The organism is Cryobacterium sp. MDB2-A-1 (assembly GCF_004402675.1).
In the GTDB taxonomy this organism is placed as follows: Bacteria; Actinomycetota; Actinomycetes; order Actinomycetales; family Microbacteriaceae; genus Cryobacterium; species Cryobacterium glucosi.
In genome coordinates, this window is sequence record NZ_SOFK01000022.1 from 283,038 (window position 1) to 339,545 (window position 56,508).

The 56,508-nt window shown below is 69.5% G+C and carries 51 protein-coding genes (2 of these 51 running past the window's edge); 36 read left to right on the forward strand and 15 right to left on the reverse strand.

The window, feature by feature from the left end:
• On the forward strand, positions 1 to 144 hold the end of the coding sequence (locus E3O39_RS06280; RefSeq protein WP_134449933.1) for an ABC transporter substrate-binding protein. Its footprint begins 1,191 nt before the window's first position; only the last 144 of its 1,335 coding nucleotides appear in the window; its start codon lies beyond the left edge, outside the window; the stop codon is at positions 142 to 144.
• Positions 145 to 571: 427 nt separating this feature from the next.
• Here the strand turns inward: E3O39_RS06280 and E3O39_RS06290 are convergent, their stop codons facing one another.
• From E3O39_RS06290 to E3O39_RS06305, 4 genes are read right to left on the reverse strand one after another with little or no spacing between them, the layout of a single operon-like run.
• Complete coding sequence (locus E3O39_RS06290) at positions 572 to 1,354, reverse strand: ABC transporter ATP-binding protein (protein WP_134449934.1); 783 nt, start codon at positions 1,352 to 1,354, stop codon at positions 572 to 574.
• 2 nt (positions 1,355 to 1,356) lie between these two features.
• On the reverse strand, positions 1,357 to 2,352 hold the full coding sequence (locus E3O39_RS06295) for an ABC transporter ATP-binding protein (protein WP_134449935.1): 996 nt from the start codon (positions 2,350 to 2,352) through the stop codon (positions 1,357 to 1,359).
• The gene (locus E3O39_RS06300) at positions 2,342 to 3,331 is read right to left on the reverse strand and encodes a branched-chain amino acid ABC transporter permease (RefSeq protein WP_134449936.1); all 990 of its coding nucleotides are present in this window, start codon (positions 3,329 to 3,331) and stop codon (positions 2,342 to 2,344) included. The genes E3O39_RS06295 and E3O39_RS06300 overlap by 11 nt, the downstream gene beginning before the upstream one ends.
• Before the next feature lie 13 nt (positions 3,332 to 3,344).
• Positions 3,345 to 4,724: a branched-chain amino acid ABC transporter permease gene (locus E3O39_RS06305; RefSeq protein ID WP_134449937.1), complete on the reverse strand. Its 1,380-nt coding sequence runs from the start codon at positions 4,722 to 4,724 to the stop codon at positions 3,345 to 3,347.
• Positions 4,725 to 4,988: 264 nt separating this feature from the next.
• On the opposite strand from E3O39_RS06305, the gene guaB reads away from it, so the two are divergent.
• Positions 4,989 to 6,491 carry an IMP dehydrogenase gene (guaB, locus tag E3O39_RS06310; protein ID WP_134449938.1) on the forward strand — a complete coding sequence of 501 codons (1,503 nt, stop codon included), beginning with the start codon at positions 4,989 to 4,991 and terminating at the stop codon, positions 6,489 to 6,491.
• Between the two features lie 40 nt (positions 6,492 to 6,531).
• Here guaB and E3O39_RS06315 read toward each other — a convergent pair whose 3' ends face one another.
• The 3 genes from E3O39_RS06315 to E3O39_RS06325 all read right to left on the reverse strand — a co-directional run bounded on the left by E3O39_RS06315 (position 6,532) and on the right by E3O39_RS06325 (position 10,454).
• Positions 6,532 to 7,674 (reverse strand): MalY/PatB family protein, encoded by a 1,143-nt coding sequence (locus E3O39_RS06315; RefSeq protein WP_134449939.1) that lies wholly within the window; start codon positions 7,672 to 7,674, stop codon positions 6,532 to 6,534.
• Between the two features lie 129 nt (positions 7,675 to 7,803).
• Entirely contained in the window at positions 7,804 to 9,750 is a 1,947-nt protein-coding gene (locus E3O39_RS06320; RefSeq protein WP_134449940.1) for a clostripain-related cysteine peptidase, read from the reverse strand.
• An 11-nt stretch (positions 9,751 to 9,761) separates the two neighbouring features.
• Positions 9,762 to 10,454, reverse strand: coding sequence for a hypothetical protein (locus E3O39_RS06325; protein ID WP_134449941.1), 693 nt, complete (start codon positions 10,452 to 10,454; stop codon positions 9,762 to 9,764).
• 106 nt (positions 10,455 to 10,560) lie between these two features.
• On the opposite strand from E3O39_RS06325, the gene E3O39_RS06330 reads away from it, so the two are divergent.
• The 9 genes from E3O39_RS06330 to E3O39_RS06370 all read left to right on the forward strand — a co-directional run bounded on the left by E3O39_RS06330 (position 10,561) and on the right by E3O39_RS06370 (position 20,262).
• Positions 10,561 to 11,679 carry a GuaB3 family IMP dehydrogenase-related protein gene (locus E3O39_RS06330; RefSeq protein ID WP_134449942.1) on the forward strand — a complete coding sequence of 373 codons (1,119 nt, stop codon included), beginning with the start codon at positions 10,561 to 10,563 and terminating at the stop codon, positions 11,677 to 11,679.
• Positions 11,680 to 11,718: 39 nt separating this feature from the next.
• Positions 11,719 to 13,479, forward strand: coding sequence for a glycerol-3-phosphate dehydrogenase/oxidase (locus E3O39_RS06335; protein WP_134449943.1), 1,761 nt, complete (start codon positions 11,719 to 11,721; stop codon positions 13,477 to 13,479).
• Between the two features lie 132 nt (positions 13,480 to 13,611).
• On the forward strand, positions 13,612 to 14,139 hold the full coding sequence (locus tag E3O39_RS06340) for a cation:proton antiporter regulatory subunit (protein WP_134449944.1): 528 nt from the start codon (positions 13,612 to 13,614) through the stop codon (positions 14,137 to 14,139).
• A gap of 3 nt (positions 14,140 to 14,142) precedes the next feature.
• Positions 14,143 to 15,888, forward strand: a complete 1,746-nt coding sequence (locus tag E3O39_RS06345) for a cation:proton antiporter (protein ID WP_194087900.1) — start codon at positions 14,143 to 14,145, stop codon at positions 15,886 to 15,888.
• Between the two features lie 5 nt (positions 15,889 to 15,893).
• A complete protein-coding gene (locus tag E3O39_RS06350; RefSeq protein ID WP_166787421.1) occupies positions 15,894 to 16,676 on the forward strand; it encodes an SURF1 family cytochrome oxidase biogenesis protein in 783 nt (260 codons plus the stop codon).
• A gap of 9 nt (positions 16,677 to 16,685) precedes the next feature.
• Positions 16,686 to 17,120, forward strand: a complete 435-nt coding sequence (locus E3O39_RS06355) for a DUF3817 domain-containing protein (protein ID WP_134449946.1) — start codon at positions 16,686 to 16,688, stop codon at positions 17,118 to 17,120.
• Positions 17,117 to 18,736, forward strand: coding sequence for a glutamine-hydrolyzing GMP synthase (gene guaA, locus E3O39_RS06360; RefSeq protein ID WP_134449947.1), 1,620 nt, complete (start codon positions 17,117 to 17,119; stop codon positions 18,734 to 18,736). Before E3O39_RS06355 ends, guaA begins: the two co-directional genes overlap by 4 nt.
• A gap of 317 nt (positions 18,737 to 19,053) precedes the next feature.
• Entirely contained in the window at positions 19,054 to 19,449 is a 396-nt protein-coding gene (locus E3O39_RS06365; protein WP_134449948.1) for a hypothetical protein, read from the forward strand.
• A 150-nt stretch (positions 19,450 to 19,599) separates the two neighbouring features.
• Entirely contained in the window at positions 19,600 to 20,262 is a 663-nt protein-coding gene (locus E3O39_RS06370; protein ID WP_134449949.1) for a response regulator transcription factor, read from the forward strand.
• Between the two features lie 120 nt (positions 20,263 to 20,382).
• Here E3O39_RS06370 and E3O39_RS06375 read toward each other — a convergent pair whose 3' ends face one another.
• A complete protein-coding gene (locus E3O39_RS06375; protein ID WP_134449950.1) occupies positions 20,383 to 21,189 on the reverse strand; it encodes a Bax inhibitor-1/YccA family protein in 807 nt (268 codons plus the stop codon).
• A gap of 77 nt (positions 21,190 to 21,266) precedes the next feature.
• Positions 21,267 to 21,842, reverse strand: a complete 576-nt coding sequence (locus E3O39_RS06380; RefSeq protein ID WP_134449951.1) for a hypothetical protein — start codon at positions 21,840 to 21,842, stop codon at positions 21,267 to 21,269.
• Between the two features lie 36 nt (positions 21,843 to 21,878).
• Here E3O39_RS06380 and E3O39_RS06385 point away from each other — a divergent pair, with 36 nt between their 5' ends.
• The 9 genes from E3O39_RS06385 to E3O39_RS06430 all read left to right on the forward strand — a co-directional run bounded on the left by E3O39_RS06385 (position 21,879) and on the right by E3O39_RS06430 (position 32,000).
• The gene (locus tag E3O39_RS06385; RefSeq protein ID WP_134449952.1) at positions 21,879 to 22,907 is read left to right on the forward strand and encodes a glycerophosphodiester phosphodiesterase family protein; all 1,029 of its coding nucleotides are present in this window, start codon (positions 21,879 to 21,881) and stop codon (positions 22,905 to 22,907) included.
• A 114-nt stretch (positions 22,908 to 23,021) separates the two neighbouring features.
• Positions 23,022 to 25,502: an ATP-dependent helicase gene (locus E3O39_RS06390; protein ID WP_134450081.1), complete on the forward strand. Its 2,481-nt coding sequence runs from the start codon at positions 23,022 to 23,024 to the stop codon at positions 25,500 to 25,502.
• Complete coding sequence (locus E3O39_RS06395) at positions 25,502 to 26,554, forward strand: FUSC family protein (RefSeq protein WP_241975339.1); 1,053 nt, start codon at positions 25,502 to 25,504, stop codon at positions 26,552 to 26,554. Before E3O39_RS06390 ends, E3O39_RS06395 begins: the two co-directional genes overlap by 1 nt.
• Before the next feature lie 80 nt (positions 26,555 to 26,634).
• Positions 26,635 to 28,074 (forward strand): ferric reductase-like transmembrane domain-containing protein, encoded by a 1,440-nt coding sequence (locus E3O39_RS06400; protein ID WP_241984990.1) that lies wholly within the window; start codon positions 26,635 to 26,637, stop codon positions 28,072 to 28,074.
• Positions 28,071 to 28,607: an FMN-binding protein gene (locus E3O39_RS19270; RefSeq protein ID WP_198413388.1), complete on the forward strand. Its 537-nt coding sequence runs from the start codon at positions 28,071 to 28,073 to the stop codon at positions 28,605 to 28,607. Before E3O39_RS06400 ends, E3O39_RS19270 begins: the two co-directional genes overlap by 4 nt.
• Positions 28,608 to 28,732: 125 nt before the next feature.
• Positions 28,733 to 30,136 (forward strand): ferric reductase-like transmembrane domain-containing protein, encoded by a 1,404-nt coding sequence (locus E3O39_RS06415; RefSeq protein WP_241984991.1) that lies wholly within the window; start codon positions 28,733 to 28,735, stop codon positions 30,134 to 30,136.
• Positions 30,133 to 30,705 (forward strand): FMN-binding protein, encoded by a 573-nt coding sequence (locus E3O39_RS06420; protein WP_241975336.1) that lies wholly within the window; start codon positions 30,133 to 30,135, stop codon positions 30,703 to 30,705. Before E3O39_RS06415 ends, E3O39_RS06420 begins: the two co-directional genes overlap by 4 nt.
• Before the next feature lie 39 nt (positions 30,706 to 30,744).
• Entirely contained in the window at positions 30,745 to 31,557 is an 813-nt protein-coding gene (locus E3O39_RS06425) for an FAD:protein FMN transferase (RefSeq protein ID WP_241984992.1), read from the forward strand.
• A 164-nt stretch (positions 31,558 to 31,721) separates the two neighbouring features.
• Complete coding sequence (locus E3O39_RS06430; protein ID WP_134449955.1) at positions 31,722 to 32,000, forward strand: hypothetical protein; 279 nt, start codon at positions 31,722 to 31,724, stop codon at positions 31,998 to 32,000.
• A 97-nt stretch (positions 32,001 to 32,097) separates the two neighbouring features.
• On the opposite strand, the gene E3O39_RS06435 is transcribed toward E3O39_RS06430, so the two are convergent.
• Entirely contained in the window at positions 32,098 to 32,577 is a 480-nt protein-coding gene (locus tag E3O39_RS06435) for a MarR family winged helix-turn-helix transcriptional regulator (RefSeq protein ID WP_134449956.1), read from the reverse strand.
• Positions 32,578 to 32,710: 133 nt separating this feature from the next.
• On the opposite strand from E3O39_RS06435, the gene E3O39_RS06440 reads away from it, so the two are divergent.
• Both E3O39_RS06440 and E3O39_RS06445 read left to right on the forward strand, forming a co-directional pair.
• Positions 32,711 to 33,352, forward strand: coding sequence for an NADPH-dependent F420 reductase (locus tag E3O39_RS06440; protein ID WP_134449957.1), 642 nt, complete (start codon positions 32,711 to 32,713; stop codon positions 33,350 to 33,352).
• An 88-nt stretch (positions 33,353 to 33,440) separates the two neighbouring features.
• Positions 33,441 to 34,043: a DUF6518 family protein gene (locus tag E3O39_RS06445; RefSeq protein ID WP_134449958.1), complete on the forward strand. Its 603-nt coding sequence runs from the start codon at positions 33,441 to 33,443 to the stop codon at positions 34,041 to 34,043.
• A gap of 2 nt (positions 34,044 to 34,045) precedes the next feature.
• On the opposite strand, the gene E3O39_RS06450 is transcribed toward E3O39_RS06445, so the two are convergent.
• Both E3O39_RS06450 and E3O39_RS06455 read right to left on the reverse strand, forming a co-directional pair.
• Positions 34,046 to 34,447, reverse strand: coding sequence for a DUF3054 domain-containing protein (locus E3O39_RS06450; RefSeq protein ID WP_134449959.1), 402 nt, complete (start codon positions 34,445 to 34,447; stop codon positions 34,046 to 34,048).
• A 15-nt stretch (positions 34,448 to 34,462) separates the two neighbouring features.
• Positions 34,463 to 35,173 (reverse strand): VIT family protein, encoded by a 711-nt coding sequence (locus E3O39_RS06455; protein ID WP_134449960.1) that lies wholly within the window; start codon positions 35,171 to 35,173, stop codon positions 34,463 to 34,465.
• 173 nt (positions 35,174 to 35,346) lie between these two features.
• Here E3O39_RS06455 and E3O39_RS06460 point away from each other — a divergent pair, with 173 nt between their 5' ends.
• Positions 35,347 to 36,219, forward strand: coding sequence for an EamA family transporter (locus tag E3O39_RS06460; protein ID WP_134449961.1), 873 nt, complete (start codon positions 35,347 to 35,349; stop codon positions 36,217 to 36,219).
• Between the two features lie 142 nt (positions 36,220 to 36,361).
• Here E3O39_RS06460 and E3O39_RS18930 read toward each other — a convergent pair whose 3' ends face one another.
• Entirely contained in the window at positions 36,362 to 39,088 is a 2,727-nt protein-coding gene (locus E3O39_RS18930) for a hypothetical protein (protein WP_166787422.1), read from the reverse strand.
• A 201-nt stretch (positions 39,089 to 39,289) separates the two neighbouring features.
• Between E3O39_RS18930 and sucC the strand changes: the two genes are divergently transcribed.
• From sucC to E3O39_RS06510, 9 genes are all read left to right on the forward strand, one after another.
• Complete coding sequence (sucC, locus tag E3O39_RS06470; RefSeq protein ID WP_134449962.1) at positions 39,290 to 40,459, forward strand: ADP-forming succinate--CoA ligase subunit beta; 1,170 nt, start codon at positions 39,290 to 39,292, stop codon at positions 40,457 to 40,459.
• 13 nt (positions 40,460 to 40,472) lie between these two features.
• Entirely contained in the window at positions 40,473 to 41,360 is an 888-nt protein-coding gene (gene sucD, locus E3O39_RS06475; protein WP_134449963.1) for a succinate--CoA ligase subunit alpha, read from the forward strand.
• Positions 41,361 to 41,480: 120 nt separating this feature from the next.
• Positions 41,481 to 42,851 (forward strand): DUF6350 family protein, encoded by a 1,371-nt coding sequence (locus tag E3O39_RS06480; RefSeq protein WP_174774838.1) that lies wholly within the window; start codon positions 41,481 to 41,483, stop codon positions 42,849 to 42,851.
• Between the two features lie 9 nt (positions 42,852 to 42,860).
• Positions 42,861 to 43,454, forward strand: a complete 594-nt coding sequence (gene purN, locus E3O39_RS06485; RefSeq protein WP_134449964.1) for a phosphoribosylglycinamide formyltransferase — start codon at positions 42,861 to 42,863, stop codon at positions 43,452 to 43,454.
• A complete protein-coding gene (gene purH, locus E3O39_RS06490; RefSeq protein ID WP_134449965.1) occupies positions 43,451 to 45,127 on the forward strand; it encodes a bifunctional phosphoribosylaminoimidazolecarboxamide formyltransferase/IMP cyclohydrolase in 1,677 nt (558 codons plus the stop codon). The genes purN and purH overlap by 4 nt, the downstream gene beginning before the upstream one ends.
• Positions 45,128 to 45,209: 82 nt before the next feature.
• Positions 45,210 to 46,409 carry a mechanosensitive ion channel family protein gene (locus E3O39_RS06495; protein ID WP_241984993.1) on the forward strand — a complete coding sequence of 400 codons (1,200 nt, stop codon included), beginning with the start codon at positions 45,210 to 45,212 and terminating at the stop codon, positions 46,407 to 46,409.
• A 61-nt stretch (positions 46,410 to 46,470) separates the two neighbouring features.
• A complete protein-coding gene (gene ddaH / locus E3O39_RS06500; RefSeq protein WP_134449966.1) occupies positions 46,471 to 47,259 on the forward strand; it encodes a dimethylargininase in 789 nt (262 codons plus the stop codon).
• A gap of 473 nt (positions 47,260 to 47,732) precedes the next feature.
• On the forward strand, positions 47,733 to 49,667 hold the full coding sequence (locus E3O39_RS06505; RefSeq protein WP_134450088.1) for an ABC transporter ATP-binding protein: 1,935 nt from the start codon (positions 47,733 to 47,735) through the stop codon (positions 49,665 to 49,667).
• The gene (locus E3O39_RS06510; protein ID WP_134449967.1) at positions 49,664 to 51,469 is read left to right on the forward strand and encodes an ABC transporter ATP-binding protein; all 1,806 of its coding nucleotides are present in this window, start codon (positions 49,664 to 49,666) and stop codon (positions 51,467 to 51,469) included. The genes E3O39_RS06505 and E3O39_RS06510 overlap by 4 nt, the downstream gene beginning before the upstream one ends.
• Positions 51,470 to 51,574: 105 nt before the next feature.
• Here the strand turns inward: E3O39_RS06510 and E3O39_RS06515 are convergent, their stop codons facing one another.
• Both E3O39_RS06515 and E3O39_RS06520 read right to left on the reverse strand, forming a co-directional pair.
• Positions 51,575 to 52,069, reverse strand: coding sequence for a PTS glucose transporter subunit IIA (locus tag E3O39_RS06515; protein ID WP_241984994.1), 495 nt, complete (start codon positions 52,067 to 52,069; stop codon positions 51,575 to 51,577).
• Entirely contained in the window at positions 52,066 to 52,299 is a 234-nt protein-coding gene (locus tag E3O39_RS06520) for a glucose PTS transporter subunit EIIB (protein WP_134449968.1), read from the reverse strand. Before E3O39_RS06520 ends, E3O39_RS06515 begins: the two co-directional genes overlap by 4 nt.
• 262 nt (positions 52,300 to 52,561) lie before the next feature.
• On the opposite strand from E3O39_RS06520, the gene E3O39_RS19750 reads away from it, so the two are divergent.
• The 4 genes from E3O39_RS19750 to nagA form a co-directional block, all read left to right on the forward strand.
• The gene (locus E3O39_RS19750; protein ID WP_134449969.1) at positions 52,562 to 53,308 is read left to right on the forward strand and encodes a GntR family transcriptional regulator; all 747 of its coding nucleotides are present in this window, start codon (positions 52,562 to 52,564) and stop codon (positions 53,306 to 53,308) included.
• A gap of 56 nt (positions 53,309 to 53,364) precedes the next feature.
• Positions 53,365 to 54,609, forward strand: a complete 1,245-nt coding sequence (locus E3O39_RS06530) for a PTS transporter subunit EIIC (RefSeq protein WP_134449970.1) — start codon at positions 53,365 to 53,367, stop codon at positions 54,607 to 54,609.
• A gap of 83 nt (positions 54,610 to 54,692) precedes the next feature.
• Positions 54,693 to 55,478, forward strand: a complete 786-nt coding sequence (locus E3O39_RS06535) for a glucosamine-6-phosphate deaminase (protein WP_134449971.1) — start codon at positions 54,693 to 54,695, stop codon at positions 55,476 to 55,478.
• 4 nt (positions 55,479 to 55,482) lie between these two features.
• Positions 55,483 to 56,508, forward strand: the 5' portion of a protein-coding gene (nagA, locus tag E3O39_RS06540) for an N-acetylglucosamine-6-phosphate deacetylase (protein ID WP_241984995.1). The gene runs 111 nt beyond the window's last position; only the first 1,026 of its 1,137 coding nucleotides appear in the window; the start codon lies at positions 55,483 to 55,485; its stop codon lies off the right edge, out of view.

A 56,508-nucleotide genomic window follows, 5' to 3' on the forward strand; every position in this document is an offset into this window, starting at 1 on the left:
GACATCCAGTACGTCGGACAGTCCGGCGTCGGCCCGTTCAACTCGCACAACGAGCCGTCGAGCGCCTTCATCGGCATCTACAAGTTCGACAAGGACAACAAGCCGGTCTGGCAGTCCGCCATCGAAGGACAGACCTCCTACTAGCAGGAGAGTGCTGATCGTCGGCTGAGGCCGGACGAACACAGGGAGCGGGGTCGGGCGAAAGCCCGGCCCCGCTCTTTCGTGCGCCCGCCCCCGCGCCTCCCCGCCCCGCGCCTCCCCGCCCCGCGCCTCCCCCCCCCGCGCCTNCCCCCCCCCCCCCCCCCCCCCCCCCCCCCGCGCCTCGCCGTGCTCGCCAGCATCCGCTCTTTCGCTGAGGTGTCGCAGATCGACGTTCGCCGACCCCGTGAACCTCGATGTGCGACCCCTCAGCGGGGTTTCCAGCCGCACCGGCGCCGGTTTCGGCAGCCCGCGCCCGCCGTTGCGGGAGCGCCTGAGCAGACGGGCGCAGCGGCGGATGTCGCCGGGGACACGAAAAGGCCCGTGCCTGCCCCCAGGGGGCTGGCACGGGCCTCTCGGCGGTGCGGGCGGGTCAGGCGATGCTGACGGGCTTCTCGTCCTTCTCGGCGTCGACGTCCTTGGCGAGGGTGCCGAGGTAGAGCTCGATGACCTTGGGGTCGTCGGCGAGCTCGCGGCCGGTGCCTGTGTAGGCATTGCGGCCCTGATCGAGCACGTACCCGCGGTCGCAGATCTGCAGGCAGCGGCGCGCGTTCTGCTCGACCATCACGATCGTGACGCCGGTCTTGTTGATGCGGCGGGTGCGGATGAAGGTCTCGTCCTGACGCACCGGGGAGAGGCCGGCGGACGGCTCGTCGAGGAGCAGTACGGACGGGTCCATCATGAGCGCACGCGCCATCGCGACCGACTGGCGTTCGCCGCCGGAGAGCGAACCGGCGCGCTGGTTGCGGCGGTCGGCGAGGGCGGGGAACAGGTCGAAGATCGCGTCGAGACGCTCGACGAGCAGCTTGGGCCGCAGGTACAGGCCCATCTGCAGGTTCTCCTCGATCGTGAGGGAGGGGAACACGTTGTTGTTCTGGGGGACGAAGCCGACGCCGGCCTGCACGAGGCGGTTCGCCTTGAAACCCGTGATGTCTTCGCCCTTGAGCGTGACGTTACCGCTGCGGACGGACACCAGTCCGAACAGTGCCTTGAGCAGCGTGGACTTGCCCGCGCCGTTCGGGCCGATGATTCCGATGAGCTCACCGGGGTAGACATCCAGGTTGCAGCCGTTGAGGATATTGACCCCGGGAACATAGCCGGCGACGAGATCCGTCGCCTGCAGGACCGGAGCGGGAGAGCCTGTGGGTACAACCATGACTACGCGTCGCCTTCCGTGCGGTTTTCGAGTTCGACCTCTTTGGCCAGTTCCTCCGCGACTTCGTCCGTGAGGAGCGAGTCGTCGCCGAGGTCGGTGTCGTGGTGCGCGCCGAGGTAGGCGTCGATCACGGCCTGGTCGTCCATGACGGTGGCCGACGGGCCCTCCGCAACGACCTTGCCCTCGGCCATCACGACGACCCAGTCGGAGATGTGCCGCACCATGTGCATGTCGTGCTCGACGAACAGGACGGTCATGCCCTCGTCGCGGAGAGACTTGATGTGCCCGAGCAGCGACTGGGTGAGTGCGGGGTTGACCCCGGCCATCGGCTCGTCGAGCATGATCATGGTCGGTTCGCTCATGAGCGCCCGCGCCATCTCCAGGAGCTTCTTCTGGCCGCCGGAGAGGCTGCCGGCCATGTCGTTCTTCTTCTCGAGCAGCTTGAATCGCTGCAGGAGGTCCTCGGCCTGCGCCGTGATCTCCCGTTCGCGCGCGGCCCAGAGCGGCTTGATCACCGCGGCGAAGAGGTTTTCGCCTGGCTGGTCCTTCGCGCCAAGGAGCATGTTCTCGAGCACGGTGAGCCTGCTGAGCGCCTTCGTGAGCTGGAAGGTGCGCACCATGCCGCGCTGGGCGACCTTCGCCGCACCCATGTTGTTGACCGAACGCCCGTTGAACATCGAGCGGGCGGCCTGGTCGGACTTCGGCCCACCGATGAGGCGCGGAGCGGAGCTCGGCTTGTCGAAGCCCGTGATCAGGTTGAAGAACGTGGTCTTGCCCGCGCCGTTCGGGCCGATCAGGGCCGTGATGATTCCGCGCTGTACCTCGAGGTGCGGCACGTTGACGGCGGTCATGCCGCCGAACTGGCGCACGATGTTGTCGACGACCAGGATCGGGTCTGGCTTGGGGACGCCGGGAAGGGGGGAGACGGCGGCGACGCTCGCGGTTGCGGCTGCCGCAGCGGCTGTCGGGGCGACGGTGACTCCGAGATCAGTTGACATTGAAGCTCAGCTCCTTCTTGTTACCGAGTACACCCTGGGGTCTGAAGATGACCACGAGCATGAGCACCACACCGATCAGGATCCAGGAGAACTGTTCGGCCTGCTGGCCGTTCATGATGCTGTCCGGCACGAACTGGCCGGCGACACCCTGCACGAACAGGCGCAGGGCGAAGAAGATGATCGAGCCGAGCACGGGCCCGAACACGGTCGCGGCGCCGCCGAGCAGCAGTGCTGTCCACACGAAGAACGTCATCGAGCGTCCCATGCTGTCCGCCTGAACGGATGCCGGCAGCACGTAGATGATGCCGCCGAGCGCTCCGATGGTGCCGCCGAGGATGAGCGCCTGCATCTTGTAGCTGTAGACGTTCTTGCCGAGGCTGCGGATCGCATCCTCGTCTTCCCGGATGCCGCGGAGTACGCGACCCCACGGGCTGCGCATCAGCAGGAACACGAAGAGGCAGAGGATCCCGACGATGGACCACGCGACCAGGCGGATCCACCAGCCGTTGGAGCCGGTGTTGTCGTAGGTGAACGGGCCGAGGGTGGTCTGGCCGTCGCCGAGGAAGGAGAGGTCGGTGAACGGGCCTCGGTAGCTCTGGCCGGTGAGACCGTTCGAGCCGCCGGTGATGTCGGTGAGGAGCGACGAGCGCCCGATCATCCGCACGATCTCTGCGGCCGAGATCGTGACGATCGCGAGGTAGTCACCGCGCAGCTTCAGCGTCGGAACGCCGAGGATGAGTGCGAAGACCGCCGCGGCGACGAGTGCGATCAGCACGGCGGGGAACAGCGGGATCCCGGCGACGATGGAGATGGCGAAGGCGTATGCGCCGACGAGCATGAACCCGGCCTGGCCCATGTTGAGCAGGCCGGTGTAGCCGAAGTGGATGTTGAGTCCGATGGCTGCGATGGCGAGTGCCGCCGTCGATGGCGAGAAGGCGGAGGCGGCAATCGCCGTCAGGGTCGTCAGAAATTCATTCACGGTCTTGTCCTTCCTAACCGATGCGCTCTCGGCGCCCGAAAATGCCTTGTGGCCTGACGAGCAGGACGAGGATGAGAATGAGCAGTGCCGTGGCGTACTTGAAGTCGCCGGGGAGCACGAGGTTCGTGAGCTCGACGACCATGCCGATGATCATCGCGCCGGCGAGGGCGCCGAACGCGGTGCCGAGGCCGCCGAGGGTGACCGCGGCGAACATCAGCAGCAGCAGCTGCAGGCCGGTCTGCCAGTTCACGCCATTGAGCACGAGGCCGAGCATGACGCCGGCGAGACCGGCGAGTCCGGCGGAGGCCGTCCAGACCAGGCGGATGATGGCGTCGACGTCGATCCCGGAGGCCGCGGCGAGCGAGGGGTTGTCCGAAACGGCGCGGGTGGCCCGGCCGATCCGGGACCGGAGCAGGAACAGCCCGACGAGGATGATGACCGCAACGGCGATGCCCATCGCCCAGAGCGACTGAACCGAGAGGGTGATCGGGCCGATTTCGACGGTGACCGGGTTGGCCTTGTCGATCCGGACGGTCTTGGCCCCGATGAAGAACTGGAACGCGTACTGCAGCGCGATCGAGAGCCCGATGGTCACGATCATCAGCTGGGTGTTCGGCAGGCCGCGCTTGCGCAGTGGCTTCCAGATCAGCGCATCCTGGAAGTACCCGGTCGCCGCGCAGACCGCGACGGTGAGGAAGGCGGCGAGGAAGAGGTTGAGACCGAGCTGGTTGGCGAGCACGAATGCCAGCAGGCCGCCGAGGGTCACCTGCTCGCCGTGGGCGAAGTTGCTCAGCCCGGTCGTCCCGTAGATCAGCGAGAGGCCGACGGAGGCGAGGGCGAGCAGCAACCCGAGGCGGATGCCCGACGCGGCCTGCTGGAGGAAGCGCTCCCACGTGACGGAGCCGGTCGTCGCGGAGTCACCCGTCGACGGGGCAGAGGTCGAGAGGCCGGTGCTTTCCCCGCTGACCAGCTTGAAGATGGTGCCGGCGTTGCGACCCAGGCCGCCATTGACGGTTGCCGGGTTGGCGATGCTCGGGTCGAGGGTGTTCCCGCTCGGCAGGCTCGTGGTGTCGAGGGTGACGGTTGAGGGGCCTGCGACCGTGATGGCCACGCCCCACTTGCCCGCGGCATCCGTCACGAGGTTCTCGGTCGTGTCACCGTTCGTGACCGTGAGCCTCACGCCGACGGCGGGGTCGCCGTTGCCCTGCTTGATCGTGCCCTGGATACAGCCTGTGGTGGCATTGGCCACACACGCCGTAGTCGGGACGGCCGTCGCCGCGGAAGCACTCGTCGCGCCGAGGCCCATCAGGCCCAGACTGGCGACTCCGATGAGCAGGAGACCGGCGAGCATCCGCCGGGACGACAGGAGGCCTGCCGTACGTGTTCGCTGCATGAATGGTGTCAAAACGTAACCTCCGTGAACGGGCGGGGCCTCGGGGTGGTCGAGGGGAAAAAACTCGGGTGAACCGGCCCCTGCCAACTTCTTCGTCGACAGTACGTCCCGATTATGTCGCAAATGTTTCGGAGTGGTCCTCGGAATCGTTTCCGTCCTCAAGGAATGCGCACGCGGAGAAGTCGCTTAACATTGGGGAACCGGTCGTTTCCAGGAATTCCCGGACTCTTCTGTTATTTCTCTGCACCAGCAAAAAGGGGTTTCATGGATCAGCCAGATCCGTTCGGTTTCACCGGGCTTACCTACGACGACGTCCTGCTCCTGCCAGGCCACACCGACGTCATTCCCAGTGAAGCAGTGACAATGTCGCGGTTGACCCGGAGAATCAGCGTCGCGACGCCCCTGCTTTCGAGCGCCATGGACACGGTCACCGAGACCAGGATGGCCATCGCCATGGCCCGCGAAGGGGGGCTCGGTGTCCTGCACCGCAACCTGTCGATCGCGGACCAGGCCGAACAGGTCGATCTCGTCAAACGCAGCGAATCCGGGATGATTACCAATCCGGTAACAACTTCGCCGGAGGCCACCGTCGCGGACGTCGACGCCCTCTGCCGGCAGTTCCGGATCAGCGGACTCCCCGTCGTCGATGGAGACGGCGTGCTCGTCGGCATCATCACGAACCGCGATATGCGCTTCGTCACGGCCACCCAGAAGCACACGATGCGGGTGCGCGAGGTGATGACGCGGATGCCGCTCATCACCGGCAAGGTCGGCATGGCGCCGATGGACGCGGTGGCCATCTTCGCCACCCACAAGATCGAGAAGCTTCCCCTCGTCGACGACGCCGGCCGGCTCACCGGCCTGATCACCGTCAAGGACTTCGACAAGAGCGAGGAATACCCGCACGCGACGAAGGACGACGCCGGCCGGCTGCGCGTCGGCGCGGCCATCGGCTTCTTCGGCGACGCGTGGCAGCGCGCGACCGCGCTGCTCGACGCGGGGGTCGACGTGCTCGTCGTCGACACCGCCAACGGCGACAGCGCCGGCGTGCTCGAGATCATCCGCCGGCTCAAGACCGACCCGGCCTTCGCGGCCGTTGATGTCATCGGCGGCAACGTCGCCACCCGGAGCGGCGCCCAGGCGCTCATCGACGCGGGCGCGGACGCGATCAAGGTCGGCGTCGGCCCGGGCTCCATCTGCACGACCCGCATCGTCGCAGGCGTCGGCGTCCCCCAGATCACGGCGGTCTACCAGGCCTCCCTCGCCGCGCGTGAGACCGGGATCCCGGTCATCGCCGACGGCGGACTGCAGTACTCCGGTGACATCGCCAAGGCGCTCGTCGCCGGCGCGGACACCGTCATGCTCGGCTCGCTCCTCGCCGGCTGCGACGAGAGCCCGGGAGAGCTCGTTTTCGTCAACGGCAAGCAGTTCAAGACCTACCGCGGCATGGGCTCGCTCGGCGCGCTGCAGACCCGCGGTAACAAGACCTCCTATTCGAAGGACCGCTACTTCCAGTCGGACGTCCCCTCCGACGACAAGCTCATCCCCGAGGGCATCGAGGGGCAGGTTCCGTACCGCGGTCCGGTCTCCGCCGTCGCGTACCAGCTCATCGGCGGCCTCCGCCAGTCGATGTTCTACGTCGGCGCGCGCACGATCGACGAGCTCAAGCAGAAGGGCAAGTTCGTGCGGATCACCTCCGCCGGGCTCAAGGAATCGCACCCGCACGACGTGCAGATCGTGGTCGAGGCCCCGAACTACCGTCGCTGACCGGGTCGCGCCGGCACACCCAGCCGGGTGCCGGTGCGGCTCAGGTCGCCGCGGCGATCCGCGAGACGGCCTCGCTGAGCACCTCGGGTGAGCAGCCGAAGTTGAGCCGGGCGAAACCGGCGCCCGGAGTGCCGAAGAGCAACCCGGGGAGCAGCGCGACCTTCGCCCGCTCGAGGGCGACCGCTGCCGGATCATCGCCCCAACCGAGCGAGCGCAGGTCCAGCCAGGCCAGATAGCCCGCGCGCGGCTGCTCGTAGCCGACCCCGCCGAGATGCGCGTCGAGGAGCCCGGCCAGCAGTCCCCGGTTCGCCTGGAGCGCGGCGAGCGCGCCGTCGAGCCACGGGCCGCCGTCACGGAACGCCGTGGTGCTCGCGAGCAGCCCGAGGTGGCCGGTGCGCTCGCGGATGCCGGGCGGCAGGGCGGAGGTGAGCAGGCGCATCCGTTCGGAGGCGGTGACGATGAGAGCGCAGGTGAGCCCGGCGAGGTTCCAGGCCGTGCTCGCGCTCGTGACGCAGACGCCGTGCTGGGCCGCGGCAGGGGACACCGTGAGGTACGGGGTGAAACTCTCGGCGCTGTAGGCGAGCGGTGCGTTCACCTCGTCGCTGACCACGAAGGCCCCGTACCGGTCGGCGAGTTCGGCGAGGGCCGTGAGGTCCTCGATGCCGTGCGGATGGCCGAGCGGGTTCTGCGGATTGCAGAGCAGTACGGCGCGGGCGCCCCGGCGGAGCGCGGCTTCGAGGCCGTCGAGGTCGAGCGTCCAGCCGGTCTGGCCGTGCAGGAGCGGCACGTCGACGACCCGGCCGCCCGCCTCGGGCACGAGGTCGAAGAACGGCGGGTAGACCGGGGGAGTGATCACGACCTCGTCGCCCGGCTCGAGGATCATCCGCAGCACCTCGACGACGGCCGAACCCACTTCGTTCGTCGCGACCACCTGCCCGGGGTCGACCGGCCAGCCCCAGCGGCGGGCGGCGAAGGCGGCGAACGCCTGGGCGAGCGGCTCAGCGGATGCCGCGTAGCCGGTGTCGCTCCGGCGCACGGCCTCGAACAGGGCGTCCCTGATCGGCTCGGCGAGCGGGTAGTCGAGTTCGGCGACGAAAAGGGGCAGCACGTCGTCGGGAAACGCCTGCCACTTGAGGCTCGTGCGTTCGCGCAGCAGGGACAACGGTTCGGCTTCAACGTTCATGACAGCAGCTTGCACCTCCTGTGCGGGCGGCGCACCCGTTGATTGCCTCGCTGAGGTGTCGCATATCGAGGTTCGCGGGCGCCACGAACGTCGATCTGCGACACCTCACGAAAGCGGGGGGCGCGCGGGTCAGGGGACGGTCGCGGTGCCGCTCGCGGTGGCGCTGTTGCCGCCGAAGTCGGTCACGGTCAGGTCGACCCGCAACCGGCTGCCCGAGGGGAGCCTGGCGAAGGCGTAGTGCAGGGCAGGGAGGTCGGCGTAGAGGCCGTAGTCGCTCGTGCCGACCCAGCTCTCGGTGCCGTCGCCCTGCACGTTGAGCCGCTCGGGCACGATGATGCCGTCCGGGTCCGCGGTGAGCTCGCCGTAGCTGCCGAGCTTGTCGTCGTAGGCGAAGTAGGTCTCGTTGAGGATGTCTCCGCTCGTGCCGTCGAGGGTGAGACTCAGGAGCACGTCCTGGTAGGTCTCTCCCGCGACGTCACCGGGAGAGTAGTACGCCATCGGCACGTCGATCGTGACGGAGCCGGACCCCGACGTGGCAGTGCCCGTGTCGTCTCCGAGCTGCGCGTACGCGGGCGTCGTGTCGGTGCCGTCGGCCAGGGTGAGCTGGGTGAGGTCGTACCCGCCATGCACCAGGCCAGACCCGCCCGCGTCCACCGTCGCCGGCCGCTCGCCGAGGTAGGTGACCGAGCCGTCTGCCTCGATGAGGCCGTACCGGACGGATGCGCTCGCCGCGTTCCCGAGCCCGGCCGGGTCGAGCGCGGCGCTGATGCTCAGTCCGTCCGCGCCGAAGGAGACCTCGGCGTCACCCCCGGTGAACCGGGTCTTCTGGTCGCCGGGGATCGCACCGCCGGCGGCGTAATAAGAGGTCAGGAAGTCGAGCCAGCCACCTGCGGTGCCGAGTGCACGGTAGTCCTCTGCGAAATAGGCCTTCTGGGGCGGGAAGTAGATCGACAGACCGGTGGCGCCCGCGGTGGACTGGCCGTCGACCTTGTCGACCACCGCCGAACTGATCGCCCGTACGAGCGCATCGGCAGCGTCGGCTTCCGCGGTGTCGCCCTGCCCGATCTCGCCGGCGAGGAGGCCGAGGTCGGTCATGAACGAGTCCTCGGCCGGATCGGGGCTGCGCCCGAAGCCGAGGGTGCTCGCGAGGGTTCGGCCCACGACGGGAGCGAGACCGGCCCCGCGCCCGACCAGGCTGCTGCTGAACGAGGCGAGGGCGGCATCCACCGCCGGCAGCTTGCCGAGGTCGATCAGGGACAGGGTGATCTCGGCCGCGTCGCCCTCGGTTTCGGCCTGGGAGGAGAACCCCTGGATCAGCGCGGAGCCGAGCTCGTCGACGGTGGCGCCCGCGGCGGCCGTCTCGAGGGCCGTGTAGTTCCAGCCGTGACCCGGCTCGAGCTCCTGGGAGGCGAGCAGGCGATCCGCGCGCGGGGCCAGGGTGCTTGCGACCTCGTAGGTCGCCATCAAGCAGGCGTCGAAGCCGAGCAGGTCGAGCTTCGCCACACCGGCCGCGCTCAGGCCGCTGCCGATGGCGTCGTTCAGTTCGGCGAGGCTCAGCGAATCTCCGTCGGCGGACTCGTCACCGCCGACGCCCGGCCAGGATGCGCCGTGATCGGAGATGATCACGGCGTAGTGCTCCGCGGGGTACGCGCTGATGCCGCGGGTGATGAAGTCGGAGAGCACGGCGGGGTCGCCGGTGTCCACGGGGCCGAGGTCGTCCATCACCTCTGCGCCGCCGGGCAGGACGTGCAGGAGCTTCCCGCCGGCCCAGTCGGGCTGGCCGAGCACGGGTTCTGCACTGTAGTCCGCCGAACGGTCGACGAGGGCGACGAGATTGAGGCCGTCGTGCGAGCCGACCTCGCCCATCTCGCCGAGGTCGGCCATCATGAACGGCTCGAGGTCGGTGTCGGCGATCGAGTAGGTGAGAACGGTCCAGCTGCCGGCGGCCGGGCCGTCGCCGCTGTCCGGCTCGACCGGGCTGCCCGTCGTGCACGCGGCGAGACTGACGACCAGGGCCAGTGCGGCCAGCGCCGCGACGGTCCTGCGTGTCGCTCCTGCAGATTGTGCCGTTCGCACAGCTTGCCCCGCTACAGGCCGACGTAGGGGATCATCGCGGTCAGCGCGGCAGCGGCGAGGAAGATCACCACGCCGGTCGACATCAGCACGAGCTGCACCTTGAACTGGCGCACGAGGGCGGCGATGCCGAGCAGGAACAGCGAGATGGACATCAGCACGGTGTTGAGGGTGAGCCGGTCACTGAGGCTGTTGTACTCGTCGCCCTGGCTGATCGTCGCGACCGACTTCGCCTGCGTCTCGGAGTAGCCGCCGAAGAGGGTGCTCTGGTATTCCTCGTCGTCGAGCGGGCTGTGGTACACCGTGGCGTCAGCGGTGTTCTCGGCGTCGGCCCGGGCGATGGCCGCGGCGAAGTCCGTCGAGACCGCCTGGAAGGTCAGGGTGTCGTACTTGCCCGTCGCGTCGGCGGCGATCGCCGCATCCGTGCTGTCCTTCTCGATGTCGAGCTCGGCGAGGCGGTTCCAGACCTGGGTGTCCTCGAGGAATTGCTGGTTGGCCTCGAGATAGAGCGACTCCGCCTCGGTGGACTGCGTCGAACCCTTGGTGTACGCCCCGGCCATCTGGCTGTCGTAGAGCGCCGCCTGGAAGGAGGCATAGGCCGTTGCGATGGAGACGAGGCCGAGGAGGACCGCGATCACGAGCTCCAGGTTGCTGAACATCAGGTTGAGGCGAGGCTTCGCGGACTCGGTGGGCTTTTCGGACGACATCGGGTGCTCCTGGTGCATCGGGCAGGTTTGCGGGCCTCACCTGCGGGATTTGCGCCAGCCTAGCGGTTCACACCCTCCGGTTACGGGCTGCGCCTAAGCTGGGGGTATGGAAATCGAGATCGGCCGCTCCAAGCGCGCTCGCCGCGCGTACGCCTTTGACGACATCGCGGTTGTGCCCAGTCGGCGCACCCGCGATCCCGAAGACGTGAATGTCAGCTGGACGATCGACGCGTATGAATTCGCGATCCCGTTCCTCGCCGCCCCGATGGACTCCGTAGTCTCCCCGACGACGGCGATCATGATGGGCCAGCTCGGCGGCATCGGCGTGCTCGACCTCGAGGGCCTCTGGACCCGCTACGACGACCCGGAACCGCTCCTCGCCGAGATCCGCGAACTTCCGGCCGACCGTGCGACCGCACGCATGCAGGAGATGTACTCCGAACCGATCAAGCCGGCCCTCGTCACCGAGCGGCTCGCCCAGATCCGCGCCGCCGGGGTCACCGTCGCCGGAGCGCTCTCCCCGCAGCGCACCCAGGAACTCTACGAAACCGTCGTCGCCGCAGGCGTCGACCTCTTCGTCATCCGCGGCACCACGGTGTCCGCCGAGCACGTCTCGCTCAACCAGGAGCCGCTCAACCTCAAGAAGTTCATCTACGAGCTCGACGTACCCGTCATCGTCGGCGGTGCGGCCACATACACGGCGGCCCTGCACCTGATGCGCACCGGCGCTGCCGGCGTGCTCGTCGGCTTCGGCGGCGGCGCGGCGTCGACTACCCGGGCCTCGCTCGGCATCCACGCCCCGATGGCCACGGCCGTCGCCGACGTCGCCGGCGCTCGCCGCGACTACCTCGACGAATCCGGCGGACGCTACGTGCACGTCATCGCCGACGGCGGCCTGAGCACCTCCGGTGACATCGTCAAGGCGCTCGCCTGCGGCGCGGACGCCGTCATGCTCGGCACCACCCTGGCCAGGGCGACGGATGCCCCCGGCGGCGGATTCCACTGGGGCGCCGAGGTGCACCACCCGCAGCTGCCCCGCGGCAAGCGGGTCGAGGTCGGCACCGTCGCCCCGCTCGAGACCATCCTGTACGGCCCGACGCCGATCGCCGACGGCACTGCCAACCTCGTCGGCGCCCTGCGCCGGTCGATGGCGACCACCGGTTATTCGACCCTCAAGGAATTCCAGCGCGTCGAGGTGGTTGTCGCGCCGTACCGAACGAACTAGCGTCGAGGTACGCACCACCACCTCGATGGGAGTACGCACATGGCAACAGGGAATTCGGTCACGCGGTCGAACAAGCTGGGACCGGCGGAACGCGCCGCGGCCATTGAGAGGCTGAAATCCAAGGAGGTCGACATCCTCGTCGTCGGCGGCGGGATCGTCGGCGCGGGCAGCGCCCTCGACGCCGTCACCCGCGGACTGAGCGTCGGCATTCTCGAGGCACGGGACTGGGCCAGCGGAACGTCGAGCCGGTCGTCCAAGCTCGTGCACGGCGGCATCCGCTATCTCGAACAGCTCGATTTCCGCCTCGTTCGGGAAGCGCTCACGGAGCGCGGACTGCTCCTGCAGCGGATCGCCCCGCACCTGGTCAAGCCCGTGCGCTTCCTGTACCCGTTGAAGAAGCGGGTCACCGAGCGCTTCTATGTGGGTGCGGGCATGCTGCTCTACGACATCTTCTCGTACACCGGTGGCCGGCCGCCCGGCGTCCCTCACCACCGGCACCTGTCCAAGCGCCAGGTGATGGGCATGATCCCGAGCCTCGACGCCGACGCGACGGTCGGCGGTATCACCTACTACGATGCGCAGGTCGATGACGCCCTGTACACGGCGTCGCTCGTGCGCACCGCCTCGTTCTACGGCGCCCACGCGGCGAGCCGGGTGCGGGTCGAGGGCTTCATCAAGGTCGGCGAGCGGGTCGTGGGCGTGCGCGCGCACGACCTCGAGACCGGCGAACGCTTCGAGGTGCGCGCGAAGCAGGTCGTCAACGCGACAGGCGTCTGGACCGACGACACCCAGCGGATGGTCGGCGAACGCGGCACCTTCAAGGTGCGCGCGAGCAAGGGCATCCACCTCGTCGTGCCGCGTGACCGGTTCCAGTCGGCGATGGGGCTGCTGCTGCGCACGGAGAAGAGCGTGCTCTTCGTGATCCCGTGGGGCAGGCACTGGCTCATCGGCACCACCGACACCGACTGGCACCTCGACAAGGCGCACCCCGCGGCGACGGCCGCCGACATCGACTACCTGCTCGAGCACGTCAATTCGGTGCTGCGGGTGCCGCTGACCCGCGAGGACGTCGAGGGCGTCTACGCAGGTCTCCGGCCGCTGCTCGCCGGGGAGTCGGAGCAGACCTCGAAACTGTCCCGCGAACACCTGGTCGGGCACTCCGTTCCCGGTCTCGTCGTGATCGCCGGCGGCAAGTGGACCACATACCGGATCATGGCGAAGGACGCCATCGACGCGGCCGTTGACGCCCTCGACGGGAAGATCGCCCCGTCAACGACGCACGAGATCCCGCTGCTCGGTGCGGAGGGGTACAAGGCCGCGTGGAACAAGCGCACCCGCATCGCGACGGCATTCGGGCTGCACACCGTGCGGGTCGAGCACCTGCTCAACCGGTACGGTACCCTCACCGACGAGCTGCTCGACCTCATCCGGGAGAGCCCTGAGCTGATCGAGCCGCTCCCGGGAGCCGACGACTACATCCAGGCCGAGGTCGTGTACGCGGCCGGCCACTTGGGCGCCCTCCACCTCGAGGACGTCCTCGCCCGGCGCACCCGCATCTCGATCGAGGCCTGGGATCGCGGGGTCTCCGCGGCGCCGGTCGCGGCCAGGCTGATGGCCGGCGTGCTCGGCTGGGACGCCGAACGCGAGGAACGCGAGGTCGCGGTCTACCTCAAGCGCGTCGCCGCGGAACGCGCCTCCCAGCTCGAACCCGACGACGAGTCCGCCGACCGGGTGCGCCTCGAGGCTCCCGATATCGTCCTGACCGAGCGGTCGGCGATGGGCGACTCCGTCACGCACTGACACAGGCGACACCACCACCGGGCGGATGCCGGGCGCACGTCGTGCGCCCGGCATCCGACTGTGCCCGGCCGGGTGACGGGCGGCTTCGATAGACTAGGGCCCACTTGCCCATAATCTTCAGGAGTCGTAACCATGGTTGACGTTCGGCGGGTCAAGCTTCCCGGAGTGGGTGTGCTGCACACCTTCATCACCGATGACGGCGGCAAGGTCGGCGTCATCGCCCACCGCTCCGGGCACAGCGACCTCATCACCTTCGCGGACGACGAGGGCGGCCCAGACGCGAGCAAGGTCTCCCTCCGCCTCAACGAAGACGAGGCGCACACCCTCGCCGAACTCCTCGGCGGCACCCAGATCACCGAGTCGCTCACCGCGCTCGACCAGATCCCCGGTCTCAGCATCGACTGGTTCACGGTCGACTACGAGGATCACATCGCCGGCCAGACCCTCGGCAACCCCGCCGACCGCGGCATCGCCGGCCTCACGGTCGTCGCCGTCGTGCGCGGCGAGTCCGCCAACCCGGCACCGGCCCAGGACTTCCGGGTCTTCCCCGGCGACACCCTCGTCGTCGCAGGATCCCCGGAGAAGGTCGCCAAGGCCTTCACGTTCTTCCGCACCGGTGAACTCAAGGCCAAGACCGTCGACGCGCCCCCCGGGGGCTAACCAATGAACCTTGGCACGGACCTGATCACACTCGGCATCCTGCTGGTCGTGGCTTATGTGCTCGGGCGCGCCGCAAAACTGATCGGCCTGCCGTCCATCCCGATCTACATGATCGTCGGCCTGCTCGCGAGCCCGTACACCCACTGGTTCCCGCTCGACTTCCACTCCGCAGACATCGAGCTCATCGCCGTCTTCGGGCTCATCCTGCTCCTGTTCAGCCTCGGCCTCGAGTTCGACCAGGAGGAGTTCTTCAACGACGCCGGGAAGCTGCTGCTCTCCGGCGGCTCCTACGTCGTGATCAACATGGGCATCGGGTTCGCCTTCGGCATGATGGTCGGCTGGGGCACCCGCGAGGCCCTCGTCATCGCCGGCATGACCGGCACCTCCTCGAGCGCGATCATCACCAAGCTCCTGATCGAGCTGCGCCGGCTCGCCAACAAGGAGACGCCGATGATCCTCGGCGTGACCGTGGTCGGCGACATCTTCATCGCGGTGTACCTGTCGATCGTCTCGGTCGTGCTGAGCGGCAAGACCGAGATCTGGCCGATCGTGCTGCAACTGAGCATCGCGTTCCTCTTCCTCGTCGTGATGTTCTCGCTCGCCCGGTGGGGCGGACGGGTCGTGTCCCGCCTGGTCCGCACCAAGGACGACGAACTCTTCACGATCCTGTTCTTCGGGCTGGCCGTGCTCTTCGCCGGCATCGGCGAGATCATCGGGGTGACGGATGCGATCGGCGCGTTCCTGATCGGTGTCGTCCTCGGCGCGAGCACCTACCGCACCCGGCTCGAACGTGTCGCCGTCCCGTTGCGGGACATCTTCGCCGCGTTCTTCTTCCTCAACTTCGGCCTCGCGCTGCACATCAATGAGTTCGGTTCGGTCATCCTCGTGGTGCTCGCGGCGGTTGTGATGACCTTCGTGCTCAACCTGATCTCGGGGATGCTGCTGGCCCGGTTGCACTCGATGGGGATCTCCGAGGGGCTCAATGCCGCCGCGATCCTGGTGAACCGCGGAGAGTTCACGCTCATCCTCGCGACCCTCTCTGTCGGAGCGGGCCTGAACGGGCTACTCCAGCCGTTCGCGGGCCTCTACGTGCTCACCATGGCCATCCTCGGTCCGCTCTTCGCCGCTAATTCCGAGAGGCTCGGCGCCCTGCTGCCCGGACGCCGCCGGAAGCGCGCGGGCGTCCGGCCCGACCGCGACCCGATGCACGCCGAGGAGTTCCGGCTCGTCGACGCGGCGACAGCGGGCGCGCTGAGCGACCAGGACGCGCAGCGCGCCGCCGCCCACCTCGGCGACCAGCCGCTGCCTTCATCCCGGCCGGAGCCGCGGAAGCGCACGGACCACGACCGCCGCGCCGACCACGACGAACGGGCGGAACAGGCCGAACGCGGCGAATACGTCAAGCACGTGGTGGATGACGGCATCGACGAACTCGACGGGCCGACACCGCTGCCGGCCTCAGTCCGACCGAACACGGCCCCGCGCCCGAGCGCACGCGTGAACCCAGACCCAGACCCAGATGCCGATGACGAGACGCAGGCGCACGCACCTGCCGACGTGCACGTTCCTGCCGACTCGCACCCCGCCGCCGCCCCGGAATCGGACCGGGATTCCGGCGTCGATTCCGGCCAGGCCGCAGAGGCCGACGCAGACGCCGACCCGATGGCCGACTACGCCAAACGACTTTCGCGCACTCGCGCCCAGAGGGACAAGCCGGCACCCGACGCCGGGACAGGTGACTACCAATGATCCGCATGATGCTCCGCCCCCGCTGGATTCTCGCGCTCCTGCTCGCCCTCGCCGTCGCGGCCGGCTTCGCGGCGCTCGGGCGCTGGCAGCTCGAACGCGCCGTCGCATCCGGTGTGGTCGTCGAGAAGAGCACCGAGACCGTGAAACCCCTCGCCGACGTCGTGACTCCCGGAGGCGCCCCCCGTGACGCGGCGACCGGCCAGCTCGTCACCGTCGACGGCAGCTACGTGCCCGGCGACGAGCAGCTCATCAGCGACCGGTCCAACGACGGGACCTCCGGCTACTGGGTCGTGAGCCACTTCATCGTCGGTGCGGCAGGCACGGGGAACGGCGCGGGCGCGAGCATCGCGGTCGCCCGCGGCTGGGCTCCGGACGAGGCGACAGCCCGGTCGACGATGGAAGGCCTCGCGTCGGCCCCGGCCAACCAGGTCGTCACCCTGGCCGGCCGGTTCCTCCCGACCGAAGCCCCCGTCGTTCCCGCAGACGGCCGTGACCCGCACGGCATGACGACGGTGTCCACCGCGGCCCTGATCAACCTCTGGGCCGGCTTCGACGGCACAGCGGTCTACCCGGGCTACATCGTCGACGGGACCGCGGCATCCGGTCTCACGGGAATCGATTCGCCGGCACCGCTCACGGATGTCTCCCTCAACTGGCTGAACATCTTCTACGCCATCGAGTGGGTCGTCTTCGCCGGCTTCGCCGTGTTCCTCTGGTACCGCCTCGTCCGGGACGCCTGGGAGCGCGAGGAGGAGCTCCGCGAGGAAGCGGCGATATCCGCCGGTTAGAATTGGCGCATGCCACTCGAACCCAAACGCGCTGATATCCCCAGCATCCCGGGGGCGTTGAAGCTCTACCAGACGTCCTCGATCATCACCGGCGTCTTCCTGCTGCTGCTCTGCGCCGAGGTCATCCTCAAGTTCGGCTTCCAGTACGAGCTCGAGCTCGGCGGCCCGTACGGGCTGCTCGTCCCGCGCGACACCGTCACCGCGTTCAATCTGAGCACCGCGATCCTGATCATGCACGGCTGGTTCTACGTGTTGTACCTGTTCGCGGACTTCCGGCTCTGGAGCCTGATGCGCTGGCCGTTCAGCCGGTTCCTGCTGATCGCCCTCGGCGGCGTGATCCCCACCCTGTCCTTCTTCCTCGAGGGCCGCGTCGCCCGCGAGGTCCGCGCCTGGCTTTCCGCCAGGGCACTTTCCGACGCCGAGGGTGCGGAGGCCCGTTCATGACTGCAGTTGCCGACCCGACCGTGGTCGTGACTCCGACGGAGGCGTCCGGCATCGACCGACCCGTGCTCGTGGTGGACTTCGGCGCCCAGTACGCCCAGCTGATCGCGCGCCGCGTGCGCGAGGCATCCGTCTACTCGGAGATCGTCGCACACTCGATCACCGCTGCGGAGGTCGCCGCGAAGAACCCGGTCGGGATCGTGCTGAGCGGAGGACCCTCGAGTGTCTACGCCGAGGGCGCCCCGACCTTCGACCCCGCGATCTTCGACCTCGGTATTCCCGTGCTCGGCATCTGCTACGGCTTCCAGGTGATGGCGACCGCCCTCGGCGGCGAGGTCGCCCACACCGGGCTCAGCGAATACGGGTCGACCCCCGTGACGGTCGCGAGCGGCGACAACGTCCTCCTCGCCGGGCAGCCGAACGAGCAGACCGTGTGGATGAGCCACGGTGACTCCGTCTCCCGCGCCCCTGCCGGCTTCGCGGTGCTCGCCTCGACCGGCTCGACCCCGGTCGCCGCGTTCGCGAACGACGAGCGCCGCCTCTACGGCGTGCAGTGGCACCCCGAGGTCAAGCACACCGAATTCGGCCAGGACGTGCTCGAGAACTTCCTGCACCGCGCCGCCGGGATTCCCGCCGACTGGAACAGCGGCAACGTCATCGCCGAACAGGTCGCGAAGATCCGCGCCCAGGTCGGCACCGGCAAGGTCATCTGCGGGCTCTCCGGCGGCGTCGACTCCGCCGTGGCCGCGGCGCTCGTGCACAAGGCCATCGGCGACCAGCTCGTCTGCGTCTTCGTCGACCACGGCCTGCTCCGCCAGGATGAACGCCGCCAGGTCGAGGAAGACTACGTCAAGGCCACCGGCGTGCGCCTCGTCACCGTGGACGTACGCGAGCAGTTCCTCGCCGCGCTCGAGGGTGTCAGCGACCCGGAGACCAAGCGCAAGATCATCGGCCGCGAATTCATCCGCACCTTCGAGCAGGCCCAGGCCGAACTCATCAGGGAGGCCGCGGAGAAGGACGGCGACCCGATCCGCTTCCTCGTCCAGGGCACCCTGTACCCAGACGTCGTCGAGTCCGGCGGCGGCAGCGGCACCGCGAACATCAAGAGCCACCACAACGTCGGCGGCCTGCCGGAAGACCTGAAGTTCGAGCTCGTCGAACCGCTCCGCACCCTGTTCAAGGACGAGGTGCGTGCGATCGGCGCCGAACTGGGTCTGCCGCCCGAGATCGTGCAGCGCCAGCCGTTCCCCGGTCCAGGCCTGGGCATCCGCATCGTCGGTTCGATCACTTTCGAACGGCTCGAACTGCTGCGGCACGCGGATGCGATCGTGCGCGCCGAGCTGACCGCCGCCGGCCTCGACGGGGTCATCTGGCAGTGCCCGGTCGTGCTGCTCGCGGATGTCCGTTCCGTCGGCGTCCAGGGCGACGGCCGTACGTACGGTCACCCGATCGTGCTGCGCCCGGTCTCCTCTGAGGACGCGATGACGGCCGACTGGACCCGCCTGCCGTACGACCTGCTCGCCCGCATCTCCAACCGCATCACGAACGAAGTGGATGGCGTCAACCGCGTCGTTCTCGACGTCACGTCGAAGCCGCCGGGAACCATCGAGTGGGAGTGAGCGCTCCCCGCTGAGCGACTCCCGCTGCAGCACGAAAGAAGCACCCTCGTCGTCGAGACGAGGGTGCTTCTTTCGTAACCGGGCGAAGGCGGTGCGTTTCCGGTGCGCTCCGGGTGGCGATCACCGGAACGTGACAGCTGTCATGGGGCAGCGGTGACAGGAGGGACTTCCGGCGTCGTGGCATCCGCGTGAGGATGAGTGGGAAGCGTCGACGGGAGCCGCTTCGGCTCTCCGTCGTCTCCCGCGGAGGCCTCCTCGCGGCGGCAGCCGGCCGGGCATTCCGGTCGGGGCGTCGTCCCCGGACGAAGGTGACGCCCATGGATTCCACGGTTCCGGAAACACGCGGGTTCGATGATGAGCCGCGCTCGCCGGGCGCTGTGCCCCGGAGCGTCCCTGCCGAGGAATCCGCACCGCGGCACCGCATCCACTCCGACGGCGATGAGATCGCCGCGGAGGCCATCGTCCTGTTCCGGAACGCCGCGGCCCGGCCGCGCGTCGAAGCCGTGTACACCGGCGCGGACGGCTGGGTCGACGTGCCGGGACGCGCCGTGTTCACCCGTGCGCTCGCGGATCACTACCGGCAGGCGGGCGTCGCGATGGTCCGGTTGGCCTGGCGGTTCCGCACCCGCACCTTCTCGATGAGCCGGGCGACCGCGCGGCCCGGCGGGCCGGACGGGCAGTGGCGCGTCGAGGCTTCGTCCTCCCGGCACTGACCGCCCGGGCGTTGGTCGGGACTTCTGGGCAGATCCCCACCCCGTTCGGGGGGTTTTTCGCTGTCGGTGTTTGCTAGAGTCCATACGCGACCTTCCACTTCACAACTGCCGTGATCGCGGGCAGTCGTCCGACGTCGGGAGGGGGCAGGGATGAGCTTCGACACCACCCAGCCCGCACTTCCCGCACCGGTGAAGGGGCAGGGCTCGCAGATCCGGGTGTTGCTCGTCGAGGATCACGTCCTCCTGCGCACGGCGCTCCAGGCCGTCTTCTCGCTCGAAGCCGACATCGAGGTCGTTGCCGCGATCGGCGACGGCGCCGAGGTCCTCTCGACGGTGCGCCGGACCGCTCCCGATGTCATCGTCCTCGACATCCACCTGCCGACGATCGACGGCCTGGGGCTGTTGCCGCTGATCCAGGCCGCCGACCCGCGGGTGAAGGTGCTGCTGCTCGCGAGCCATCCGCGCCCCGGTGACGTCCGCCGCGCCATCCAGGGCGGCGTGGACGGCTTCCAGCACACGGACCTCGCCTCAGAGCGCCTGATCGCGGTCATCCGGAAGATCCGGGCCGGCGAACGCGTGGTCGACCCGCAGCTCGCGATCAACGCGATGATGCACGGAGAATCACCGCTCACCGCGCGGGAGACCGAGGTCCTTTTCCTCGCGGCGGGGGGACGGAGTGCCCCAGAGGTCGCACGCGCCCTGCACCTGAGCCCTGGGGCCGTCCGGAACTACCTCTCGGCGGCATCCGCCAAGCTCGGGGCGAGCAACCGGTCAGAGGCGATCCGCATTGCGACAGACAAGGGCTGGATCTGAGCCGGCCTCCGGCTCTGCGACCCCTGCCTTAACGACGTGAAGTCGGAGATCTTCCTGACGAAAATCTCCGACTTCACAGTGTGTGCGGCGATGTCCTGCTCTCGCCAGGGTGCGAGCGAGCTAGTTTCGCGAGATCGCGAAGAGGCGGAGCAGCTCGACGTAGAGCCAGACGACAGTCACCATGATGCCGAACGCGCCGGACCAGCCGTACTTGCGGGCGACCCGGTTGTTGACGCCACGCTGGATGAAGTCGAAGTCGAGCACGAGGGAGTACGCGGCCATGAGCACCGCGAGGATTCCGATCGCGACGCCGAGCGGGATGCCGAAGATCTTCACGTTGCTGCTGAGGCCGAACGGGCTGTCGACGGCGCCGAAGGCGACGAGGCCGAAGTTGAGCATCGAGAACACGAAGTAGCCGACCATCGCGATCAGGAAGACCTTGGTCGCGCGCTTCGAGGCGCGGATCTTGCCGCTTGCGAACAAGGCGAGGGTCACACCGACGACCACGAGGGTCGCGAGCACGGCCTGGACGACGACGCCAGGGTAGATGGCCTCGAAGATGTACGAGATACCGCCGACGAAGAGGCCTTCCGCTGCGGCGTACGCGAGGATCAGGCCCGGTGACGGCTCCTTCTTGAAGGCGTTGACCAGGCCGAGCACGAGGCCGGCGATCATGCCGAGGAACGGCAGGAACGGCATCGTGGGAGTGAGCAGCCAGCTGGCCGCTGCTGCGACGAGCAGAAGGGCGAAGCTCAGCGTGGTCTTCACGATGGTGTCTTCGTAGGTCATCCGGCCGGTGTCCTGCGAGCCTGCGGACGGCGCTTCGTAGATGCGCTGCAGGTCAGCTTCGGTCAGGCCGTTCGCTGCCGCGGATCCTTGTGCGGCAAAGGCGGGATTGCGCGAGAATGCGGGGTTTGAGGATGCCATGTTCCTAAGATCTCAATCAGCTCGGGTATTGTCAACGCCGGGGATCCGGCACTACGCCGGTGGGCGTTTCTGAGAGTCTATTCAGCCCTGCTGGGCGTCTGCCTTGTAGATCCTGAGGGGTTGTCCCCGGTGTCGCCTGTTCCGGCCGTTTCGCCGGCCGGCGGCGGATTGAGCCGCGCCCAGCGTCGCCGTGCGAGAGCGCGGGCGACCCACGCCGCGGCGATCACGGTCACCGAACCGGCCACGTCTCCGACCCAGTTCTGCGACGAGTTGTGCAGCGACAGCTTGAGGGCGAAGCTCACGACGACGGGGGCGAGCAGCACGAGGTAGCTGATCCCCGGCCGGTGCCGCACGAACAGCCAGCACGCGAGGAGTACGGCGAACGCGCCGGTGAAATCGGGGCCGGCCAGGAGCGTGAGCGCGGCGATTTCCGCGGGGAGGATCACCAGCAGTCGCCGCCAGAGGGCCCCGGGCAGCGCGAGCCAGCCGAGCAGCTGCACGGCGGGCCCGATGGCGAGGAAGAAGAGACTGTAGGTGCTCGTGAGGTTCGTCGCGGCAACGCCGAGGGCGATGGCAGAGACTCCGAGCGTGAGGCGGGCGCGATACACCGCCGGCGAGTGGCGCCGGGTGTCGGGTTCCCTCCAGAGTGTCATGGCTTCGAGTCTGCCAGCAGCGCGTATGGTCAGGGAATGCAACCGATCGTGATCGGTCACCGCGGGGCGAGCGGTTACCGGCCGGAGCACACCCGCGGCGCCTATGAGCTCGCGGTTGCCCTCGGTGCGGACGCGGTCGAACCCGACGTCGTCGTCACCCGCGACGGCGTGCTCATCGTGCGTCACGAGAACGAGATCTCCGCGACGACGGATGTTGCGGCCCATCCCGAATTCGCCGCTCGCCGCACCCGGAAGGTCATTGACGGCATCCGCATGACGGGCTGGTTCACCGAGGACTTCACCTGGGCCGAGCTGCGCACCCTGCGAGCTCGCGAACGGCTGCCGGCACTCCGCAAGGCCAGCGCGTCCTTCGACGGCCGATTCCCGCTGCTGCGGTTGCGCGACGTGTTCAAGCTCATGGACCGGGTGTCCAGCCGGGCGAGGCGCCCGGTCGGCGTCGTCGCCGAGATCAAGCACGCGAGCTATTTCGAGTCGATCGGCCTCCCTGTCGACGAACTCTTCGCCGCCGAGGTGAACACCGCCGGCTGGAACGCCGGCGACGGGCGGCTCACGATCGAGAGTTTCGAACGCACCCTGCTCGACCAGGTCTACGCACGCGGCATCTATGGGAAGCGGATCTTCCTGCTCGAGGCGACGGGGAAACCGGCCGACCAGGTGCGCCTGCTCGGCCGCTCGGCCCCCGACTACGCGGACTACCTGACCGACCAGGGCCTCTACGGGCTGAGCGGTCTCGTCGACGGCGTCAGCGTGCCGAAGTCGCTCGTCCTCGAGATCGGGGCGGACGGACACGTCACGGGAGCTTCCGATCTCGTCGACGCCGCCCACGCCGCCAACCTCGAGATCTACTGCTGGACGCTGCGCCCGGAGAACGTGTTCCTTGCGAAGACCTTCCAGCGCGGGCGGTTCCGCGCCGACTTCGGTGACTGGCAGACCGAGTTCCGCACCATCATGGGCACCGGGATCGACGGGGTCTTCGCCGACCACCCCGACCTCGCCGTTGCGGTCCGTGACGAACTCGCCGCAGAGGCCCGCGAAGACCGCTGACCCGGGCGGCCGCCGGTCGACGTGCCTCCGGTCGACGTGCTGCCGGCAACGCCGGCATGCGGCCGGGTGCCCCTGCCGGTGTCAGGGGCACCGCTTAGACTTGGAGGCGAGATGATGACGCCCTTCGACCCGGACAACACCCCCGCACGCACTTCTTCGGCAACGCCGATAATCCTGGACGGCTATGGCGACGGCTACGGCCCCGGCCGCCCCGATGGCGAGCCCGGCCAGCGGCAGAGTCCCCTGCTCGACGGGCTCAACCCGCAGCAGCTCGAAGCCGTCGAGTACCGCGGGCCGTCCCTCCTCATCATCGCGGGTGCGGGCAGTGGCAAGACGAGCGTGCTGACCCGCCGCATCGCGAGCCTGCTCGAGACCCGGGAGGCCTACCCGAGCCAGATCCTCGCGATCACCTTCACGAACAAGGCCGCCGCCGAGATGCGCGAGCGGGTCAAGGTCCTCCTCGGCGAGGGTTCAGAGGGCATGTGGATCTCGACCTTCCACTCCTCCTGCGTCCGCATCCTGCGTCGCGAGGCAGAGAGCGCCGGCCTCTCCTCGAGCTTCAGCATCTACGACTCCGCGGACACCAAGGTCACCCTCAAGCGCATCATCAAGTCGCTCGACGCCGACACGTACGGATTCACGCCCGGCAACGCCGCCGCGAAGATCTCCAAGCTCAAGAACGAGCTCGCCGACGTCGATTCCTACGCCCGCAACGTCAACCTCAGTGACCCGCAGGAGGTCATGTTCATCGAGATCTTCCGCCAGTACACGCAGCGCCTGCGTGCGGCGAACGCCCTCGACTTCGACGACCTGATCGGCGAGACGGTCTACCTGTTCCGCGCCTTCCCCCGCGTCGCCGCAACCTACCGGCGGCGCTTCCGGCATATCCTCGTCGACGAATACCAGGACACCAACCACGCCCAGTACTCGCTCGTACGCGAACTCACGCTACCCGTCACCGCAGAGCTCGCCGACGAACTCGAGGCGACCGGCGTGCACGTGCGCAACCTGCGCGAGCCGACTGGCGGCATCCCCGGTGCCTCCCTCACCGTCGTCGGCGACTCCGACCAGTCCATCTACGCCTTCCGCGGCGCCGACACCCGCAACATCAGCGAATTCGAACGGGACTTCCCCGGCACGAAGGTCATCCTGCTCGAGCAGAACTACCGCTCGACCCAGAACATCCTCTCGGCGGCGAACGCCGTGATCGGCCACAACTTCGACCGCAAAGACAAGAAGCTGTGGAGCGCGGGCGGCGACGGCGAGAAGATCGTCGGCTACACCGCGTACAACGGTCACGACGAGGCCCAGTTCGTCGCGGACGAGATCGAGACGCTGCACGGGGCCGGCATGGCGTACCGGGACATGGCCGTGTTCTACCGCACCAACGCCCAGACCAGGGCGCTCGAGGAGATCTTCGTCCGCGCCGCCGTGCCGTACCGGGTCGTCGGCGGCACCAAGTTCTACGAGCGCGCCGAGATCAAGGACGCGCTCGCCTACCTGATCGCGGTCGCCAACCCCGACGACGAGCTCGCCCTGCGGCGCATCCTGAACACCCCCAAGCGCGGCATCGGCCCCGCAACGGAGACCGGGCTCGGCAGCTTCGCCGAGGCCAACCAGATCAGCTTCCGCGAGGCGATGCGCGATTCCGCGTCCCTCGGACTCGGCCAGAAGGTCACCGGCGCGATCCTGCAGCTGGCCGGCGTGCTCGACGAGGCCGCCCTCAAGATCGACCCGGCGTATCCCGGCGGGCCGGTGAACGTCTCCGAGCTGCTGACCTTCGTGCTCGAGGGCAGCGGGCTGCTCACGGTGCTGCGCAACAGCCGCGACCCCCAGGACGAAGCGCGGGCGGAGAACATCGAGGAACTCGTCGCCCAGACGAAGGACTTCAACCGGGAGAACCCCGACGCCGGCCTCGTCGACTTCCTCACCCAGGTCTCGCTCGTCGCGGCAGCGGACGACCTCGACGACGCCTCGGGCACCGTCTCCCTGATGACACTGCACACCGCGAAGGGCCTCGAGTACGAAGCCGTGTTCCTGACCGGGGTCGAGGAGGGGCTGCTGCCCCACCAGATGTCGGCGAACGAGCCGGGCGGCCCCGCCGAGGAACGCCGCCTGTTCTACGTGGGCATCACCCGGGCCCGGCAGCGCCTCTACCTCTCGCTCGCGATGACCCGCGCCCAGTTCGGCGAGATCAACGTGGCCATGCCGAGCCGTTACCTCCAGGAGATCCCGGCCGCGCTGATCGACTGGAAGCAGTCGCCCGGCATGGCCAACTCCCGGAACGGCACCCAGTCGCGTGCGCTCAATCGCAGGGACGGCTTCGGCGGCGGCTTCAACTCCACCCGCAGCGGTTTCAGCGAGCTGCCGCCCGCCCCGAAACCGAAGACCGAGTGGGCGAACGCCGTCACCCAGGTCCGCGACAACGGCGACCTCGAGCTCGCGGCCGGCGACCGGATCCGGCACTCGAGCTTCGGCGACGGGCGCGTCAACCAGGTCACCGGCGAGGGCACCAAGCGGGTCGCACACGTCCAGTTCGATACGGCGGGCGCAAAGAAGCTCCTGATCAAGATCGCGCCGATCGAGAAGATCTAGTGTCGGAGGGACTCCTCGAACGGGTGCGTTCGCTGCGCGCGCTCGACATCGAAGTGGCCGTGCGAGCGAGCCTCGCGATGGCACTTCCACTGGTGCTCCTCGTGGTCTGGGGGCGCCTCGACTGGACCGCCTACGCGTCCTTCGGTGCGATGACGGCGCTCTACGGCCGCAACGAGCCCTACCGGCTCCGTGCCCGCACCATCAGCATCGGCGGGGGATTCCTGCTCGTGAGCATCACCCTCGCGCTCATCGTGGCCATCGCCGGTGCGAGCCTTCCCCTCCTGACCGCCGGCCTGCTGTTCGTCGTGGCCGCCGGCATCCTGATCGCCGCGACCGCCGGGCTCGTGCCCGGCACCCCGCTGTTCTTCGTGTTCGCGTTCGCGGTCTGCGCCCAGGTGCCGACGCCCGCGGCGGAATTCGGACCGCGGCTGCTCGTGGCGGTGTGCGGTGCGGTCTTCGCCTGGTTGCTGACGATGTCCGGCTGGACGCTCCGGCGGCTCTCGGGGGACCGGTCTGCCGTGCTGTTCAAAGGTCTGCCGCGGCGGCCGCGCCTCTGGCCGCGGGCCGTCACCGATCCGCAGGTCTGGCTGGCGATCCTGCAGAACGTCGTGGGCGTGCTCATCGCCGGCGGTCTGGCGATCGCCGCCGGAATCGGGCACCCCTACTGGGCCGTTGTCGCCGTCGTCGCCGTGCTGCCGCCGCCCCGGGCGGCCCACTCGATCTCCCGGGCCGTGCACCGCGTGGTCGGGACCGCACTGGGCGTGGTCGTGACTGGCCTCGTGCTGTTGCCTGGGCCATCCGTCGCGTGGCTCGTGGTCGTGATCGCGGTCAGCCAGTTCGGCGCCGAGATCCTGGTCGGCAAGCACTACGGCGCCGCGCTGCTCTTCATCACCCCGCTCGCCCTCTCCGTCGTGCACCTCAGTAGTCCCGTTCCGGTGCCCGCCCTGCTCGTCGACCGCATCGTCGAGACCGCACTCGGGGCGGCGGTCGCGATCCTGCTCGTGCTGCTCTTCCGGTTCGGCTCCGGAAAGCGGACCGGCGCAGCAGCATAGGCGGCAGGTGAGGCGGATTTCATAGCCGGCACATAGGCTTCCGAAAGGCTCCCCATCGGAAGCGGCCCGATGCTCGGAACATGAGCCTCGACACCAGACCCCTGCGCCTCCAGCAGCGTCTCCCCGAGACGACGCACACCCGCCGTCAGCCCGCCCCACGCGTCAACCCGAACTACCCGAGACGGATGCGCCTCGCCGACACCCTGCAGGTGCTCTGCATCGTCTCGGTCGCGCTCGCCGTCGCCCTCTTCCTCGGCTCCGGTGGGGCCGCCCGCTTCGGCACCCCCGCGGACGCCCTCACCTCGATCGGCATCGTCACCGGCCTCGTCGGCACCGACCTGCTGCTCGTGATGACACTGCTCGCCGCCCGGCTGCCCGCGATCGACCGCGCCTTCGGCCACGACAGCGCCATGGCGCTGCACCAGTCCCTCGGCAAGCCGGCCCTCTACCTGATCCTCGCCCACGCGGTCTTCCTCATCATCGGGTACGCCCTCTCCAGCGAGGTCAACGTGTTCGCCGAAACGTGGAACATGCTCACCCAGATGCCGGACATGCTCCTGGCCTTCATCGCGCTCGGGCTGCTCGTGTTCGTGGTCGTCACGTCGCTCGTCATCGTGCGCCACAAGCTGCCATACGAGGTCTGGCACATCGTGCACCTGCTCTCGTACGTCGCCGTGCTCGCCGCACTGCCGCACATGCTGACCGCCGGTACGGTCCTCGTCGCCGGCTCGCCGCAGTGGTACTACTGGCTCGCCCTCTACGTCGCCGTGGCCGGATCTATCGTGGTCTACCGGGTGGTGCTCCCGATCGTGCGGTCGCTGCGCTCCCGGCTCGTCGTGGCCGGCATTGATCGTGAGGCGCCCGGTGTCGTGTCGATCCGCCTCACCGGCCGCCGGCTTCACCACCTGCAGGCGACCGCAGGCCAGTTCTTCATCTGGCGGTTCTGGACGCCCGGGCAGTGGTGGCAGGTGCACCCGTTCTCGCTCTCCGCCGCGCCGGCCCACAACTCCCTCCGGGTCACGGTGCTCGCCCTCGGCGACGGTTCGACCGACCTCGCCTCGGTGCCGGTCGGGACCCGGGTGAGCTTCGAAGGCCCGTACGGGTTGTTCACCGACCGGGCCAGGACGAGCCCGCGGATCGTGCTCGTCGCCGCAGGCATCGGCGTCGCCCCGATCCGGGCGCTCCTGGAAACGGCGACATTCGCGCCGGGCCAGGCGACCGTGCTGTTGCGCTCGCACTCCGTCGCGGACAGCTACCTCGTCGACGAGATCGCCGAGCTCTGCCGCGTGCGGGGAGCCGAGTTCCGGATCATCGCGGGCAAGCGTGCGCCCGGAGCCCACAGCTGGCTGCCCGGTGACGCCGTCAACGCGCGGATCTCCCTCAGAACCCTCGTCCCGAATCTCAGCGAATCGGACGTCTACATTTGCGGTCCACGGCGGTGGACCGACGAGGTCGTGCGGGATGCCCGCTCGGCCGGTCTACCCACGCAACAGATCCACTTCGAAAGGTTTGACTGGTGAGAAAACGAGCAGCGGCTGCGGCCGCAACAGCGTCCCTGTCCGTACTGGCAATCGGGTGGCTGGTCGGAACACCGGCCGTCGCCTCCCTGCAGAACACCCTGGGCGGATCCGCGACGGATGCGACGGTGTCTGCCGCCGCATCCGCCCCGGCCGTTTCGACCCCCACAGCCACGGCCACGGCGCCGGCGGTCGCCACCGCGACTCCGACCGCGACCGCGACGGCTACCCCGGCCGCGGCCGCCCCGGCGGCCGGCGTCACCGGAACCTTCACCGGTTCCGTCGTCGCCACTCGGTTCGGGAACATGCAGGTCTCCGCCACGATCGCGGCCGGCACGATCACCGACGTCACTGCGCTCCAGCTGACCGACAAGGATTCCAAGTCGGTCCAGATCAGCAACCGGGCCGCCCCCGTGCTCAAGGCCGAAGTGTTGAAGGCACAGTCCGCCGCGGTGGCGAATGTGAGCGGCGCGACCTACACGACCCAGGGGTACCTCACCTCGTTGCAGGCGGCGCTCGACGCTGCCGGGTTCTAGCCGAGGGCATCCGTTTCGCCGGGCAGAGGGGAACCTGTGAACTCGTGCAGCGCACATTGGCGACGCACAGGTTCCTCTCAGGTCCTCGATAGAGATTCATTGGATTCGCCGGGGATGCTCACCTTATGAGCCTCGACACGCGCGCACGCCCGCACCAAGCCAGGCCGCGCATCCACCCGAATTACCCGCGGCGGATGCGACTGGCCGACAGCCTGCAAATCCTCGCGGTGGTCTCGGTGGCGCTCGTCGTCGCGGTCTTCCTCGCCGACGGGGGAGCGGCCAGGATCAGCACACCCGCCGACGCCATCACGGCACTCGGAATCGTCACCGGGCTGGTCGGCACCGACCTCCTCCTCGTGATGATGCTGCTCGCCGCGCGGCTGCCCGCGATTGACAGGGCGTTCGGCCACGACAGCGCGATGGCGCTGCACCAGTCGCTCGGCAAGCCGGCGCTCTACCTGATCCTCGCCCACGCCGTGCTGCTCACCATCGGGTATGCGCTCGTGCAGCCCGCCGGGTTCTTCGACGAGGTCTGGATCATTTTCTCGTCGCTCCCGGACATGCCGCTGGCCTTCCTCGGGCTGGGCCTGCTCATCGCCGTCGTGGTCACCTCGCTCGTCATCGTGCGGCACAAGTTCCGCTACGAGGTGTGGCACCTCGTGCACCTGCTGTCCTACGTCGCCGTGCTCGTCGCGATTCCGCACCAGCTCAGCGTCGGCACCCTGTTCCGCGAGGGATCGCTGCAGCGCTACTACTGGCTCGCCCTGTATGCGGGCGTTGCCGGGTCCATCATCCTCTTCCGCTTCATCGTGCCGATCGTGCGATCGCTGAGGGCCCGCCTCACCGTGGTCGGAGTCGACCAGGAGGCCCGTGGGGTCGTCTCGATCCGCCTGTCCGGCCGGCAGCTGCGCAGCCTCAGGGCGAAGTCCGGCCAGTTCTTCATCTGGCGGTTCTGGACCCCCGGGTTGTGGTGGCAGGCGCACCCGTTCTCGCTCTCTGCCGCGCCCACCGGCTCGTCCCTCCGCATCACCGTCCGCGGGCTCGGCGACGCGTCTTCCACGCTCCCGCGCGTGCCCGTCGGCACCCGGGTGAGCTTCGAAGGCCCGTACGGGCTCTTCACCGACTTCGCCCGCACCTCGCCGCGGATCGTCCTGATCGCCGCGGGCATCGGAGTCGCCCCGATCCGCTCGCTTCTCGAGACCGCCACGTTCGCACCCGGGCAGGCGACCGTGCTCCTCCGGTCGAGCACCGTCGACGACACCTACCTCGTCGATGAACTCGCCGCCCTCTGCCGCGCCCGTGGCGCCGAACTGCGCATCATCGCCGGCAAGCGCGCCCCGGGAACCAGCAGCTGGCTCCCCGGCGACGCGGTCCAGGCCCGGATCACCCTCGCAACCCTCGTGCCCAAGCTCCGCGAGGCCGATGTCTACATCTGCGGGCCACGCAAGTGGACGGACGAGGTCGTGCGGGACGCCCGGTCGGCAGGCTTGCCGACCCGGCAGATCCACTTCGAAAGGTTCGACTGGTGAGGGCCCGCGCAGTCAGCCTGGCCACCCTGGCGTCCCTGTCCGTGCTCGCAGTCGGGTGGCAGGTCGGCGCCCAGGCGAACGCCTCGATGCAGGCGCTCTCGGCGCCGCAGGCCGCGCCCGCGACGATCCCGGCTCCGAGCGCCGGCCCGGCAACGCCGACGCCGGCCGCCTCAGCACCGGCAGTGTCCGGTCCGGCGACGACGTCTGCCGGTTCAACGACCACGGTGCCGACAGCGGCGGCGCCCGCTCCGGCCGCGCCTGCCCCTGCGGCGCCTGCCCCGGCGGCCCGACCGACGGGGACCTTCACGGGATCGTCCGTGCAGACCCGGTTCGGCCCCGTTCAGGTCTCCGTCACGATCGCCAACGGCACGATCACCGAGGTCACAGCCCTGCAGCTGACCAACGACGGCGGCCGCTCCGTCGCGATCAGCGCGCAGGCCGCCCCGATCCTCCGCTCCGAGGTGCTCTCCGCCCAGTCCGCGAAGGTCAGCAACGTCAGCGGAGCCACGTACACGACGAGGGGCTACCTCACCTCGCTGCAGGCTGCGCTCGACACGGCCGGGTTCTAGATCGTGCACCCGGCAGGGGGCGCCGCTAGCGTTGGCGTCATGGACGCGCAGACCTTCGAGACCATGGGCACCGTCGTGAGCCTCCGCATCGGCAGCACGGCACGCGGCGGCGCCATGCGTGACGGCGGCCTCGGTGACGGCGGGACCCGCGCCGTCACCGAGGCCGCCGCCCCGGACGCGGCCCTCGCCGCCGTCCGCACGGTCTTCACCCGCTGGGACGAGCGTTTCAGCCTGTACCGGCCCGACTCGGAGATCAGCAGGATCGCGCGGGGGGACATTCGTCTCACCCAGGCGAGCGCCGAGCTACGGGACTGCTACGCGATCGCGCTCGACTGGCGCGACCGCACGGACGGCGTATTCACGCCGCACCGCGCCGACGGCGTGCTCGACCTTTCCGGGGTCGTGAAGAGCCTCGCGATCGCGGAGGCGGGGGAGGCCCTGCGGGGTCTCGGACTCTCGGAGTGGTCGGTCAATGCGGGCGGCGACCTGCTCGTGAGCGGCGACCAGTCACCGGGCCAGGACTGGGTCGCCGGAATCGTCGACCCGGCAAGCCGGCATGAACTCCTGGCCTCCGTGCCGCTCGTCGCCCCGGTGCGGGCCGTCGCGACCTCGGGAAGTGCCGAGCGCGGCGAGCACATCTGGACCAGCGCGGGCGGCGGACCCTCGCCGTACCGGCAAGTCAGCGTGATCGGTCTCGACATCGTGACCGTCGACGTGCTCGCCACCACGATCATCGCGGGCGGCGAGGCGGCACTGGGCCGCAGCATCGAGACCTTCCCGATCGAGGTCCTCGCGGTCCTGCGGGACGGTTCGCTCGTCGCCACAGCCGGGCTTCGCTCCGGCCAGAGCTGAGCCGCCGGAGGGTTCCCGAGGGTTCCGGACGGTTCCGCACCGATTTCCACCGGTTGTGCACAGGGACGACCCGGCCCTTGTCGGTGGCGGGGCGGGAGCGTACCGTTGCTCGCGCGGGGGCACCCAGCGGGGGACGTCCCTCTTCCGACGAGGAGGCAGCCACAATGAGAATTGACCCGGACGGGCTCTGGCCACGGCGAACGGACTCCGGCAGCGACGGTCTCGACGAAGACCGCGACATCGACGACGTCGAGCTCACCCTCGAGGAGGACCTGGTCCCGGAAGACGACCCGGACGATGATCTCGACTGGTCGATCGACGCTGACGACCGCGTCGTCGACCAGGACGACGAGGACGAGGACGACCGCGGTGTCGACGAGCACAGCATCATCGACATCGATGATGCCGAGGAGTTCGACGACGTCGACGACTACGAACGGTAGACCGGGACGCACCGGGGACCGCAGAGCCTGAACCCGCCGTCCAGGCCGTGCCCGGCTCGGGCATGGCTGGACGGCGGCGGGCTCGGCGCGTGCCGGCTCAGCTCGGGCGGAGCAGGCGGTGGTCCGGGTCGAGGGTGCCGAGCAGGCTGCCGCAGATCTCGGAGAGTTGGCTGACCTGACCGGGCGTCAGGGAATCGAAGACGACCGAGCGCACCTCCTCGACGTGGCCGGGCGCGCTCGCGACGACCTTGGCCCAGCCGGCCTCGGTCAGCTGGGCGATCGAGGTGCGGCCGTCGCTCGGCGAGGCGCACCGGGTGAGCAGGCCCTGGACTTCGAGCCGGGCGATCACGTGCGACAGGCGGGACAGCGACGAGTTCGTGCGTGCGGCGAGCTCGCTCAGGGCGAGGGAGCGCTCAAAGCTCTCCGAGATCATCGCGAGCACGTAGTACTCGAAGTGGCTCAGCCCGGCATCCCGTTTCAGCTGCGTCTCGAGTCGCCCCGGCAGGAGCATGGTCACGGCCATCAGGCGCAGCCAGGCCTCGCGTTCGTCATCTGTCAGCCAGCGCGGTTCGGTCATGCCGAGAATTCTACCGGTTAACTTGACGGTTCAACTAAAGAGTCGTAGTCTTTAGTTGTTGCTTCAAGTAATTGTGACGGGAATCCCGCCGGAGGCAGCATCCATCTGACACTCTTCCGGAGGAAAAACAACTATGACGAACATCACGATCATCGGCAGCGGCAACATGGCTCGCGGCATCGGCACCCGTGCCGTCGTCGCCGGAAGCGGCCTCCAGATCCTTGATCGCGACCCGGCCAAGGCTGCGTCCCTCGCCGCCGAGCTCGGCGCCCAGGTCACTTCGGGCACTCTCACCAGCCCGCTCACCGGTGACATCGTGGTGCTCGCGCTCCCGTTCGACGCAGCCAAGGAAATCGTCACCACCCTCGGTGCCGCCCTGTCCGGCAAGACCGTGATCGACATCACCAACCCCGTCGACTTCAGCACCTTCGACTCCCTCGTCGTCGCCCCCGGCACCTCCGCCGCCGAAGAACTCGCAGCGCTCGCCGCGCCCGGAGTGACCATCGTCAAGGCATTCAACACGACCTTCGCCGGTGCCCTCGTCGCGGGCACCGCCGCGGGCCTCCCGCTCGACGTGTTCATCGCCTCCGACTCCGACGAGGCGAACGCGACCGTCTCCGCCTTCGTCACCGCCGCCGGCCAGCGTCCGATCGTCGTCGGCCCGCTGCGTCGTGCCCGCGAGCTCGAGGGCTTCCAGTTCCTCGTGATGACCCTGCAGGCCAACCCGGCCTTCGAGGACTTCAACTGGAACACCTCGCTCAAGGTGCTCGTCTAACCGATTGATCCCCGCCACAGCCAGCGCCCGCATCCGCGGAGCGCTGGCTGTGGCGTCTCTTGGCGGGTCGGGGACCTAGGCTGGGCCCGTGACCTCCCGAGACCCGTTGCCGAGGCGCCGGGCTGTCTGGTATCTCGTGGCTGCCGCCGCGGGAGTCACCGCCGGGGCGCTCGCCCGGCTGCTGTTCGCGGTGCTTCCCGCGCCCTGGGACACCCTCGCGAACACGAGCGCGCTCTGGGGCCTCGTGCCGTTCCTCGTCACCGCCGGGTTCCGGGTGCACGGCAGGGCCGCGGCCGGAGTCGGGGCGGTCGGCCTGCTGACGATGGTCTCCGTGTGGGTGCTCCTGGCGCCGCAGCCGGCTCCGCCGCGCATCCTGCTGCTGTGGGGCGCCGTCGGCGTCGCCGCAGGGGCGTTGTGCGGATGGGCCGGCGCGCTGGCCAGCAGCCCCCTCGCGGGGCAGCGGATCGTTGCCGCGGCGATCATCGGAGGGCTCGTCCTCGGCGAGGGCCTGTACGGCATCGTGCTCATCGGCGGCCCGCAGTGGTGGTGCGAGGCCCTTGCCGGAGCCGGGTTCGCCGTCGCCTGGGGCGTGACACTGCCGGAACGGATGCGCGCGCTCGGCGCCGCGGCGCTCGTCGCGGCCGCGCTGTTCGCGGCCTTCCTCGGCTACGACGCGATCGCGGCCGGCTGAGGCTACTGGACCTGCGTCGAGGCCCGACGACGTGCCTGGATCCGGCGCACAAGCACCGCGATGCCGCGCCAGCCGACCAGGAACAGACCGAGCACGATCGCCGTCACGACGATGAAGCTCGGCTGAACGCCCTGGCCGCTCACGACCCGGAGCAGCAAACCGCCCGCGACCGTCCAGAGCCAGACACCGAGCCCGGTGTAGACGATCCGCTGCGGGGCGTGCCAGGCGCGCATGATCAGCCAGCCGATCGTGAGGCCGCCGAGGAACGGCCACCAGGTCGCCAGCACGCCGAGCAGGTCCTCGCCGTGGCTCGCGCGGCCGATCGCCGCGAAGACGAGCACAAGGGCGGCGTCGATGCCCGCCGCGAGCAGAGCGGATGCTGGGAGCGTGCGTGGTGAGGACATGGCACCAGCCTACGGTCAGACCGAGGTGCCGATCAGGCCGCCGATCGCCCAGGTCACGCCGAGGGCGAGCAGGCCTCCGACGAGGACACGCGAGATCGCGCGGCCGCGGGGGCTGCCGCCGAGGTAGGCGCTCAGCCAGCCGGTGACCACGAGGGCGACCGCTACGGCCAGGAACGTGGCAGGCAGCCGCCACGCCGGCGGTGGCAGCAGCACAGCGAGAAGCGGCAGGATCGCACCGACGGTGAACGCGAGCGCGGATGCGAACGCCGCGTGCCACGGGTTCGAGAGTTCCTCGGTGCCGATGTGCAGTTCCACCTCGAGATGCGCGGCGAGGGCGTCGTGCGCGGTGAGCTCGTCGGCGACGCGTCGGGCCGTCTCCACGCTGAGCCCCTTGGCCCGGTACATCTCGGCGAGCTCGGCGAGTTCCTGCTCCGGCAGGTTGGCGAGCTCCCAGCGTTCCTTGGCGATCAGGGTGCGCTCGGTGTCGCGTTGGCTGCTCACCGAGACGTATTCGCCGAGGGCCATCGAGATCGCCCCGGCGAGGAGGCTCGCGACTCCGGCGATCAGGATCGCCGCGGAATCCGGCGTGGCCGCGGCGACGCCGACGACGAGTGCGGCGACGGAGACGATGCCGTCATTCGCGCCGAGCACACCGGCGCGCAGCCAGTTGAGCCGTTCGGCGTGGCCGGGGGCGTGCGGTTCGATGCCGTGGTCGAGTTCAGTCATGCCGGAAGTCAAGCAGCCCCAGGGCTTTCGCGCTACTCGCGGAGGCGCGGGACCGCCCTGATCCTGTCGTCCCCCTGTCCGCCGTCCCGATCGTCCCCGCCCCGACCGTTCGTGGTGCGTCGATCCCGTACGTCGCATTGCCGCGCCGGGCCGTCGTGCTGGAGGATGGACTCGTGATCCTCGTGGTCGTGCTCACTCTCGCGTCCGCGCTGTCCTATGGCGTTTCGGACTTCTTCGGAACCCTCGGCGCACGGCGGTTCGGAGTGATGCCCGCGACAACCCTGACCTACCTGTGGGCGACGGTCGCGCTCGTCGCGGGCCTGTTGGTCGTGGGCGGGACCTGGTCGGAGGGCGCCGTGTTCTGGGGTGCGGTCTCGGGGGTGGCGGCTGTTGTCGGCTTCGTGCTGTTCTACCAGGCGCTCACCGTGGGTCCCGTGAGCGTGCTCTCCCCGGTGATCGGCCTCCTGGTCGCCGGTGTGCCGGTCGGCGTCGCGACCGTGGGCGGCACGCGGCTCTCTGGTGCGGCCTGGATCGCCGTCGGTCTCGCCCTCGCGAGCGCGGTGCTGGTGTCGACCTCGCGCCGCGACGGGAGCGTGCGGGTGTCCCGGCAGGCCTGGATCGTCGGTATCGGTTCCGGGATCGCGTTCGGCCTGTCCGTCGTCGCGCTCTCCTTCGCCCCCGGATCCGCCGGTCTTGTCCCGGCGTTCGTGGAGATCGCACTCGGTCTCCTGCTCCTCCTGGTGCTCGGGATGTGGCGCCGCAGGTCCGCCGGCCGGCGCCCGTTCTCGCTGGGTCCGCTTCGGTCGGCCGGGCCGCGCTGGATCGCCGGGAGCATGGTCGCCGGCGTGTTGCTCGGCATCGGGGACGCCCTCCTGCTCATCGCCCTGTACTCCGGCAACCTCGCCGTGGTCGGCGTGCTGGTCGCCCTGTATCCGGTTGCGACGATCCTGTTGTCGATCGCGGTCCTCGGGGAACGCCTCACGCTGCCGCAGTCCATCGGCGTCGGCACCGCCCTCGCCTCCTCCGCCCTCTTCGCGCTCGGCTGATCCCCGCATCCGCCCGCCGGGCCGACGACGGCTCCGGCCGAACGCGCCAGTTGCGCCGCTTCGCGCCAGGCATGCCGGGCGCGCACCGGCGCAACGGGCGCGCACGAGGCGGAAGGCCGCGCGGGCGGATGCGCGGCACAGGCTAGCCGGGAGGGGCGGTGCCGGCGAGGTCGGCGAGGGCGTCGTGGTACTGCCGGGTGCGGTAGTACTCTCCGTGGGTGCCGACCGCGCCCGTGTACCCGCTCGTATCGATCTCATCGGCGAACCGGTCGATCGGGTTGCCCGGCGCCCGGTTCGACCAGGCCGGGAAACCGAGCGGATCGGTCGCCCGCCACAGGCTGATCCAGCGCCGCACCGGCAACGCGGCAGCGGGCGAGGCCGCTTCCGGCACGGGCGGCGTCGCCAGCGCGTCGGCCAGCCACGGGTCCGTGCTCCACAGCCGGGGGCGCAGGCAGGGCAGGGTGCCGAGCACGTCCGGCCCGAGGATCTCGGGAAAGAACCGCCCGAAGTACGGCCGCACCTGCACGCCGAAGCTCAACAGCGTGACCCGGTCCCGCCGCGCCGACCAGTCCGGGTGCGCGGCGAGGGAGAAGAGGGCGGCGACCGCGACGACCGCGCCCATGCTGTGTGCTGCGAGCACGACCTCCCGCTGGCGCGGTGGTGTCCCTTCCTCCCTGCCGTCCAGCCACCAGAGCACCCGGCGGCAGACTTCGGGTACGGCCCGTTCGGTGTAGCAGGGAGCCCCGAGCGGATGCCCGGCGCGCGGCAGGAAACAGGCGAGGTCCCAGACGATCGCGAGCGGCCTCGTCGCCCGCCCGGGAGCCGGGGGGATGATGAGCCCGGCGAGGACGAGCACGGCGACGCCCGCCCATCCGGCCATCGACACGTCGAGCCACGCGAGCAGCCCGGGCGGTGCGGTGATGCCGCCGGTCGGGACGGACCCCGGTGCCGTTGCCGCGGCATCCGCCGGCAGCAGTCGGGGCACGACGGCGGTGAGAACCTCGGTCGCGAAGAGGGCGAGGAAGCCGGCCGAGGCGACGATCCCGGTGACCGGTTCGACGAGGTGCAGGCGAGCCGCGAGCGCGCGCTTGCGGTCGCGCACGGGGCGGAGCAGCGTCACGAGTTCGGCCTCGGATCCCGCCGGCATCGGGGTCTCGCCACCGGGGACGCCCGGGCCGTCGGGTCCACCGAAGCCGGGGTCTCCCGCGTGGCCGCCGTCCGCTCCCGCGGCGTCCGTTCCCGTACCGTCGCCGGACCCGGGCGAGAGGTCGTCCGGGCTCCACTCCGCGACGCGGGGGCCGACCCGGCGCGGCCGGATCAGGGCGCAGGCCACGGAGAGCGCCGCGACGGCGAGGAGCGCGAACGCGAGCCCGCCGAACCACGGGTACACGCCCGGCACGGTCAGGAGGGGCGTCGCCGGCGACCCTGCGGCATTCGTCGGCGCACCGAGGAGGGCGCTCGCACCGGCCCCGCCGTTCAGCCAGGTGCCGACCCCGACGGTGAGGAGGCTCGACAGGATGAGCCCGATGGCGAGCGCGAGGGTCAGGAACACGGCGGGCGCGAGGCCGTGCCACGCTTCGAACCGGAGCCGGCCGCGCGGGGCGGGGTAGCGGAACACGGCGCTCGCCACGACGCAGGCGAGCATGCCGCCGAGGAGTGCGAGCAGCGTGATCGAGGAGACCGGGGAGACGGAAGCAACCGCGGCTGCCGTGCCCTGGGCCGATCCGGGGGTCGCCGCCCCGTTGTCCCCAGGGGCGGGCGGGGCGAGCCCGAGGACGAGGAGCGCCGCGAGGTGTGTCACGATGCCGAGCAGCACGAGCGCGGTGTGCCACCGGGCGCCTGGAGTGCGCGCGATGGGCTCGACGGGAAGGGTGCGCGTGCAGACCGCGGTCACGAGGGCGGCCAGGAGCAGGGTCCCCGCGACCAGGAAGACGACGCCCGCCGCCGTTCCGGACGCGCCCGCGCGCACCCCGTCGCCCCCGCCGGCCAGGGCGGCGCAGGAGAGCAGCGAGGTGAGGCTCAGCCCGGCCGCGAGGTGGGCGAGCGAGAGCCGGTGCGTTTCACCGCGCCGATTCCAGAGGTGCGGGGACTCCAGCAGCGGCCGGGGCGTTTCGGCCGGCGTGCCGGGTCGCCCGTCCGCCGGGCGGGCGCCCGGTCGTGCCGCCGTTGGCGGCCGGGCGGCGAGATAGCGGTCGGCGACGTCATACCGCAGCCGCGCGCCGTTCGAGAGCTGCCAGATCCCGAGGATCATCGCGATCGGCGCGAGCGAGAAGACGGCCATCCGCTGCCCGGTCGTCCACGCGGCGAGGCCGCCGAGCGCGCCGGGCAGCCCGGAGCAGACCAGCGCCCCGTCGACGTAGCACTGCCGGGCGAGCAGGTCGATGCCGAGGTTCGCGACCGTCGCGACGAGCAGGAGCGTCAGCAGCACGCCGAACAGGCGGATGACCCCGGCCCGGACGCTGAGGCCGCGCGGCACCGCCTGGGTCGGGAGCCTCCAGCACCAGGCGGCAGCGTTGGCGATCGAGAACGGGAGCAGCAGGGCCCAGCCGATCCGGGCGAGTGCGGCGATGACCGCCCAGACCGGCCCGGCCCCACCGGGGGTGCTGCGCACCAGTCCGCCCCAGGAGTATGCCTCGCGGCGGATCCGGCGAGGGACGTAGCCGCGCTGCTCCGCGGCATCGGCTGCCCGGCGATGACGCCGGAGGGAATCTGGAGTCGGCGTCCAGAAGCTGCCGAGCACATCGCCGGCGGCGAGCTCGACCTCATCCGGCGGCAGGTCGAGCAGGGCGAACGGCGAGGTGTTGTTGATGCCGTGCACCCGCAGTTCGAGAACGTGCGGGGAAGCGGATGTCCTGAACGGTCCGGCCATGCGCGGTCCTTCCGGGCGGCGGGGGGTGTGGCTGGCATGGTACTGCCGTCCGGAAGGTTTGGCGAGGCAGGGGCATGTGGGACGCTAGAGTTTGAACTGGTCAGATTGTCTCGACGTCGAGCTACATTCGATGGCGGACGCTGTGCCGGCACACCCCTCGTACCCAGCAGGAACGCTAAGACGCGGATTGGACAAAGCAGCGTGGACCTTTACGAATATCAGGCAAGAGACCTGTTTGAGCAGTATGGAGTCCCGGTTCTGCCGGGCATCATCGCGGACACACCCGAGGAGGTGCGCGCCGCAGCGGAGAAGCTCGGCGGTGTCGTCGTCGTCAAGGCCCAGGTGAAGGTCGGCGGTCGCGGCAAGGCGGGTGGCGTCAAGGTCGCCAAGACCCCCGACGACGCCTTCGCGGCCGGCCAGGCGATCCTCGGACTCGACATCAAGGGCCACACCGTCAACCGGGTCATGGTCGCCGGCGGCGCGCGCATCAAGCAGGAGTTCTACTTCTCGGTGCTGCTCGACCGGTCCAACCGCTCGTACCTCTCGCTCGCGAGCTACGAGGGCGGCGTCGAAATCGAGGTTCTCGCCGTCGAGAAGCCCGAGGCGCTCGCCTATGTCGCGATCGACCCGAACCTCGGGATCGACCTCGAAACGGCCCGGCGCATCGCGGTCGAGGCGAAGTTCCCCGCCGAGCTCGTCGAGAAGGTCGCCCCGGTCTTCGTGCAGCTCTACAACGTTTTCAAGGGCGAGGACGCGACTCTCGTCGAGGTCAACCCGCTTGTCCTGACCGAAGAAGGCGACATCATCGCCCTCGACGGCAAGGTCACCCTCGATGAGAACGCCGGCTTCCGCCACCCGAAGCACGCCCTGCTCGAGGACGCGGCAGCCGCCGACCCGCTCGAGGCCAAGGCCAAGCTCAACGACCTCAACTACGTCAAGCTCGACGGTGTCGTCGGCGTGATCGGCAACGGCGCCGGTCTCGTGATGTCCACGCTCGACGTGGTCGCGTACGCGGGCGAGAACTTCGGCGGCGTCAAGCCGGCCAACTTCCTCGACATCGGCGGCGGAGCATCCGCTGAGGTCATGGCGGCCGGACTCGACGTCATCCTCGGCGACCCGCAGGTCAAGAGCGTCTTCGTCAACGTCTTCGGCGGCATCACCGCCTGCGACGCGGTCGCCCGCGGCATCGTCGGCGCGCTCGCCGAGCTCGGCAGCGCCGCGAACAAGCCCCTCGTCGTGCGCCTCGACGGCAACAACGTCGAGGAAGGCCGCCGCATCCTCACCGAGGCCAACCACCCGCTGGTCACCTTGGCCGCCACCATGGACGAGGGCGCCGCCAAGGCCGCCGAGCTCGCCTACGCCGCGAAGTAAGGGATTTTCGAACATGTCTATCTTCCTCAACAAGGACTCCAAGGTCATCGTCCAGGGCATCACCGGCGGTGAGGGCACCAAGCACACCGCCCTCATGCTCAAGGCGGGCACCCAGGTCGTCGGCGGCGTCAACGCCCGCAAGGCCGGCACCACCGTCGTTCACGGCGACGTCGAACTGCCCGTCTTCGGCTCGGTCGCCGAGGCGATCGAGAAGACCGGGGCGGATGTCTCGATCGCCTTCGTCCCGCCGGCCTTCACCAAGGACGCCGTCATCGAAGCCATCGACGCCGAGATCCCGCTGCTCGTCATCATCACAGAGGGCGTCCCGGTGCAGGACTCCGCCGAGTTCTGGGCATACGCCAAGGCCAAGGGCAACAAGACCCGCATCATCGGGCCGAACTGCCCCGGCATCATCACGCCGGGCGAAGCGCTCGTCGGCATCACGCCGGCGAACATCACCGGCAAGGGCCCGGTCGGCCTCGTCTCCAAGTCGGGCACCCTGACCTACCAGATGATGTACGAACTGCGCGACCTCGGCTTCTCGACCGCGATCGGCATCGGCGGCGACCCGATCATCGGCACCACGCACATCGACGCCCTCGAGGCCTTCGAGAACGACCCGGAGACCCTCGCGATCGTGATGATCGGCGAGATCGGCGGCGACGCGGAGGAGAAGGCGGCGGACTACATCCGGGCGCACGTCACCAAGCCCGTCGTCGGCTACGTCGCGGGCTTCACGGCGCCGGAGGGCAAGACCATGGGCCACGCCGGGGCGATCGTCTCCGACGGCGCAGGCACCGCCCAGGGCAAGAAGGAGGCCCTCGAGGCCGCAGGGGTCAAGGTCGGCAAGACGCCGAGCGAGACCGCGACCCTGCTGCGCGAGGTTCTCGCCGCACTGTAGACCGGCATCCGCTCGCAGAGCCAGAAGAGGGGGCCCGCCATCACGGCGGGCCCCCTTTTTTTCGCGCGTCACGGCGGGGGCGCGCGGGCCGGTCAGGCGGGCGAGGTAGGCTCCCACCGGATGAACCGCTTAACGACAGCCCTGCTCGCCGCACTCGAGGCGCTCATTGTCGTAGCCATCGGAGTGGGCGTCTCGCTGGTGCCCCTGACCATCCTGTGGGCCACCCAGTACGGCCTCGCGGTCGACTGGCTCGTCTTCTGGCGCGCTTCGGTCACGGTCTGGCTGCTCGGCAACGGCGTCGACCTCGCCGTCCAGCTCGACCCCACCGTCGTCGCCGCGCTCGGCCTGCCCGGCGCGGAGGCCCCCTTCTCGCTCACGATCGCGCTCCTCGGCTTCGCCGTGCTCGCCCTGTTCCTCGGCAGGCACACCGGCCGCCGCGCGGCGGACTCGCCGCACCGCTGGACCGGCGTCCTGACCGCGATCCCCGTCTACGGGCTGCTCGCGACCCTGCTCACCCTCACCGTCGGCACGGATGCCCTGCAGCCGTCGATCCCGCAGGGCGTGCTCCTGCCCACGGCCGTGTTCGCCGCCGGGGTGTTCATCGGCGCCCGCCACCGGACCGAGTCGCCAGAGCATCCGGTTGCCGGCCAGGCGCCTCACCTGCAGGGAGCTCCGGCTCACCCGGCTCCTGGTCGCCCGGCAACCGGCCGTCCGGCCTGGCTGCGCGCCCTTCCCGCGCTCCCGGCCCTTCCGCGGTCGCCCCGGCTGCCCGAGGTGCCCGCCGAATGGCGCTCGGTTCTGGCCGGAGCCCTCCGTGCCGGCTTCGGCGCCGCGACCGGAACGGTCGGCGTCGCGGCCCTCGCCGTCTTCGTGCTGATCCTCGGCAACTTCGCGACGATCATCGGCCTCTACGAGACCGTGCAGGCCGGGGTGATGGGCGGCATCACCCTGACGATCGCCCAGCTCGCGCTCATCCCCAACCTCGTGATCTGGGCGGCAGCCTGGTTCATCGGGCCCGGCATCGCCGTCGGCCTCGGGTCGAGCGTGTCCCCGGTCGGCACCGTCCTCGGCCCGGTACCCGGACTGCCGCTGCTCGGCGTGCTCCCGCACGGCAGCCTCGCCTTCGGGTTCCTCGGGCTGCTCGTGCCCGTTCTGATCGGCTATCTCACGGCTTTCGCAACCCGGCAGCGCCAGCACCGTGCGGGCGAGCCCGGCGCCGATCGCGGCCGGCTGGCTCTCACCGGAGCACTGGCCGGTGTCGTCGCCGGCATTGTCCTCGGATTGCTGGCCTGGTGGTCCGGAGGGGCCCTCGGTCCAGGCCGGCTCGTGGACGTCGGGCCGAACCCCTTGCTGGTCGGCGCTTTCGCCGCGCTCGAGGTCGGCGTCGCCGCTGTTCTCGGAATGCTGACGCCCCCGATCCGGCGGCGCGGGGCCACCTCCGGCGCCACGGCCCCCGCCGCGGCCCCACCGGCGAGGACCGGCAAACGATAGGCTCGTCCAGTGCTGTCATTGGTCGTATTGATTTCCGGCGGGGGATCCAACCTCCGTTCCCTCCTGGAAGCGTGCCAGGACGCCGAGTACCCGGCGCGGGTCGTCGCGATCGGGGCAGACAGGGACGCGGACGGCCTCGACCTCGGTGAAGAGTACGGCGTGTCCACCTTCACGGTTCCGTACAGCTCGTTCGAGTCGCGCGAGGAGTGGGGCGACGAACTGCTCGCCGTGATCCGGCAATGGACGCCGGATCTCGTCGTGCTCAGCGGCTTCATGCGTCTCCTGCCCGCCAAGGTCGTCGCCGCACTGACCCCGAACCTCCTCAACACGCATCCGGCCTACCTGCCCGAATTTCCAGGAGCCCACGGGGTGCGCGACGCGCTCGCCGCCGGCGTCCCCGAGACCGGAGCCAGCCTCATCGTCGTCGACACCGGTGTCGACGACGGGCCCATCGTCGCGCAGGAGCGGGTGCCGGTGCTTCAGGACGACACCGAGGACTCCCTGCACGCCAGGATCAAGATCGTCGAACGGCGCCTGCTCGTGCAGGCCGTTCTCGACATCGCCAACGGAAACACGAACCTCAAGGAGCACTCCCAGATATGAGCGGGCACAGCAACGACCAGAGCCTTTACCGCGAACGCGATGTCGTCCCGGTGCGGCGGGCGCTCATCTCGGTGAGCGACAAGACCGGCCTGGTCGAGCTTGCGGCGGCCCTCGTGGCGACCGGCGTCGAAATCGTGTCGACGGGGTCGACCGCGGCGAGCATCCGTGCCGCGGGCTTCGCCGTGACCGATGTCGCCGCCGTCACGGGCTTCCCGGAGTCCCTCGACGGGCGGGTCAAGACCCTGCACCCCGGAGTGCACGCCGGCATCCTCGCCGACCTGCGGCTCGCCGCCCACGAGGCCCAGCTCACCGAGCTCGGCATCGCGCCCTTCGAACTCGTCGTGGTGAACCTCTACCCCTTCGTCGAGACCGTGAACTCCGGCGCACCCGCTGCCGAGGTCATCGAGCAGATCGACATCGGCGGCCCCGCACTTGTGCGCGCCGCGGCGAAGAACCACCCGAACGTCGCGATCGTGGTCGACCCGGAGAACTACGGCGAGATCGTCACCGCCGTCTCCGCAGGGGGAACGACGCTCGAGCTGCGCCGCAAGCTCGCCTCGCTCGCCTTCGAGCACACGGCCGGCTACGACCTGAGCGTCTCCGCATGGTTCACCGAGAACGTCTACGACCAGTGGCAGGACGACACCGAGGCCCTCGATGAGGCCATCCTCGACGAGTTCGACGCCGTGATCGGCACCGCCTTCGACGACGAGGGCCCCTTCCCCGGCACCCTCGCGATCGAGGCCACCCGCGGCAGCGTGCTGCGCTACGGCGAGAACTCGCACCAGGCCGCCGCGCTCTACCTCGGCGAAGGCGGAGAGGGCATCGCCCAGGCGGTGCAGCGCCACGGCAAGGAGATGTCCTACAACAACTACGTCGACGCCGATGCCGCCGTGCGCGCGGCCTTCGACTTCGCCGAACCCGCCGTCGCCATCATCAAGCACGCCAACCCGTGCGGCATCGCCGTGGCCAACCCCAAGGCGCCGGATGCGATCGCCTCGGCCCACAAGCGGGCTCACGACTGCGACCCGGTCTCCGCATTCGGCGGGGTCATCGCGGCCAACCGAATCGTGACCCTCGGCATGGCCGAGACCGTCAGCCAGATCTTCACCGAGGTGCTCGTCGCACCCGGCTTCGAACCGGCCGCGTTCGAACTGCTCAGCCAGAAGAAGAACATCCGCCTGCTCGAGCTTCCGGAGAACTACCACCGTTCCTCGCTCGAGCTTCGCCAGATCTCCGGCGGTTTGCTCGTGCAGGAGACCGACTCGTTCGAAGACTTCGACTCCTCGACATGGACCCTTGCCGCCGGCGAGGAGGTCGACGCGGCCACCCGCGCCGACCTCGAGTTCGCGTGGAAGGCGTGCCGGTCCGTGAAGTCGAACGCGATCCTGCTCGCCCGCTCCGGGGCATCCGTCGGCGTGGGCATGGGCCAGGTCAACCGGGTCGACTCGTGCCACCTCGCGGTGCTGCGCGCCGGGGACAGGGCCGCGGGCTCCGTCGCGGCCTCCGACGCGTTCTTCCCGTTCGCCGACGGCCTGCAGGTCCTCCTCGAGGCCGGGGTCACCGCAGTCGTACAGCCAGGAGGTTCGGTGCGTGACCCGGAGGTCATCGCCGCTGCCGCAGAGGCCGGCGTCGCGATGTACTTCACCGGAGAGCGCCACTTCTTCCACTGATCCGCGGAGTCTCGTGTCAGCGGGGTCTGGCACGATGGAAGGGTCCGGTTCGCTAGTCGGCGGTCCGGTCGAAGGGACACCCGTGCCGCTGCTCGACGGTTTCATCGAACCCACCTTTCTGATCGCGTTCGTCGTCGCGGTGATCAGCGCCTTTGTGATCACCGCGATCGCCGCGCTCGTCTTCCGGATGGCCGCGCGCAAGCGGGCCTGGGCGCGCGCGTTCATCCGCCTGTGCCGGCGTCCCTTCCGGATTGTGATCCTGATCGGCGCCCTCTGGATCGTGACGTCCGTGTACCTGACGACGACGCCGGACCTGACCCTCGCGGTCGACTTCATCATGCGCGCCCTGTTCATCGCGGCGGCGACCTGGCTCGTCGCGGCCCTGATGTACTTCTTCGAGGAAGTCATCGCCGCGCGGTACCGCATCGACGTGCGGGACAACCGGGTGGCCAGGCGGGTGCGCACCCAGCTGCGGATGCTCCGCAGGATCAGCGTCGTCGTGGTCATCGTCTGCGCGATCGGCACGGTGTTGCTCAGCATTCCAGGGGCCGCTGCGGTCGGGGCGAGCCTCTTCGCCTCGGCGGGGCTCCTGAGCGTCGTCGCCGGCCTCGCCGCCCAGTCGAGCCTCGCCAACGTCTTCGCCGGCATGCAGCTCTCCTTCAGCAACGCCCTGCGCGTCGACGACGTCGTCATCGTCGAGAACGAGTGGGGCCGGATCGAGGAGATCACCCTCACCTACATCGTCGTGCACATCTGGGACGACCGCAGGATGGTGCTGCCCTCGACCTATTTCACGACGACGCCGTTCCAGAACTGGACGCGCCGCACGAGCGAACTGCTCGGCTCCGTCGAGTTCGACGTCGACTGGAGGGTCAGCACCGGGGCCATGCGCGAGGAACTGAACCGGATCGTCGCACAGACGGAGCTCTGGGACCGGCGCGTTGCCGTGCTGCAGGTGACGGATGCCGTCGGCGGCTTCGTCCGCATCCGCGTTCTGGTCTCGGCCGGGGACGCCGCGATGCTCTGGGACCTGCGCTGCATCGTGCGGGAGAACCTCGTCGAGTGGCTCGTCGCCGAGAACCCGGACGCACTCCCGCTCGGCCGCGTCGAGGTTCGGCAACCGGCCCGCCGCCCCACGACGTCGGCCACGGGCGCCGCGAGGGAACAACGCCCCGTCACCGAGGCACCCGGCCTGTTCTCCGGAGACTCCGAGGCCGTGCACCGCGGCGAGGAATTCACCCGCTCGATGCCGATCCAGGAGATCAGCGACCAGAAGCTCTGACCGGCGGGGCACCTGCGAGCGGTCGGCGAAGCCACACCCGGCGAGCCCATACACTGTCGGGATGGACATCCCCGCATTCGACCCCGCCGCTCGCCGGATCGCCCTGGTCCGTCGCCCCGCCGACAACCTCGCCGAGGGCCAGCTCACGCACATCGAGCGCGTCCCCGTCGACCTCGGGCTCGCTCGCACCCAGTGGGCCGGCTACGTCGCAGCGCTCGCCGCGGAGGGTTGGGACGTGATCGAGGTCGAACCGGCCCCGCTGCTCCCTGACTCGGTCTTCATCGAGGATGCCGTCATCTCCTTCGGCGACATCGCCGTGCTGACCAGCCCGGGGGCCCCGAGCCGCCGGGACGAGACCGCGGGGGCGGAGGCCGCCGTCCGCGGCCTCGGCATCCCGGTGCACCGCCTCGCGCTGCCCGGCACCCTCGACGGCGGCGACGTGCTCAAGATCGGCCGGACCGTGTACGTCGGCCGCAGCCTGCGCACGAACGACGCCGGCATCGACCAGCTCCGCGACATCCTGGTCCCGCGCGGTTACACCGTCGTCGCGGTCCCGATCAGCAAGGTGCTGCACCTCAAGTCCGCCGTCACCGCCCTGCCCGACGCGACCGTGATCGGCTATCCGCCCCTCGTCGACGACTCGACGGTGTTCGAACCCTTCCTGCCCGTCCCAGAGGAGTGCGGCACCGCCGTCGTTGTGCTGGCCCCGGACGCGGTGCTGATGTCGAGCGCGGCCCCGCGCTCGGCCGCCCTGTTCGCCGCCCGCGGCTACCGCGTCGTCACCGTCGACATCTCCGAATTCGAGAAGCTCGAGGGCTGTGTCACCTGCCTGAGCGTACGCATCCGCTGACCGGGAGTCCGCGGACCTGACTCTCAAAGAGGTGCTTGCGCCGACGCACGGTGGGGTCGTACTCTGGAAGGCTGCCTGACACGGGGAGCACAACGAGGATTCGACGCGCTCAGGAGGCCGACATGACACAGACAGCACAGCCACAGCTCGCTGGGAATGCGACCACCGGCGCTGGCTCTGCCGTGGGCGTCCACGACAACGCGGCCTAGCCACTCCATCCGCATCGCGCGTCGGCTCCCTCCTCCAGCACCCCGCCCGTAACCCGCAGCCCGCGACCGGCGTCCCGCCGTCGCGACCGTATGGAAGCGCCCAGCTTCCCGCCCGCCGTCGAACGCGACTCTGACGCGACTTCTTCGACTCCTCGACGCCCAGCGCACCCCGCTGGCGTCCATCGGCACCATGTATCCGAACAGGCTCCACAAGTGACCCAGATCACACCAACCACTCCCACCGAAACCACACCACCCACTCCCATGGACACGACTCCGAACCCACCGACCGCCTCGACGACACCCACCACACCTGCTGCCACGCCGGCGGCGACCCCTGAGCAGCCCGGGAAGCGGGCGAGTACGCTGCGCACCCTGCTGCGCCTCTTTCCCTACGTGCGGCCCGCGTTGCCCCGGCTCGTGCTGGGCATGATCGCCGCGCTCCTGGCCGCGGTCGTCGCCCTCGCGATCCCGCAAGTGCTGCAGGGCCTCGTCGACGGCGCCCTGTCCCGTCAGGACCCCGCCGGGATCTGGCCCGCGGTGCTGGTCGTCCTCGGCCTCGGCGTGCTCGAGGCCATCCTGATCGCCCTCCGCCGCTGGTTCGTCCTGGTCCCGGGCACCCACGTGGAGGCGAGCATGCGCAACGCGCTCTACGCGCGCCTGCAGGACCTGCCGGTTTCCTTCCACGATCGCTGGCCGAGCGGACAGCTCCTGTCCCGCGCGGTGAGCGACCTGAACCTGATCCGGCGCTGGATCTCCTTCGGCCTGGTCCTCCTGGTCGTCAATATCGTCACGATCGTGATCGGCGCCGCCGTGCTGGTCTCGATGAACTGGATCCTCGGCGTCGTTTTCATCGCCTGCTCGATTCCGCTCTGGATCGTCGGGTACCTGTTCGAGGAGAAGTACTCCGTCGTGGCCCGGCGCAGCCAGGACCAGGCCGGCGACCTCGCGACGGCCGTCGAGGAGTCCGTGCACGGCATCCGCGTGCTCAAGGCGTTCGGGCGCGGCGGTTTCGCGCTCAAGAACTTCTCGCAGCAGGCGGAAGACCTTCGTGGCACCGAGATCGAGAAGGCGCGCGCGATCGCCGGCATCTGGCTCTGGCTCCTGATGGTGCCCGATGTCGCGTTCGCGCTCTGCCTCGTGGTCGGAGTCTGGCTCGCCGCCCAGGGTGACCTCAGCGTCGGTGGCCTCGTCGCGTTCTTCGCGACGGCGACCGTGCTGCGCTGGCCGGTCGAATCGATCGGGTTCCTGCTGTCGATGACGTTCGACGCCCGCACGGCGACCGACCGGTATTTCGACGTGCTCGACGCCCCGAACAGCATCACGGACCCCGACAGGCCCGTCACGCTCGCCGAGCCGCGCGGCCGACTCGCCTTCGAGGACGTGCACTTCCGCTACCCCGACTCGCCGGCGCGCTTCCCCGACCTGCTCGACGGCGTCAACCTCGTGCTGCAGCCGGGGGAGACCATGGCCCTCGTCGGGCTGACCGGCTCGGGCAAGTCCACCCTCACCGCACTCACCACCCGCCTCTACGACGTCACCCAGGGCGCGGTCACGCTCGACGGTGTCGACGTGCGCTCGCTCGGCCGCGAAGACCTGCGCGGCCACCTCGCGATGGCGTTCGAGGATGCGACGCTGTTCTCGGCATCCGTGCGCGACAACGTGCTGCTCGGCAGGCCGGAGTTCGCCGAGCGGTCGGCGGCAGCGGATGCCGCGCTCGAGGAGGCCCTGCAGGTCGCGCAGGCCGGCTTCGTGCGTGACCTGCCCGACGGCGTCGACACCCTCGTCGGCGAGGAGGGCATGAGCCTCTCCGGCGGCCAGCGCCAACGGATCGCGCTCGCCCGCGCGGTCGCGGCGAAGCCGGCGGTGCTCGTGCTCGACGACCCGCTTTCCGCGCTCGACGTGGACACCGAGTCCCTCGTCGAGGCCGCCCTCCGCGAGGTGCTCGCCTCGACGACGGCGCTCATCGTTGCGCACCGGCCGTCGACGGTCACCCTCGCCGACCGGGTCGCCCTGCTCGAGGACGGCCGGATCACCGCGGTCGGCCGGCACTCCGATCTCCTGCGCACCAACGAGCACTACCGGTTCGTCATCTCGAGCCTCGAAGACGAAGAACGGCGCGACGCCACCAGGCAGGTCGCCAGGGACGAATCGGCCGCACGGACAGAACAGGCCACGCGAGAGGAGGCCGCACGATGAGCGTCACCGGAGTCGAAGGCGAAGAACGCAACAATTTCACCGCGTCCGAAAGCAAGCAGATCCGGGCGCGCTCGCTGCGCCTGCTCGGTTCCCTGCTCCGCCCGGTGCGCTGGCGGGTCACCGCGGCGATGCTCGTCGTGGTGCTCTCGACCGCGGCCCAGGTCGCCGGTCCCGCCCTCATTGCGTTCGGGATCGACAAGGGGCTGCCTGCCCTCCTCGCCCAGGACTGGCTTCCGCTCGCGGCGACCGGCGGGGTCTACCTCCTCACCGGCGTGATCGGGGCGATCCTGATCGCCTGGTACACGATGATGTCGGCCAGGATCAGCCAGGCAGTGCTGATCGACCTCCGCAAGCGGGTGTTCCTGCAGACCCAGCGGCTCAGCCTCGAGTTCCACGAGTCGTACACCTCCGGGCGGATCATCTCCCGGCAGACCAGCGACCTCGACGCGATCCGGGAACTGCTCGACTCGGGTATCAACCAGCTCGTGCAGGGCGTGTTGTACATGGCCTTCACGGCGATCGCGCTCGTGAGCCTCGACGGCGTCAGCGGGCTGGTGCTGCTCGGGTCCCTGCTGCCGCTGTTCGCGCTCACCCGCTGGTTCCAGGTGCGGTCGCAGACGTTGTTCCGGCGGTCGAGGACCGCATCGGCGAGCCTGATCGTGAAGTTCGTCGAAACCATGACGGGCATCCGCGCCGTCAAGGCGTTCCGGGCGGAGAGACGCAACGAGGAGGTCTTCGGCGAGCTCGTCGAGGACTACCGAAAGGTGAACGGCCGGGTGATCCAGCTGTTCGGCATCTTCGACCCCGGCCTCATCCTGATCGGCAACGTCGCGGTCGCCGTCGTGCTCCTGCTCGGCGGATTCCGCGTCGTCGACGGGCAGCTCGCGATCGGTGCGCTCCTCGCGGCGCTGCTCTACACCCGGCGGTTCTTCGATCCGATGGAGGAGATGGCGATGTTCTACAACTCGTACCAGTCCGCCGCGGCGGCGCTCGAGAAGATCTCCGGCGTGCTCGAGGAACTCCCCGGCGTGCCGGACCCGGTTGCCCCCGTCGACCTGTGGGAGGCGCGCGGCGCCGTCACCTTCACCGGGGTGCGCTTCGAGTACCAGTCCGACCGGGTGGTTCTGCCGACCTTCGATCTCGCGATTCCCGCCGGGCAGACGATCGCCCTCGTCGGCTCGACCGGGGCAGGCAAGTCGACGCTCGCGAAGCTGATGGCGCGGTTCTACGACCCCACCGACGGCCAGGTGCTGCTCGACGGGGTGGACCTGCGCCGGCTGCACCCCAAGGACCTCCGTCGCGCCATCGTGATGGTCACCCAGGAGGCGTACCTGTTCAGCGGTTCGGTCGCCGACAATATCGCGATCGGCAAACCCGACGCCTCTCCCGCAGAGATCGTGGCGGCGGCGCGTGCCGTCGGCGCGCACGAGTTCATCGAGAACCTTCCCGGCGGGTACGACACCGACGTGAACAAACGTGGTGGCCGGGTGTCCGCCGGGCAGCGCCAGCTGATCTCGTTCGCGAGGGCCTTCCTCGCCGACCCGGCGGTGCTGATCCTCGACGAGGCGACGTCCTCGCTCGATATCCCGAGCGAGCGGCTCGTGCAGCAGGCGCTGCAGACCCTGCTCGCCGACCGCACGGCCGTCATCATCGCGCACCGGCTGTCCACGGTCGCGATCGCAGACCGGGTGCTCGTGATGGAGCACGGGATCATCGTCGAGGACGGCGCGCCCGACGACCTGATCGACGGCACCGGACGGTTCGCCCAGCTGCACGCGGCCTGGCGGGAATCACTCGTGTAGCGGCATCCGCACGCGTTCACAGCGGATGCCGGTCCGCGAGAGTACGAAAATGGCCCCTTCGCTGCGCGCGAAGGGGCCATTTCTCCGCTCTCGCGGAACAGCCCGTCAGGAGGTGACGGTGAGGAAGAGGTCGCCGGCGGCAAGGTCGGCGCCCGCAGTGACGGCATCGGCGAGGGCGATGTTCTCGTGTGTGCGCTCGAGGATGATGACCGGCACGATGGGATTACGTCCGCCAGCCTCAACGGCCGCGGAGTCCCAGGTCACGATCACGTCGCCGGCTGCGACCTGATCGCCCTGCTTCGCCCGCAGAGTGAAGCCCTCGCCGCGGAGCTCGACGGTGTCGATGCCGAGGTGGACGAGGACGCCGATCCCGTCGGGGGAGAGGATCACAAAGGCGTGCGGGAAGACCTTGAGCAGCTTGCCGCTGATCGGCGCGATCGCGTCGACCATGCCCCGCAGAGGGTCGATCGCGGCGCCGGGACCCACGATCGCCTGGGCGAACGTGGGATCGGGGACCTCGGCGAGACCGACGGCGCGACCGGGGACGGGCGCGAGGACGACGACGGGCGTCACGAGGACGACGGGAGCCCCACGGCTCACAGGAGGTCTTCGATGTCTTCGGCGAGGTTGTCGGCCTCTGGTCCGACGACGACCTGGACGATGGTGCCGGACCGGAAGACGCCGTGGGCGCCGGCCGCCTTGAGCGCAGGCTCGTTCACGAGGGCGGGGTCCTTCACCTCGGTGCGCAGTCGGGTGATGCACGCCTCGATCTCGACGAGGTTGCCTGATCCGCCCAGGCCGGCGAGGATTTGCTCCGCTTTGGTGCTCATGGTGTTTCCTCCAGTGATGGTGGGCCGGGAACCGGCTGCAGCGGCTTGGATACGCGTGAAGCGTTCCGGCCGTGAGCCAAGTCTGCGCCCTGTCTGATTCGGTTTCGGGTGTTCTCGGAGAACCCGAGCGGCTGGGGGTCTTGACAAGCAGGGTGCCGCGGCTTCATCATCGAACTATTGGATCGTACCAGTACGGACCACAAAGCGAAAGTGGTCCTATGCTGGTATCTACACATCCCAACCTTTCGGAGGACGCAGCGAGATGACCGACATCGATGAGGCCCCGGTTCTGGAATCAGGACCGGTCTCCAAGCACGCCCAGCTGCGCTCGATCCTGGAGGAGCTGGTCGAGACCAGCCTCGCTCCCCACGCCGCGATCCCGCCGGAGCGGAAGCTCATGACGCGGTACGGAGTCAGTCGCTCGACCGTGCGCGAAGCGATCCGCCAGCTCGTCGAGGAGGGCGTGCTCTACCGGGTGCAGGGCAAGGGCACCTTCGTGGCCGGCGAACGCGTGCAGAGCGACCTGCACCTCGCGTCCTTCACGGAGGACATGCGCCGGCGCGGCCTCGTCCCCGCGACGATCGTGCGTTCGTCCCGGTTGGTCGAAGCGCCCCTCGCGGTACGGGCCGCCCTCGGACTCGGCGCGGGCGCCCAGGTACTGGAGATCGAAAGACTCCGGCTCGCCGACGGGGTGCCGATGGCACTCGAACGCGGCTACTACCCGGCAGAGCTGCTCCCCGACCTCGGCGCCAAAGACCTGACCCGGTCCCTGTACGCGACGTTCGCGACCGAATACGGCCTCCGGATCGACAACGCGGAACAGGCCGTCTGGGCGGAGGGCGCCGACGCCCTGCTCGCCGCCACCCTCGGCATCGCCGCCAACGCCCCCGTGATGGTCTTCCGTCGGACGTCGTCCGCCGGGTCCGCCTTCCTCGAACATGTCACCTCGTGGTACCGCGGCGACCGCTACCAGATCCACATGACGCTCAACCTGCAGCACCAGCCCTGACCCACAGACCACCCACGCAACATCCATACCGACAACGCACCACCAGGAGGAAATCAATGTCCAGCATCACCGTAGACGCCGGGACGAAACGGCCGTTCCCCGGCCTCGCGCAACTTCAACGAGTCGGTCGCAGCCTCATGCTGCCGATCGCCGCACTGCCCGCTGCCGGCCTTTTGCTCCGCCTCGGCCAGCCCGACCTGCTCGGGCGCATCCCGGGCTTCGAAACCGGGGCGGCCGTGATCGCCTCGGCGGGCGGTGCCCTCTTCGACGCGCTGCCGCTGCTCTTCGCGGTCGGCGTCGCGATCGGCTTCGCGAAGAAGTCCGACGGATCGACAGCCCTTGCCGCCGTCGTCGGCTACCTCGTCTTCTCCAAGGTCGGCGAGGCGATGTCGCCTCTGGTCCTCGGACTGCCCGCAGAGGGCGGGAAACAGGTGCTGGTCAATTACAGCGTGCTCGGCGGCATCCTGATCGGCATCACCTCCGCCTTGCTCTGGCAGCGCTTCCACCGGATCTCCCTACCGAGCTACCTGGCCTTCTTCGGCGGCCGCCGGTTTGTTCCGATCGTCACCGCAGGCACGGCACTCGTTCTCGGCGTCCTGCTGGCCTTCGTCTACCCCGCCTTCGCGACCGGTCTCTCCGGCTTCGGCGAGTTCGTCTCCTCCAACAACATCTGGGGCGGCTTCCTCTACGGCACGACCAACCGGCTGCTCATCCCCGTCGGCCTGCACCACATCCTCAACTCGGTGATGTGGTTCGTGATCGGCGACTTCAACGGCGCGCACGGTGACATCGCCCGGTTCTTCGCCGGCGACCCGACCGCCGGCTCCTTCATGACCGGATTCTTCCCGATCATGATGTTCGCGCTGCCGGCCGGAGCCCTCGCCATCTGGCAGGAGGCCAAGCCGTCCCAGAAGAAGATCGTCGGCGGCATCATGCTCTCCGGTGCGCTCACCGCCATGCTCACCGGCGTCACGGAGCCCCTCGAGTTCTCCTTCATGTTCGTCGCGTTCCCGCTCTACCTCATCCACGCGGTGCTGACCGGATCCTCGCTCGCCCTCGTGAACGCCCTCGGGATCAGGGACGGGTTCACCTTCAGCGCGGGCACGTTCGACTACGTGCTCAACTTCGGCCTGGCCGAGAAGCCGCTGCTGCTCATCCCGATCGGGCTCGCGTACGCCGGTATCTACTACTTCCTGTTCCGCTTCGTGATCCGCAAGTGGAACCTGAAGACCCCCGGTCGCGGCGAGGACGAGGTCCCCGACGCGACAGTGCCCGACTCCGCGTCGTCCACGACGGTCTAATCCCACCAACGCCGGGGTCGCGGGCGAGCCCGCGACCCCGGCAGCACCACCATGCACCATCATTGTGAAACTGGAGCAGAACATTGGCTGAAGTAATCGTCCTCGACACCGAGACCGCAGCGGGAACGCTTGCTGCGGCATCCATCCGTGCCCTGATCATGCGCAAGCCGGATGCCGTCCTCGGCCTGGCCACGGGGTCCACGCCGCTCTCCGTGTACGCGGCGCTCGCAGCCTCCCTCGCGGAGGAGCCCCTCGACATGTCCCGCGTGCGCGGTTTCGCCCTGGACGAATACGTCGGGCTGCCCGCAGGGCACCCGGAGAGCTACCGCGCCGTCATCACCCGCGACGTCGTCGTGCCCCTCGGCCTCGACCCCGCGAACATCCGTACCCCGAACGGCGACGTGGCCACCCTCGAGACCGCCGGACTCGACTACGAGGCCGCCATCGTCGCGGCCGGCGGCGTCGACGTGCAGATCCTCGGTATCGGGCAGACCGGTCACGTCGGCTTCAACGAGCCGGGTTCCTCCTTCGCGTCCGTCACGCGGATCAAGACCCTGACCGAGAAGACCCGGATCGACAACGCGCGCTTCTTCGCCTCTCCCGATGACGTGCCGATCCACTGCATGACCCAGGGCCTCGGCACGATTCGCCGCGCCAGGCACCTCATCCTGCTCGCGTTCGGCGAAGAGAAAGCGGATGCGATCGCGTCCGCCGTCGAGGGACCGGTCTCATCGAGCAAGCCCGGTTCGGTCATCCAGCTTCACCCGCACGTGACCGTCCTCGTCGACGAGGCCGCGGCATCCCGCCTCGCCAACCGGGACTACTACGCATACGCATACGCCCACAAGTACGCCTGGCAGGGAATCTAACCCCGTGGCCGACTCGATTCTGCTCAGCGCCGGCACGGTCGTCGCCGCGGACGCCGTGCACACCCCTGGCTGGGTCGAGGTCAGGGCCGGACGGATCATCGCCGTCGGCGCCGGCCTCCCGCCGCGCGTCGCCGATGCCCACTACCCGGACGGGATCCTCGCCCCCGGCTTCGTCGACGTGCACAATCACGGCGGCGGCGGATTCAGCTTCAACGATGCCGACACGGAGATCGCGGCGGCCGGGATCGCGGCGACCCACCGGGAACACGGCACGACCACGCTGATGGCGAGCCTCGTCACGGCACCGCTCGATGAGATGGAACGCCTGGTGGCCGGCCTCGCCGACCTCGTCGATTCCGGCCTGCTCGCAGGAATCCACCTCGAAGGACCCTGGCTGAGCCCGATCCATCGGGGCGCCCACACGGCGGAGCTGCTCCGGGTGCCCGACAGGGACAGCATCGACCGCCTCATGCGCGCCGGCCACGGCACGGTGCGCATGGTCACGATCGCCCCTGAGCTCCCTGGCGGGCTCGACGCCGTCCGGCGGATCGTCGGATACGGCGCGGTCGCCGCGATCGGCCACACCGACGCCAATGACGACATGACCAGGCAGGCGATCCAGGCGGGGGCCACGGCGGGCACGCATCTCTTCAACGCGATGCGTCCCCTGCACCATCGGGAACCCGGGCCGTCCCTCGCGCTGCTCGAGAACCCCGCCGTGTTCGCCGAACTGATCGCAGACGGGGTGCACCTGCATCCCGCGGTCGTCCGCTTCATCACGCAGAGCCCGTCGCGACCGGTGTTCGTGACCGACGCGATGGCCGCGGCCGGTGCGGACGAGGGCGAATACACCCTCGGCGGCCTCCCCGTCAGCGTGCTCGACGGTGAAGCGCGCCTCGCGGACGGGACGATCGCCGGCAGTGTCCTCACCCTGAGCGAGGCCGTCCGGTTCGCCGTGCACACGGCAGGGGTCGACCTCGCCACGGCGGTGCGAGCGGCCACGCAGAACCCGGCCGACATGATCGGCCTC

What these genes read in the sequence shown, in the direction of transcription:
- E3O39_RS06290 (WP_134449934.1), bottom strand. Translation starts at nt 1,354, where the DNA reads ATGGTTGTACCCACAGGCTCTCCCGCTCCGGTCCTGCAGGCGACGGAT.
- E3O39_RS06295 (WP_134449935.1), bottom strand. Translation starts at nt 2,352, where the DNA reads ATGTCAACTGATCTCGGAGTCACCGTCGCCCCGACAGCCGCTGCGGCA.
- E3O39_RS06305 (WP_134449937.1), bottom strand. Translation starts at nt 4,724, where the DNA reads ATGCAGCGAACACGTACGGCAGGCCTCCTGTCGTCCCGGCGGATGCTC.
- guaB (WP_134449938.1), top strand. Translation starts at nt 4,989, where the DNA reads ATGGATCAGCCAGATCCGTTCGGTTTCACCGGGCTTACCTACGACGAC.
- E3O39_RS06315 (WP_134449939.1), bottom strand. Translation starts at nt 7,674, where the DNA reads ATGAACGTTGAAGCCGAACCGTTGTCCCTGCTGCGCGAACGCACGAGC.
- E3O39_RS06325 (WP_134449941.1), bottom strand. Translation starts at nt 10,454, where the DNA reads ATGTCGTCCGAAAAGCCCACCGAGTCCGCGAAGCCTCGCCTCAACCTG.
- E3O39_RS06330 (WP_134449942.1), top strand. Translation starts at nt 10,561, where the DNA reads ATGGAAATCGAGATCGGCCGCTCCAAGCGCGCTCGCCGCGCGTACGCC.
- E3O39_RS06335 (WP_134449943.1), top strand. Translation starts at nt 11,719, where the DNA reads ATGGCAACAGGGAATTCGGTCACGCGGTCGAACAAGCTGGGACCGGCG.
- E3O39_RS06340 (WP_134449944.1), top strand. Translation starts at nt 13,612, where the DNA reads ATGGTTGACGTTCGGCGGGTCAAGCTTCCCGGAGTGGGTGTGCTGCAC.
- E3O39_RS06345 (WP_194087900.1), top strand. Translation starts at nt 14,143, where the DNA reads ATGAACCTTGGCACGGACCTGATCACACTCGGCATCCTGCTGGTCGTG.
- E3O39_RS06350 (WP_166787421.1), top strand. Translation starts at nt 15,894, where the DNA reads ATGATGCTCCGCCCCCGCTGGATTCTCGCGCTCCTGCTCGCCCTCGCC.
- E3O39_RS06355 (WP_134449946.1), top strand. Translation starts at nt 16,686, where the DNA reads ATGCCACTCGAACCCAAACGCGCTGATATCCCCAGCATCCCGGGGGCG.
- guaA (WP_134449947.1), top strand. Translation starts at nt 17,117, where the DNA reads ATGACTGCAGTTGCCGACCCGACCGTGGTCGTGACTCCGACGGAGGCG.
- E3O39_RS06365 (WP_134449948.1), top strand. Translation starts at nt 19,054, where the DNA reads ATGGATTCCACGGTTCCGGAAACACGCGGGTTCGATGATGAGCCGCGC.
- E3O39_RS06370 (WP_134449949.1), top strand. Translation starts at nt 19,600, where the DNA reads ATGAGCTTCGACACCACCCAGCCCGCACTTCCCGCACCGGTGAAGGGG.
- E3O39_RS06375 (WP_134449950.1), bottom strand. Translation starts at nt 21,189, where the DNA reads ATGGCATCCTCAAACCCCGCATTCTCGCGCAATCCCGCCTTTGCCGCA.
- E3O39_RS06380 (WP_134449951.1), bottom strand. Translation starts at nt 21,842, where the DNA reads ATGACACTCTGGAGGGAACCCGACACCCGGCGCCACTCGCCGGCGGTG.
- E3O39_RS06385 (WP_134449952.1), top strand. Translation starts at nt 21,879, where the DNA reads ATGCAACCGATCGTGATCGGTCACCGCGGGGCGAGCGGTTACCGGCCG.
- E3O39_RS06390 (WP_134450081.1), top strand. Translation starts at nt 23,022, where the DNA reads ATGACGCCCTTCGACCCGGACAACACCCCCGCACGCACTTCTTCGGCA.
- E3O39_RS06400 (WP_241984990.1), top strand. Translation starts at nt 26,635, where the DNA reads ATGAGCCTCGACACCAGACCCCTGCGCCTCCAGCAGCGTCTCCCCGAG.
- E3O39_RS06415 (WP_241984991.1), top strand. Translation starts at nt 28,733, where the DNA reads ATGAGCCTCGACACGCGCGCACGCCCGCACCAAGCCAGGCCGCGCATC.
- E3O39_RS06425 (WP_241984992.1), top strand. Translation starts at nt 30,745, where the DNA reads ATGGACGCGCAGACCTTCGAGACCATGGGCACCGTCGTGAGCCTCCGC.
- E3O39_RS06430 (WP_134449955.1), top strand. Translation starts at nt 31,722, where the DNA reads ATGAGAATTGACCCGGACGGGCTCTGGCCACGGCGAACGGACTCCGGC.
- E3O39_RS06435 (WP_134449956.1), bottom strand. Translation starts at nt 32,577, where the DNA reads ATGACCGAACCGCGCTGGCTGACAGATGACGAACGCGAGGCCTGGCTG.
- E3O39_RS06440 (WP_134449957.1), top strand. Translation starts at nt 32,711, where the DNA reads ATGACGAACATCACGATCATCGGCAGCGGCAACATGGCTCGCGGCATC.
- E3O39_RS06450 (WP_134449959.1), bottom strand. Translation starts at nt 34,447, where the DNA reads ATGTCCTCACCACGCACGCTCCCAGCATCCGCTCTGCTCGCGGCGGGC.
- E3O39_RS06455 (WP_134449960.1), bottom strand. Translation starts at nt 35,173, where the DNA reads ATGACTGAACTCGACCACGGCATCGAACCGCACGCCCCCGGCCACGCC.
- E3O39_RS18930 (WP_166787422.1), bottom strand. Translation starts at nt 39,088, where the DNA reads ATGGCCGGACCGTTCAGGACATCCGCTTCCCCGCACGTTCTCGAACTG.
- sucD (WP_134449963.1), top strand. Translation starts at nt 40,473, where the DNA reads ATGTCTATCTTCCTCAACAAGGACTCCAAGGTCATCGTCCAGGGCATC.
- E3O39_RS06480 (WP_174774838.1), top strand. Translation starts at nt 41,481, where the DNA reads ATGAACCGCTTAACGACAGCCCTGCTCGCCGCACTCGAGGCGCTCATT.
- purH (WP_134449965.1), top strand. Translation starts at nt 43,451, where the DNA reads ATGAGCGGGCACAGCAACGACCAGAGCCTTTACCGCGAACGCGATGTC.
- ddaH (WP_134449966.1), top strand. Translation starts at nt 46,471, where the DNA reads ATGGACATCCCCGCATTCGACCCCGCCGCTCGCCGGATCGCCCTGGTC.
- E3O39_RS06505 (WP_134450088.1), top strand. Translation starts at nt 47,733, where the DNA reads ATGGACACGACTCCGAACCCACCGACCGCCTCGACGACACCCACCACA.
- E3O39_RS06510 (WP_134449967.1), top strand. Translation starts at nt 49,664, where the DNA reads ATGAGCGTCACCGGAGTCGAAGGCGAAGAACGCAACAATTTCACCGCG.
- E3O39_RS06520 (WP_134449968.1), bottom strand. Translation starts at nt 52,299, where the DNA reads ATGAGCACCAAAGCGGAGCAAATCCTCGCCGGCCTGGGCGGATCAGGC.
- E3O39_RS19750 (WP_134449969.1), top strand. Translation starts at nt 52,562, where the DNA reads ATGACCGACATCGATGAGGCCCCGGTTCTGGAATCAGGACCGGTCTCC.
- E3O39_RS06530 (WP_134449970.1), top strand. Translation starts at nt 53,365, where the DNA reads ATGTCCAGCATCACCGTAGACGCCGGGACGAAACGGCCGTTCCCCGGC.